Origin of the sequence: Flagellimonas marinaquae, assembly GCF_003992675.1 — a bacterium.
Lineage (GTDB): Bacteria > Bacteroidota > Bacteroidia > Flavobacteriales > Flavobacteriaceae > Flagellimonas > Flagellimonas marinaquae.
This window is the reverse complement of record NZ_RZMZ01000007.1, coordinates 115,344-173,014: the sequence shown is the minus strand read 5'-3', so window position 1 is coordinate 173,014 and position 57,671 is coordinate 115,344. Positions and strand designations below refer to the sequence as shown.

55 protein-coding genes and 1 tRNA gene (2 of these 56 cut by a window edge) are annotated in these 57,671 nt (G+C 43.4%); 24 read left to right on the top strand and 32 right to left on the bottom strand.

Annotation, left to right across the window (positions count from 1 at the left end; all coding sequences use genetic code 11):
• Together EO130_RS04325 and pdxA are read right to left on the bottom strand one after the other, a co-directional pair.
• On the bottom strand, nt 1-102 hold the start of the coding sequence (locus EO130_RS04325) for a YceD family protein (protein ID WP_127140299.1). 432 nt of this gene lie to the left of the window's left edge; only the first 102 of its 534 coding nucleotides appear in the window; its start codon is at nt 100-102; its stop codon lies beyond the left edge, outside the window.
• Nucleotides 103-212: 110 nt separating this feature from the next.
• Complete coding sequence (gene pdxA / locus EO130_RS04320; protein ID WP_127140298.1) at nt 213-1,265, bottom strand: 4-hydroxythreonine-4-phosphate dehydrogenase PdxA; 1,053 nt, start codon at nt 1,263-1,265, stop codon at nt 213-215.
• Between the two features lie 58 nt (nt 1,266-1,323).
• On the opposite strand from pdxA, the gene EO130_RS04315 reads away from it, so the two are divergent.
• Nucleotides 1,324-1,914 carry a riboflavin synthase gene (locus tag EO130_RS04315; protein ID WP_127140297.1) on the top strand — a complete coding sequence of 197 codons (591 nt, stop codon included), beginning with the start codon at nt 1,324-1,326 and terminating at the stop codon, nt 1,912-1,914.
• 6 nt (nt 1,915-1,920) lie between these two features.
• Here EO130_RS04315 and EO130_RS04310 read toward each other — a convergent pair whose 3' ends face one another.
• Complete coding sequence (locus tag EO130_RS04310) at nt 1,921-3,723, bottom strand: sodium:solute symporter family protein (protein WP_127140296.1); 1,803 nt, start codon at nt 3,721-3,723, stop codon at nt 1,921-1,923.
• 68 nt (nt 3,724-3,791) lie between these two features.
• Here EO130_RS04310 and EO130_RS04305 point away from each other — a divergent pair, with 68 nt between their 5' ends.
• A complete protein-coding gene (locus EO130_RS04305) occupies nt 3,792-4,547 on the top strand; it encodes a sulfite exporter TauE/SafE family protein (protein ID WP_127140295.1) in 756 nt (251 codons plus the stop codon).
• 73 nt (nt 4,548-4,620) lie between these two features.
• On the opposite strand, the gene EO130_RS04300 is transcribed toward EO130_RS04305, so the two are convergent.
• The 4 genes from EO130_RS04300 to EO130_RS04285 form a co-directional block, all read right to left on the bottom strand.
• On the bottom strand, nt 4,621-7,236 hold the full coding sequence (locus EO130_RS04300) for a M14 family metallopeptidase (RefSeq protein ID WP_127140294.1): 2,616 nt from the start codon (nt 7,234-7,236) through the stop codon (nt 4,621-4,623).
• A gap of 134 nt (nt 7,237-7,370) precedes the next feature.
• Nucleotides 7,371-7,778 (bottom strand): alternative ribosome rescue aminoacyl-tRNA hydrolase ArfB, encoded by a 408-nt coding sequence (gene arfB / locus EO130_RS04295; RefSeq protein WP_127140293.1) that lies wholly within the window; start codon nt 7,776-7,778, stop codon nt 7,371-7,373.
• Entirely contained in the window at nt 7,756-8,751 is a 996-nt protein-coding gene (locus EO130_RS04290; protein ID WP_127140292.1) for an ABC transporter ATP-binding protein, read from the bottom strand. Before EO130_RS04290 ends, arfB begins: the two co-directional genes overlap by 23 nt.
• A gap of 145 nt (nt 8,752-8,896) precedes the next feature.
• Nucleotides 8,897-11,053, bottom strand: coding sequence for a prolyl oligopeptidase family serine peptidase (locus EO130_RS04285; protein ID WP_127140291.1), 2,157 nt, complete (start codon nt 11,051-11,053; stop codon nt 8,897-8,899).
• Between the two features lie 317 nt (nt 11,054-11,370).
• Here EO130_RS04285 and EO130_RS04280 point away from each other — a divergent pair, with 317 nt between their 5' ends.
• From EO130_RS04280 to EO130_RS04265, 4 genes are all read left to right on the top strand, one after another.
• Nucleotides 11,371-13,239 (top strand): hypothetical protein, encoded by a 1,869-nt coding sequence (locus EO130_RS04280; protein WP_127140290.1) that lies wholly within the window; start codon nt 11,371-11,373, stop codon nt 13,237-13,239.
• A 7-nt stretch (nt 13,240-13,246) separates the two neighbouring features.
• Nucleotides 13,247-13,678: a hypothetical protein gene (locus EO130_RS04275; RefSeq protein WP_127140289.1), complete on the top strand. Its 432-nt coding sequence runs from the start codon at nt 13,247-13,249 to the stop codon at nt 13,676-13,678.
• A gap of 11 nt (nt 13,679-13,689) precedes the next feature.
• A complete protein-coding gene (locus EO130_RS04270; RefSeq protein ID WP_127140288.1) occupies nt 13,690-14,115 on the top strand; it encodes a hypothetical protein in 426 nt (141 codons plus the stop codon).
• A gap of 75 nt (nt 14,116-14,190) precedes the next feature.
• A complete protein-coding gene (locus EO130_RS04265; protein ID WP_127140287.1) occupies nt 14,191-14,550 on the top strand; it encodes a hypothetical protein in 360 nt (119 codons plus the stop codon).
• 34 nt (nt 14,551-14,584) lie between these two features.
• Here the strand turns inward: EO130_RS04265 and EO130_RS04260 are convergent, their stop codons facing one another.
• The 4 genes from EO130_RS04260 to EO130_RS04245 all read right to left on the bottom strand — a co-directional run bounded on the left by EO130_RS04260 (nt 14,585) and on the right by EO130_RS04245 (nt 18,155).
• The gene (locus EO130_RS04260; RefSeq protein ID WP_127140286.1) at nt 14,585-15,592 is read right to left on the bottom strand and encodes an aspartate-semialdehyde dehydrogenase; all 1,008 of its coding nucleotides are present in this window, start codon (nt 15,590-15,592) and stop codon (nt 14,585-14,587) included.
• 333 nt (nt 15,593-15,925) lie between these two features.
• Complete coding sequence (mscL, locus tag EO130_RS04255; protein ID WP_127140285.1) at nt 15,926-16,333, bottom strand: large-conductance mechanosensitive channel protein MscL; 408 nt, start codon at nt 16,331-16,333, stop codon at nt 15,926-15,928.
• A 78-nt stretch (nt 16,334-16,411) separates the two neighbouring features.
• Nucleotides 16,412-17,518, bottom strand: coding sequence for an alanine racemase (gene alr, locus EO130_RS04250; RefSeq protein WP_127140284.1), 1,107 nt, complete (start codon nt 17,516-17,518; stop codon nt 16,412-16,414).
• Nucleotides 17,511-18,155, bottom strand: coding sequence for a thymidine kinase (locus EO130_RS04245; RefSeq protein ID WP_127140283.1), 645 nt, complete (start codon nt 18,153-18,155; stop codon nt 17,511-17,513). The genes alr and EO130_RS04245 overlap by 8 nt, the downstream gene beginning before the upstream one ends.
• Before the next feature lie 155 nt (nt 18,156-18,310).
• On the opposite strand from EO130_RS04245, the gene EO130_RS04240 reads away from it, so the two are divergent.
• The gene (locus tag EO130_RS04240) at nt 18,311-19,006 is read left to right on the top strand and encodes a hypothetical protein (protein WP_127140282.1); all 696 of its coding nucleotides are present in this window, start codon (nt 18,311-18,313) and stop codon (nt 19,004-19,006) included.
• Between the two features lie 47 nt (nt 19,007-19,053).
• The gene (gene rsmI / locus EO130_RS04235; protein WP_127140281.1) at nt 19,054-19,728 is read left to right on the top strand and encodes a 16S rRNA (cytidine(1402)-2'-O)-methyltransferase; all 675 of its coding nucleotides are present in this window, start codon (nt 19,054-19,056) and stop codon (nt 19,726-19,728) included.
• On the opposite strand, the gene EO130_RS04230 is transcribed toward rsmI, so the two are convergent.
• From EO130_RS04230 to EO130_RS04220, 3 genes are all read right to left on the bottom strand, one after another.
• A complete protein-coding gene (locus EO130_RS04230) occupies nt 19,725-20,309 on the bottom strand; it encodes a Crp/Fnr family transcriptional regulator (RefSeq protein WP_127140280.1) in 585 nt (194 codons plus the stop codon). The two genes, rsmI and EO130_RS04230, sit on opposite strands and share 4 nt — an antisense overlap.
• Nucleotides 20,310-20,377: 68 nt before the next feature.
• Complete coding sequence (locus EO130_RS04225) at nt 20,378-20,959, bottom strand: hypothetical protein (protein WP_127140279.1); 582 nt, start codon at nt 20,957-20,959, stop codon at nt 20,378-20,380.
• Between the two features lie 76 nt (nt 20,960-21,035).
• Nucleotides 21,036-21,638 (bottom strand): carboxymuconolactone decarboxylase family protein, encoded by a 603-nt coding sequence (locus EO130_RS04220; RefSeq protein ID WP_127140278.1) that lies wholly within the window; start codon nt 21,636-21,638, stop codon nt 21,036-21,038.
• A 55-nt stretch (nt 21,639-21,693) separates the two neighbouring features.
• On the opposite strand from EO130_RS04220, the gene EO130_RS04215 reads away from it, so the two are divergent.
• From EO130_RS04215 to EO130_RS04200, 4 genes are all read left to right on the top strand, one after another.
• The gene (locus tag EO130_RS04215) at nt 21,694-22,116 is read left to right on the top strand and encodes an OsmC family protein (RefSeq protein ID WP_127140277.1); all 423 of its coding nucleotides are present in this window, start codon (nt 21,694-21,696) and stop codon (nt 22,114-22,116) included.
• A gap of 99 nt (nt 22,117-22,215) precedes the next feature.
• The gene (locus tag EO130_RS04210; RefSeq protein ID WP_127140276.1) at nt 22,216-22,566 is read left to right on the top strand and encodes a four helix bundle protein; all 351 of its coding nucleotides are present in this window, start codon (nt 22,216-22,218) and stop codon (nt 22,564-22,566) included.
• Nucleotides 22,567-22,614: 48 nt separating this feature from the next.
• Nucleotides 22,615-24,303, top strand: a complete 1,689-nt coding sequence (gene recJ / locus EO130_RS04205; protein ID WP_127140275.1) for a single-stranded-DNA-specific exonuclease RecJ — start codon at nt 22,615-22,617, stop codon at nt 24,301-24,303.
• Between the two features lie 6 nt (nt 24,304-24,309).
• Nucleotides 24,310-25,569, top strand: a complete 1,260-nt coding sequence (locus EO130_RS04200) for an MFS transporter (protein WP_127140274.1) — start codon at nt 24,310-24,312, stop codon at nt 25,567-25,569.
• 163 nt (nt 25,570-25,732) lie between these two features.
• Here EO130_RS04200 and EO130_RS04195 read toward each other — a convergent pair whose 3' ends face one another.
• The 6 genes from EO130_RS04195 to EO130_RS04170 all read right to left on the bottom strand — a co-directional run bounded on the left by EO130_RS04195 (nt 25,733) and on the right by EO130_RS04170 (nt 30,066).
• On the bottom strand, nt 25,733-26,506 hold the full coding sequence (locus tag EO130_RS04195) for a UDP-2,3-diacylglucosamine diphosphatase (RefSeq protein ID WP_127140273.1): 774 nt from the start codon (nt 26,504-26,506) through the stop codon (nt 25,733-25,735).
• Between the two features lie 6 nt (nt 26,507-26,512).
• Entirely contained in the window at nt 26,513-26,779 is a 267-nt protein-coding gene (locus tag EO130_RS04190; RefSeq protein WP_127140272.1) for a type II toxin-antitoxin system RelE family toxin, read from the bottom strand.
• Nucleotides 26,776-27,039 carry a hypothetical protein gene (locus EO130_RS04185; RefSeq protein WP_127140271.1) on the bottom strand — a complete coding sequence of 88 codons (264 nt, stop codon included), beginning with the start codon at nt 27,037-27,039 and terminating at the stop codon, nt 26,776-26,778. The genes EO130_RS04190 and EO130_RS04185 overlap by 4 nt, the downstream gene beginning before the upstream one ends.
• 286 nt (nt 27,040-27,325) lie before the next feature.
• Nucleotides 27,326-28,093 (bottom strand): enoyl-CoA hydratase/isomerase family protein, encoded by a 768-nt coding sequence (locus tag EO130_RS04180; protein ID WP_127140270.1) that lies wholly within the window; start codon nt 28,091-28,093, stop codon nt 27,326-27,328.
• Between the two features lie 125 nt (nt 28,094-28,218).
• Complete coding sequence (locus EO130_RS04175; protein WP_127140269.1) at nt 28,219-29,553, bottom strand: MATE family efflux transporter; 1,335 nt, start codon at nt 29,551-29,553, stop codon at nt 28,219-28,221.
• 12 nt (nt 29,554-29,565) lie between these two features.
• Complete coding sequence (locus EO130_RS04170) at nt 29,566-30,066, bottom strand: GNAT family N-acetyltransferase (RefSeq protein WP_127140268.1); 501 nt, start codon at nt 30,064-30,066, stop codon at nt 29,566-29,568.
• A 53-nt stretch (nt 30,067-30,119) separates the two neighbouring features.
• On the opposite strand from EO130_RS04170, the gene EO130_RS04165 reads away from it, so the two are divergent.
• The 4 genes from EO130_RS04165 (at nt 30,120) to EO130_RS04150 (ending at nt 32,296) form a co-directional block, all read left to right on the top strand.
• Nucleotides 30,120-30,917, top strand: coding sequence for a universal stress protein (locus EO130_RS04165; protein ID WP_127140267.1), 798 nt, complete (start codon nt 30,120-30,122; stop codon nt 30,915-30,917).
• A 57-nt stretch (nt 30,918-30,974) separates the two neighbouring features.
• Nucleotides 30,975-31,051, top strand: a tRNA-Ala gene (locus tag EO130_RS04160).
• A 38-nt stretch (nt 31,052-31,089) separates the two neighbouring features.
• The gene (locus tag EO130_RS04155) at nt 31,090-31,344 is read left to right on the top strand and encodes a GIY-YIG nuclease family protein (protein WP_127140266.1); all 255 of its coding nucleotides are present in this window, start codon (nt 31,090-31,092) and stop codon (nt 31,342-31,344) included.
• A gap of 484 nt (nt 31,345-31,828) precedes the next feature.
• A complete protein-coding gene (locus EO130_RS04150; protein WP_127140265.1) occupies nt 31,829-32,296 on the top strand; it encodes a hypothetical protein in 468 nt (155 codons plus the stop codon).
• A 49-nt stretch (nt 32,297-32,345) separates the two neighbouring features.
• Here EO130_RS04150 and EO130_RS04145 read toward each other — a convergent pair whose 3' ends face one another.
• Both EO130_RS04145 and EO130_RS04140 read right to left on the bottom strand, forming a co-directional pair.
• Complete coding sequence (locus EO130_RS04145; protein WP_127140264.1) at nt 32,346-33,200, bottom strand: CPBP family intramembrane glutamic endopeptidase; 855 nt, start codon at nt 33,198-33,200, stop codon at nt 32,346-32,348.
• A 79-nt stretch (nt 33,201-33,279) separates the two neighbouring features.
• Nucleotides 33,280-33,951, bottom strand: a complete 672-nt coding sequence (locus EO130_RS04140; protein ID WP_313781247.1) for an RluA family pseudouridine synthase — start codon at nt 33,949-33,951, stop codon at nt 33,280-33,282.
• Between the two features lie 318 nt (nt 33,952-34,269).
• Here EO130_RS04140 and EO130_RS04135 point away from each other — a divergent pair, with 318 nt between their 5' ends.
• The gene (locus tag EO130_RS04135; RefSeq protein WP_127140262.1) at nt 34,270-34,980 is read left to right on the top strand and encodes an SDR family oxidoreductase; all 711 of its coding nucleotides are present in this window, start codon (nt 34,270-34,272) and stop codon (nt 34,978-34,980) included.
• Here the strand turns inward: EO130_RS04135 and EO130_RS04130 are convergent, their stop codons facing one another.
• The 4 genes from EO130_RS04130 to EO130_RS04115 all read right to left on the bottom strand — a co-directional run bounded on the left by EO130_RS04130 (nt 34,981) and on the right by EO130_RS04115 (nt 43,585).
• A complete protein-coding gene (locus tag EO130_RS04130) occupies nt 34,981-37,713 on the bottom strand; it encodes a PD-(D/E)XK nuclease family protein (RefSeq protein ID WP_127140261.1) in 2,733 nt (910 codons plus the stop codon).
• A 64-nt stretch (nt 37,714-37,777) separates the two neighbouring features.
• Nucleotides 37,778-39,136 (bottom strand): OmpA family protein, encoded by a 1,359-nt coding sequence (locus EO130_RS04125; protein WP_127140260.1) that lies wholly within the window; start codon nt 39,134-39,136, stop codon nt 37,778-37,780.
• 123 nt (nt 39,137-39,259) lie between these two features.
• Entirely contained in the window at nt 39,260-40,453 is a 1,194-nt protein-coding gene (gene kbl / locus EO130_RS04120) for a glycine C-acetyltransferase (RefSeq protein ID WP_127140259.1), read from the bottom strand.
• 15 nt (nt 40,454-40,468) lie between these two features.
• Entirely contained in the window at nt 40,469-43,585 is a 3,117-nt protein-coding gene (locus tag EO130_RS04115) for a UvrD-helicase domain-containing protein (RefSeq protein ID WP_127140258.1), read from the bottom strand.
• 122 nt (nt 43,586-43,707) lie between these two features.
• Here EO130_RS04115 and EO130_RS04110 point away from each other — a divergent pair, with 122 nt between their 5' ends.
• Complete coding sequence (locus EO130_RS04110) at nt 43,708-44,316, top strand: superoxide dismutase (RefSeq protein WP_127140257.1); 609 nt, start codon at nt 43,708-43,710, stop codon at nt 44,314-44,316.
• Nucleotides 44,317-44,981: 665 nt separating this feature from the next.
• Here EO130_RS04110 and EO130_RS04105 read toward each other — a convergent pair.
• From EO130_RS04105 to purN, 4 genes are all read right to left on the bottom strand, one after another.
• On the bottom strand, nt 44,982-46,880 hold the full coding sequence (locus EO130_RS04105) for an amidophosphoribosyltransferase (protein WP_127140256.1): 1,899 nt from the start codon (nt 46,878-46,880) through the stop codon (nt 44,982-44,984).
• A gap of 44 nt (nt 46,881-46,924) precedes the next feature.
• Nucleotides 46,925-47,851: a PfkB family carbohydrate kinase gene (locus EO130_RS04100; RefSeq protein WP_127140255.1), complete on the bottom strand. Its 927-nt coding sequence runs from the start codon at nt 47,849-47,851 to the stop codon at nt 46,925-46,927.
• 98 nt (nt 47,852-47,949) lie between these two features.
• A complete protein-coding gene (locus EO130_RS04095) occupies nt 47,950-48,585 on the bottom strand; it encodes a ribonuclease H1 domain-containing protein (RefSeq protein ID WP_127140254.1) in 636 nt (211 codons plus the stop codon).
• Entirely contained in the window at nt 48,585-49,148 is a 564-nt protein-coding gene (gene purN, locus EO130_RS04090; protein ID WP_127140253.1) for a phosphoribosylglycinamide formyltransferase, read from the bottom strand. Before purN ends, EO130_RS04095 begins: the two co-directional genes overlap by 1 nt.
• A gap of 162 nt (nt 49,149-49,310) precedes the next feature.
• On the opposite strand from purN, the gene EO130_RS04085 reads away from it, so the two are divergent.
• The 5 genes from EO130_RS04085 to pyk all read left to right on the top strand — a co-directional run bounded on the left by EO130_RS04085 (nt 49,311) and on the right by pyk (nt 53,664).
• On the top strand, nt 49,311-49,544 hold the full coding sequence (locus EO130_RS04085; RefSeq protein WP_009778413.1) for an acyl carrier protein: 234 nt from the start codon (nt 49,311-49,313) through the stop codon (nt 49,542-49,544).
• A 101-nt stretch (nt 49,545-49,645) separates the two neighbouring features.
• Entirely contained in the window at nt 49,646-50,896 is a 1,251-nt protein-coding gene (gene fabF, locus EO130_RS04080; protein WP_127140252.1) for a beta-ketoacyl-ACP synthase II, read from the top strand.
• Between the two features lie 9 nt (nt 50,897-50,905).
• The gene (gene rnc / locus EO130_RS04075) at nt 50,906-51,643 is read left to right on the top strand and encodes a ribonuclease III (RefSeq protein ID WP_127140251.1); all 738 of its coding nucleotides are present in this window, start codon (nt 50,906-50,908) and stop codon (nt 51,641-51,643) included.
• Nucleotides 51,644-51,748: 105 nt separating this feature from the next.
• Nucleotides 51,749-52,219, top strand: coding sequence for an IPExxxVDY family protein (locus EO130_RS04070; protein WP_127140250.1), 471 nt, complete (start codon nt 51,749-51,751; stop codon nt 52,217-52,219).
• 2 nt (nt 52,220-52,221) lie between these two features.
• Nucleotides 52,222-53,664, top strand: coding sequence for a pyruvate kinase (pyk, locus tag EO130_RS04065; RefSeq protein ID WP_127140249.1), 1,443 nt, complete (start codon nt 52,222-52,224; stop codon nt 53,662-53,664).
• 52 nt (nt 53,665-53,716) lie between these two features.
• Here the strand turns inward: pyk and EO130_RS04060 are convergent, their stop codons facing one another.
• Entirely contained in the window at nt 53,717-54,295 is a 579-nt protein-coding gene (locus tag EO130_RS04060) for a TetR/AcrR family transcriptional regulator (protein WP_127140248.1), read from the bottom strand.
• Between the two features lie 201 nt (nt 54,296-54,496).
• Between EO130_RS04060 and EO130_RS04055 the strand changes: the two genes are divergently transcribed.
• Nucleotides 54,497-57,277, top strand: coding sequence for a M16 family metallopeptidase (locus EO130_RS04055; protein WP_127140247.1), 2,781 nt, complete (start codon nt 54,497-54,499; stop codon nt 57,275-57,277).
• A gap of 150 nt (nt 57,278-57,427) precedes the next feature.
• On the opposite strand, the gene dinB is transcribed toward EO130_RS04055, so the two are convergent.
• Nucleotides 57,428-57,671, bottom strand: the 3' portion of a protein-coding gene (gene dinB, locus EO130_RS04050) for a DNA polymerase IV (RefSeq protein WP_127140246.1). It continues 857 nt past the right edge of the window; 244 of the gene's 1,101 nt are visible here — the last part of the coding sequence; the start codon falls outside the window, past its right edge; the stop codon is at nt 57,428-57,430.

Here is a 57,671-nt window from a genome sequence, read left to right as displayed (position 1 = left end):
GTCAAAAGATTCAAATAACGCATCATCAATCTCGTACACAAATTTATGTTTTCCCAACTTCAGACCTGAAAAAGGGATAAAAAACTCTTTCAGCTTCATCATTTCTACACTTAAGGATTGTGTACCAGCCTTTAAAGGCGGGTGCAAAGATACTACTAATTTACAAAACTGCAATTCTAGCCACAACAAATATCCAAAATGCAGTAAACTTTTTAGCCCCCACGCTTAATTTTCTGCTTTTGCAGGGGGTTTTTGGTCAATTCCAAATACTCCATTCGGTTCTTGAACACTTGTATTGCGGTAAATACGGCTTCTTTAAAAGAACTCTCATCGGCTTTCCCCTTTCCTGCAATTTCGTAGGCGGTGCCATGATCTGGGGAGGTCCGGACCTTGTCCAGGCCAGCGGTGTAGTTCACGCCTTTCCCGAAGGAAAGTGTTTTGAACGGAATGAGACCCTGATCGTGATAGGCCGCTAAAATAGCATCAAAATTTTCATGGTTTTTGGACCCAAAAAAGCTATCGGCCGAATAGGGACCGTAGACCAAAACACCCTTGTTGAACAATTCTTTAATGGTCGGCTTTAAGATTTTGTCGTCCTCTTCCCCAATGGTTCCATTGTCGCCACTATGCGGGTTGATGCCCAAAAGGGCAATCTTGGGACGGCGGATGCCAAAATCTTTTTTGAGCGATTCTTCCATGGTCATCACTTTGTCGTGAATCAATTTTGGTGTAATGGCTTTGGCCACATCCTTTACCGCAATGTGATCGGTGAGCAACCCTACCCGAAGGGAGTCGGCCACCATGAACATGAGGCTTTCCTCTTTCAATTCTTTAGCGAGAAAATCGGTATGCCCCGGAAAATTAAAATCCTCTGATTGAATATTGTTTTTGTTAATGGGCGCAGTGACCAAAACGTCTATCTTGTCCTCTTTTAGGGCGTCAACCGCGGCCCGTAACGACTTGATGGCGTAATCCCCGCCCTCCTTGGTGGCTTCGCCATAGGCTATGGTGGGCACTTCTTTCCAGACATTCACAATATTGATTTTGCCCTCAATGGCCTGTTCGGCATCTCTAACTCCATTGAACTTGATGTCGAATCCCAAATCCTTGATCTGTTGGGAGATGGTTTTATTGGATGCAAAGATGACCGGAGTGCAAAAGTCCAACATTCTTGCATCTTCAAATGTTTTGAGCGCTACCTCGCACCCAATACCGTTAATATCCCCTATGGAGATTCCCAACCTTATTTTTTGACTTTCCTTCATAAAATGAATGCCGTTATGGCTACTTTTGCATTACAAAACTAGTCAATTAATAAGACACATGTTCACAGGGATCATAGAGACTTTGGGGAAAGTAGAAAAGTTGGAAAAAGAAGGGGGGAATCTTCACCTGACCGTAAGCTCGGGAATCACCTCCGAATTGAAAATTGACCAGAGTGTTTCGCACAACGGGGTATGCCTTACGGTGGTGTCCATTAACGGTGATGCCTATACGGTAACTGCAATTGAAGAAACCTTGAACAAGACCAATCTTGGCAACCTAAAGGTTGGCGATACAGTAAACCTAGAGCGCGCCATGGTATTGGGCGCACGTTTGGACGGGCACATTGTACAGGGACATGTGGACCAAACGGCGGTTTGCCAATCGGTTGCGGAGCAGGATGGGAGTTGGGTCTATACCTTTACCTACGATTCCAAGCTCAACAACGTCACCATCGAAAAAGGGTCTATTACGGTGGATGGGGTGAGTTTGACCGTGGTCGACTCCCAAAAGGACAGTTTTAGCGTGGCCATTATTCCCTACACCTATGAGCATACCCGTTTCCATACCTACAACGTAGGCACCACGGTGAATTTAGAGTTTGATGTTGTCGGGAAATACGTTGCCCGATTGTTGGACCTTAGGGGATAAAATCCATTAAAATACGTTTCGCATCCCGCGCCAAATTCTAATGAGCACGAATGTTGCGATCAATACCATGACCGTAAGTCCTAGGGCCAACGGATAATTCCCATAAATCCAGTTTCCTGTGGCAAAAAGGCATCCGTATACCAAAATACAGCCCACAATCATGGCCAAAACACCCGAGGGAACACTCCACTTGGCATTTTCATCTTCCAAAGTAACTCCTTCGGCCTTGGCTGCTTCATGAACCTTTTTCCATCCAGGCCCTCCTGGCTTGGTGATTTTATAGAATCGATAGAGGACTTTGTTCTCTTCGGGTTTGGTCAAGAAGGTGGTGGCCAACCAGAGTATGGTGGTAATCAGCACCACTAATGGAAATTTACTCCATGTTGGAAAAGGAGCACCTTCTGCCAGAAACATGGGTTCTTCCAACCGCCAAAAAATAATCGAGATGATTCCTGATGAGAACATGGCAACGATTTCGCTCCATGCGTTGATACGCCACCAGAACCATCGCAATAAAAAGATAAGTCCTGTTCCGGCTCCAAACATGATGATGATGTCGAACAACTGTGTCGCGTTGTTCAGTTCCAAAGCAAATAGGCTGCTCAGCACCATCAAAACAACGGTGGAGATTCGTCCTACGTTCACCAATTCCTTTTCAGAGGCATCTTTGTTGACCTGTTGCTTGTAAAAGTCGTTCACGATATAGGAGGAACCCCAGTTGAGGTGGGTTGAGATGGTGGACATATAGGCGGCGCCCAATGAAGCCATAACCAGACCCAACAATCCCGTGGGCAACATGGTCAGCATGGCAGAATAGGCCAAATCATTTTTTAGGATATTCTCTGGCACATTCGGAAATGCCTGCTGGATGCTCTCCAAATCTGGGAATACCACAATAGAGGCCAAAGCCACTAAAATCCAAGGCCAAGGCCGTAGAGCGTAGTGCAATATGTTGAAGAAAAAAGTCGCTCCAATAGCATGATTCTCGTTTTTGGCCGCCAGCATCCGTTGGGCGATATAACCTCCACCGCCTGGTTCTCCCCCTGGATACCAGGCACTCCACCATTGTACTGCTAAGGGTATGATCAATAGGCCTATTAGGGCCTCGGTATCGGAAAAGTCGGGTAAAATGGACATTTTTTCCTGTACTTGGGCATTGGCCAAAATGTTGTCCAATCCGCCTACTTCGGGCATATTGACCAAATAGACAGCGGCACCGATAGCTCCGCCCATGGCTACGAAAAACAATAGAAAATCCGTATAAACTACGCCCCTAAAACCACCAACGGCACTAAAAATTACGGTTATAGTTCCACCAAGAAGCACGGTTTCAATAGGTTCCAGCCCAAGCATTACCTGCCCAATTTTTATGGCAGCCAAGGTTACTGCCGACATGGCCATCACATTAAAAACCACCCCTAAATACAGCGACCGAAAGCCCCTAAGAAAATGGGCCGGTTTTCCGCCGTAGCGCAAATCGTAAAACTCCATATCCGTGGCCACATTGGATTTTCTCCAAAGTTTTGCGTAAACGAACACGGTCAACAAACCAGTAAGCAAAAAAGCCCACCAGCCCCAGTTTCCGGAAACCCCATCGGTCCGGACAAAATCCGTGACCAAGTTGGGCGTGTCCGTGGAGAAAGTGGTGGCCACCATGGAAAAGCCCAAGAGCCACCAAGGCATGCTACGACCCGATAAAAAATATTCTGCGGTGTTCTTTCCTGATTTCTTGGAAACATAGATTCCTATAAAAAGCACGATGGCAAAGAATCCAAAGATGATGGTGTAATCTAAAAGCTCTAGTTTCATTTGTTTAGTTTGGTTGGAGTTAAAGATAGCTTTTTTGGGTTACTTTTGTGAACCTGTAAAAAGTCTTCATGTTTCTTTCCGCTTTCTCAGATATTTCCGTAGCCGCATGGACCATGGCCGCCACCGCAGTTTTTTTGATGGGGGTTTCCAAAGCGGGACTCAAGGGAATGTCCATTTTTAATGTGACTTTGATGGCATTGGCGTTTGGTTCCAAAGCTTCCACAGGACTTTTTATTCCCCTTTTGATTGTTGGCGACACCTTTGCCGTCATCTATTACAACCGACACACCCAATGGAAATATATTCTACGGTTTTTGCCCTGGATGATTTTGGGTATACTAATCGGGGTGCTGATTGGAAAAGACCTTCCCGAGCGTGAATTTAAATGGGCCATGGTCGTCGTGATTTTCATTAGCTTGGGCATGTTGGTGTTTTGGGACCGGCGAAAATCCAAAAAAGTGCCGACCCATTGGTTGTTTTCGGGTTCCATGGGAATTCTATCGGGAGTATGCACCATGATCGGGAACTTAGCAGGGGCTTTTACCAATATTTTCTTTTTGGCGATGCGCTTGCCCAAAAACGAATTTGTGGGTACCGCCGCTTGGTTGTTTTTTATCACTAACCTGTTTAAAATGCCTTTTCATGTCTTTGTTTGGAAAACCATTACCGTGGAAAGCCTGTTGATCAACCTGCGATTGCTCCCTGCTATTTTTGTAGGCTTGTTATTGGGTGTTTTCTTGGTGAAGAAAATCAATGAGAAAAATTACAAACGCTTTATTTTGATTGTCACCGCAATCGGAGCTGTGGCGATTTTGTTCAGATGAGGTTTCTCAGTCTTTGTAAATAAAAAGCCGCATCAATTTGATGCGGCTTTACGTTATACATTAAGATTTATTACTACTCCGAAGCACCTTCATAAATTGCATTAAAGATCAATTTAAAGGTACCGCGTGGCTGTGCCCTAAATTGGGGACGGAACGCAAATAAAATAGCAGAACCTTCTCCATACTTTGCCTTTACCATAGCAGGCTTTTTGGCGATATACCTGTCTTCGCCCATGGCCCAACCGCTCATCAAGAGGTCTTTGGCCGCATAGGTGGCAATGACTTCTACATCGGGTTCGGGAGCATCGGCAATATCTTCTTTACCGCCTTCTCCTGTTTTTCGCTGTTTGTCGATGGTGAAAGCCCTACTTCGGTTAAAAGAAACGGCAACCGTATCCTTCATGCCAAAAGCAAGAGGGTGTGAAGTATCCACACCGGCCTTGATCAAGGAACCGGGAATAAAAAAGTCATTGCTGTCGGCATTGGCCACTGCATTGCGCAACGGAAGGCCAAACTGTTCAATCACAAAGTCGCTGGCCTCATCGAAGGCAATCAAGGTTCCTCCTTCTTCCACATAATCACTCAGGGCTACCGAACCTTTTAACCCGATACCTCCCGTGAATTTTTCCGGCATGCTCAAATTACTGTGTCCATGCAAAATGGAACTTGGTCGTTGCGATGGGATGATGATGGCATCATACTGTGATAAGTCTTTGGTTTTGATATCGGCATCGTGTAAGGTATCCATATCAAACTCGTATTCATCCATTACAAACCGGGTCCACCCTTCATCCATATTGGCCACCCAAGATTTGTAGAGTCCCACTTTGGGCAAATGGATTTTTTTCAGTTGTACTTCCGGTTTGGCAGCAATTCCGGTAAACTCAAGGCCGTACTCTTGGGCCAAGGATTCCATCAGTGCTTTATCTCCAGAAACAATATAGGATCCAGCGGGCATGGTTGCTTTTCCCGCTTTGAATTCCGTCATGCTTTTGTACGCCGTTCCGCCAGCCTTTAAAACTTTATTGGTGGCGACCACAGCGGCATTGGTGTTTGCGCTCAACGCATAGCCGAAGGACCCGTTTCGGTTTATGTCACCTTCGTAATAGGGCACAAGGCCGGTAACTTTCTCGGTTTGTACGTTGAATGATTCGGCAACCCTGTCCACATCGATTCCCATTTGCATGGGCAATGTCCATCCGGCCAGATCGTAGGGGGTATCCGGTGGTCCGCCCGGATATTGAAAACGGGTAGGATAGTCCTGTTTTTCCATCAGGTCCAACAAATAGGGCCTAAAGGCTTGTGCGGTATAGATGACATAGGAGCCTTTTTCATAATCTTTGCCGTTTACGGTAAAGTCCTTGGTGGCTCTTTCCACTTCAATACCGCCTTGGAGCAATACATTTACCAAATTCACCGCTTCAAAGGAATCCCATTGCTCTTTGCCAATAACATAGGCGAACAAATCTCCGTTCTTTCCCTTTTCTACGGCCGATTTACCCATTTTATAGATGTTGTGCAGGTAATTGCTCTTCCGGTCGGCGGCGAGGTCCAACGTGGCCCAAGTCGCTGTCAACATATAGTCCACAGCATCCCTAAAATGGGATTCACCACCCTTCCATGGATCGGGGTACATAATGTCGGTACCATCAGTTGGGGTGCCTCCTGCAACGGTTTTCGGAAGTTTTTCCGGATCATAGAATCTCGGGGTTGGTGTGGTATGTCCAGTTTCGGTCAAGATACCGATCATGTTGTGATAGTAGGGTACGGTACGTCCGCCACCGTTCCAAAACATGGTGTAAAAATTGTCGGCGATGGCACCGGGCATATTTTCCAACGAAAAACGCTTAGTCATGGCAGAACCAACTTCGCTAACGCCAGCGGTAATGGCCGGATGAATCCTGGGATTCACTGGATCGGCGTAGGGGGGCAACGAAATTTTAGTCCAAGATGGGGACGACTGGTGGTGATTGTACACAATCTGGGGATACCATTCGTTGTACAATATCTTGGTCACATTATAGGTCTCGGGCATAATGTTCATAAACCAATCCCGGTTGTTATCGTGACCCATGTAGTAGTGATACAAAATTGGGGGACGGGAGGTTTCGTAGGGTGTACCAAGATTTTTACGGTACCAGTCCACCACGATATCCAAACCATCCGGATTCATTACAGGCATTAATAGCGTAATCACATTTTCCCTGATTTTTTTCATCTCTTCGGTCTCGGAGGTGGCTAGGGTATAGGCCAGTTCCGAGGTCATCTGCCCATGTGCCAATTCGGTGGAGTGCATACCCCCATCGACCCAAACAATGGCCTTGCCTTCTTGTGAAAGGCGAACGGCTTCGTCATCGTTGACCTGTACGCGGGCCAATTTGGTGCTGATGTCCTTCCACTTATCCAATTGTGCAAGGTTTTCTTCTGTCGAAATAAACAGGAGGTACATTTTACGGCCCAATACGGTTTCTCCAATTTCGATTTTTTTCACTCGGTTGGAAGCTGCATCCAATTTTGACAAGTAATCTTCAATCTGGGAGTAATCGGCCAGTTTGTAGTCGGCTCCCACCTTGAATCCGTAAACATCTTCTGGGGAGGGAACATTCTGTGCCACGGAAAACGCGGCGCAAGACAAACACATCGCTGCGGAGAGCAGCCACATTTTGAGGTTTGCTGTTTTAGAAATCATTTTTTTGAATTAGTTATAATTTGACTGAAAATTAAGCATTTGAGCCGAGTATATTAAATCCCATGCTTTTGAATTGTGTTTAAACAACATTTTTAATTCGGTATACCTTTGGTAGAGAGGTGGTTGAGCAAAAGCTATCGGTCCAAGTCAGGGTTTTTGCGAGATGCTTTTTTCTCGGCGGTTCGTTTTTTGGTTTTCAGCCGTTTTTCTTGGGAAGATTTTGTAGGGCGAGTAGGTTTACGTTTTTTGGGAACCACAAGGGCATTTTTCAGGACGTCAAAAAATCGCTTGACCACCAAGTCCTTGTTTCGGTGCTGGCTGCGGGCTTCGTCGCATTGCAGCATCAAAGCCCCATCCTTGGTTAACCGGGATTGTAGTTTTAGGAGTAACCGTTCTTTTTCCCTGTCCGAAAGGCCTTCCGACTCGGGAATGTTGAACGTGAGCTCTACCTTGGAAGAAACCTTGTTTACATGCTGACCTCCAGCTCCGCTGCTTCGCATGGCCTTAAACTGAAGTTCCCTATGTATCTGTTTTTTGTCCAACGTGGAGCCTTTTGTTGATGGTATTCAAAGATACATTAAGAAAAATGGTTGCTCCGGTTTCTTGTTTTTTGTCAGAATTGAAGAATAGAATGGTGCCGTCTTTGGCCCTGCTTTCATTGAGGTAGTGACTTCCTTTAAAAAAAGAATGGACCACTTCCGCTTGTAAACCGGATGAATCGGAAAATTTGAATTCATGCGGATAAACAAGGACATCCCTATCGATCTCGGAATAGGATTTTAATAACTTCATGGGAACCTTGTTCACCTGTCCAAATAAGGATGCGGTGTAATAGTTGGGTGGGTTTAGATAGAGTTCTTGTGTGTTCTCGTTGGCAATGATCTGTCCTTGTTCCATAATTAGGGTGCGTTCTGCAAAGGGCAGTACATCATTGGGGTCATGACTTGCAGTGAGAACAGTAATGCCCTGTTTTTTCAGGTACAAAAAGAGATTTCTACGGAGTGAGAGCCGCTTAAAATTATCGATATGGCCAAAAGGTTCGTCCAAAAGGAGGATTTCCGGTTCTTGCGCCAACACTCGGGCAAGGGCCACACGCTGCTGTTGTCCGCCACTCAAAAACTTGACCTTTGTTTTTGCAAAAGACTTCATCTCAATCAAATCAAGTAGCTCATCAATACGCTCTTGATGGGTCTCGCGTTCAAAAACGGAAAGAAACTGACCGATGTTTTCCTCAACGGAAATGAACGGCATCAAATCAAAATCCTGTGCCAGATATTTCATATAAGGTTCGCCGGGAACTAAATTAAAATTGGGTCCGAGCGCTTCTGTATCGCCCCAAAAAACAGAGCCTTCTTCCACATGAAGGAGGCCGTAGATAATTTTGAGCAAGGTGCTTTTTCCAGAGCCGCTTTCGCCCATCAGGGCTACATGCTCTCCTGGGGCCACTTCAAAAGCGATATCCTTTAAAATGGTTTGATTTTGATATCCGAAAGAATCTACTTGGACTTTTAGCATAAACGTGTAAAAAGCTGTTCAGAAACAATGTTTGTCAACCTGAACTTGTTTCAGGTTCTCACATTACTGTGTTTTTAATGTATGAGATTCTGAAATAAATTCAGAATGACACTTTAAGTTACTTTCTGAACAGCCCTATAATATATCAATCCTTAAACTCTTTGAGCACGGCCTGGTTAGGAAGCTCATCGTACCCCATATTAAAAAAGGTAAACCCGAAAATATCGGCATATTGCTCGATGGTTTTGCTCACCGGGGTTCCCGCTCCGTGACCGGCATTGGTCTCGATGCGGATAAGGGTAGGCTGATCTCCAGCTTGTTTTTCCTGTAGTTCTGCAGCGAACTTGAAGCTGTGTGCAGGAACCACGCGATCGTCGTGATCTCCTGTGGTGACCAAAGTGGCGGGATATGCCGTGCCTTCCTTCACATTGTGTACAGGGGAATATCCTTTGATGTAGTTGAACATTTCCTCGCTGTCCTCTGAAGTTCCGTAATCGTAGGCCCATCCCGCACCAGCGGTAAAGGTGTGGTATCGGAGCATATCCATAACACCAACGGCAGGCAATGCTACCTGCATCAAATCGGGTCGCTGGGTCATGGTGGCACCCACCAGCAAGCCTCCGTTAGATCCTCCACGGATGGCTAGGTATTCCTTGGAAGTGTAGTTGTTCTCGATCAAATACTCTGCTGCGGCTATAAAGTCATCAAACACATTCTGTTTTTGAAGCTTGGTTCCGGCAATATGCCATTTTTTACCGTATTCACCACCACCTCTGAGGTTGGGAACGGCGTAGATACCGCCCTGCTCCATCCAAACGGCATTGACAATGCTAAAGGAGGGTGTCAAACTGATATTGAAACCGCCATATCCGTACAGAATGGTCGGGTTTTGGCCGTTCAGTTCGGTTCCTTTTTTGTAGGTGATGATCATGGGCACTTTGGTGCCATCCTTGGAGTTGTAGAATACCTGCTTAGATTCGTAATCATCGGGATTAAAGTCAATTTGGGGCTTCCAGTATTGCTCATATTCCCCGGTTTCTACGTTGTATTTGTACAAAGAACCTGGTGTGTTGTAATTGGTGAAGGAGAAATAAAATTCCTTGTCCTCTTTTTTACCGCCAAAGCCTCCAGCGCTTCCTACACCGGGTAGTTCCACTTCGCGGACCAAGTTACCCTCGTAATCATATTGAAGCACTTTGGAAATGGCATCGACCATATATTCGGTAAAGAAATAGCCGCCGCCAGTACCTGCGGTAAGCACGTTTTCTGTTTCGGGAATCAGGTCTTTCCAATTATCTGGAGTAGGGTTGGCCGCATCCACGACCACAACTTTTTTGTTGGGTGCTTCACGGTTGGTGACCATGTACAGGGTGGAACCTTCGTTATCGATTACATAGGTATCGGAATCGGTGTCGTCCAGAATGGTGACCAATTCAGGATTTTCTTGGGAGAGGTCCATCATAAACAATTTGTTGCCCGATGTGGACACCGAAGCGGAAATGAACAAATAGTTCTGGTCTTCCGAAACGGAACCGCCTACGTAGCGGTGCTTTTGTTCTGGTGTGCCGCCAAAAATGATTTTATCCTCGGACTGGGGCGTTCCCAATTTGTGATAGTACAATTTATGTTGGTCCGTTTTTGCGGAAAGTTCGCTTCCTTCGGGCTTATCGTAGCTCGAATAGAAGAAACCATCATTTCCTTTCCAAGAAATACCGCTGAATTTGATGTCCACCAAGGTGTCCTCTACAATTTCTTTGGATTCGGCATTGATGACAATGCCTTTGCGCCAGTCGCTTCCCCCTTCGGAGATGAGGTAGGCTGCTTTGGAGCCATCTTTGGTAAAACTTAGGCCCATCAACGATGTGGTGCCGTCCTCGGAAAAGGTGTTGGGGTCCAAAAATACTTCTTCTTCGCCGCCATCCTTTTTACGGTAGACCACATACTGGTTTTGTAGGCCGTCGTTTTTGTAATAATAGGTGTAGTCGCCTTCTTTGAAAGGGGACCCTACTTTTTCGTAGTTCCAGAGTTTTTCCAGTCGGTTTTTAAGGTCTTCGCGGAAAGGGATTTTTTCCAAATACCCGAAGGTGACGGAATTTTGTTCTTTTACCCAAGCTTCGGTCTCCTCGCTACGGTCGTCCTCCAACCAGCGGTAGGGGTCGGGAACCTCTGTTCCAAAATAATTATCAACGGTGTCAACTTTTTTGGTAGTAGGATAGTTCACAGTGATGGGTTCTCTTTTTTTAGGTTGTTCCTGGCAGGCCGCAAACAAAACCAAAGCAGCCAACAGACTTATGTTTTTCATGTTTTCAAGGATTGATTCCGATAAAAATACGATGAATATTGTGTTTGTGGAAGAGTGGGTGTATCGCCTTAACGTTTTTTAACCTTCAAGAAGGTAAAAAATAAGTTTTTGAGTGTGTCGAAAAATAGCATCCGTCAGATCAGAGGTGCCATCCGTCAGATCGGAAGGGGCATTCGTCAATTGGCACCCTTAAGGTTGGATATTTTGAACTAGTATTGATTTTGTAATCATACTCCTTCACAAATAGTTTTTCTCTTAAAAAGTTGTAGGCAAGTATGATCAAGAATAAAATCAGTACAACCACCAAATCTTTTTAAATGAGAAAACTATTTTACAGAAATGCGGGAAAAGTGGTTCCATTAATTATTTTAATTTTAATAGGATGCCAAAAAGATGATTTTTTAGAGAACATTGAGAATCAAAACTCAAATAGTAGGAAAACGGAAAACCTTGAGAAAACAACATTATTAAAAAACCCATATGAGATACATACGTTTAGAAGAGCATATCAGAAGGTGTTGGATAGTTTGGAACAAGGTAATTTTAAGATTGGAAAGGGATTTGGAAAAGATAAATCAAGAAAAAGTAGGGATACAGCCAATATTCAGCCAAATTACGTATACGTGAGATTTAGCCCACAATCGGATAAACAGGAAAATAAACTTCGGGAGCACCGAAGCATAGTGTTCATTGACTACCCATTCGAATATGAAGATGGAGAACGTTATCATCAAGAAAATCCTTTAGGGGAAGGGGAGAGACTATCATACTATACAAGTTTACCAATAGACAGTAAATACCCAAGAAACATACCTCATACAATACTCCAAGAAATGTATCTTCCCGAGAAAGATGAAACCTTAAACGAAATCAAAACATCCAACAAACATACACGCCGGGGTTTTGTTGACAACGAAATCGATTTCATGAACCATGTTATAGAACAGGCTTACGCTGACACGAACAACAAGGGTTTGTTGCCTGAGCCTCCTTTGGATAACAAAGGCTGTGAAACCTGTTTTTTGGGAATCAATTTGAATGCTAAATGGCGTCCTAGCGGGAATGTGAAAATTTTTGATGATAATATGGGGACGTCTAGTTACACTGTACAGGAATGTACCACCTCTTATTCCTATGATTATTCACCTTGTTACAATGGGGATTATTCAAATTGTCCAAAGCTCACCGAAACAAAAACCTGCAAGAATGTTACCAAAACCAGAAATGGAAGCTATGTGCCCATAGATGGTGCCAATATATTAATTCGTGATACATGGACTTTGGATCGAGCCATTGCCGATGCGCAAGGAAACTTTAAACATAAGGAAGTGCGTGCAAAAGTCAGATATGTTATAAAATGGGACCGTTTTGAATTTAGTATTCGAGACAACTCAGGACTTACACAGGCAGAAGACCAAGGCCCAAAATTGTACAAGCAACCTTGGAATTTAAGGATAAATGGAGGTAGAATGAAGTATAGGGGACAAATATTCCAAGCAGCTATGCATTTTTACTATCATAATATAGGAGGATTGACTAGGCCACCTACCAATGGGTTTTGGAAAACACAAATCAAGATAGCAGCTGTGGAGACCAGTCAAGGCCCCTCATCCACAAAAATGCAATTAGGTCATGGTACCTTTGGAGTAATACCTCATATAAAAATAAAAAAGTACGGTGACCCTTCTGAACGCGTATATGGCACTACCATACACGAACTGGCCCATGCTGCCCATTGGCGGGTAGACCCAATTTCTTGGGATAATTTAGTCGAACAAGGCTATTTGTATAATTTTGGCAGTAACAATCCTGGTCCAGAAGGGGCAAGTGCGAGGAGACTTATGGAAAGTTGGGCCACTGGGGTGGAAATTTATCTTACCAATATGCGGTATAGGAGATTGGGACCAAATAGTTATAAATACCAAGGCAAAAACTTACAAGACCAAAAAATTGAAGATGGATATAAGTCTAAATTTTATACTACAACATTTTATGACATGTATGATTCTTATAATCAAAGAGAAGAATATGGGATTCTTTTCCCAATGGATAGAGCTTCAGGAGTGACATGGCCGAATATGGAAAAATCCTTAATCGGATCGACAAGATGGGAGGAATGTAGGGAAAAAAATATTGTCATTTCTGGCCGAGCATTACAAATTCGAGAATTGTTTAATAATTGGTAAACCTCTAATGATGGACTTAAAGAAAATAATGTTATATGTAATGGTACCAGTAGTTATAATTTCTTGCTGGCCAAAAGATCTTGAAGAAACAGGAATAATTGTGGTAAATAACGGACTCGACAATGATGTTCAAATGCGCTTTTTTAGAAATAGTATTCCCAGTGGGCCGGAAATTCTTTCTAAAACTGGAAAAGGGGAAATTTTTAGAGGGCAAGACACCTCCACTGTTGTAGTCATTAACCAAATTCTTCAGGCAGATTCCATTGTATTGACCTTTGATAATGAGCGTACTGAAACACATTTTTTATATACAACAGAGCCCAAAGGGCACAGTTTGTTTTTTAACGATTCATACATACATAACGGTAACATAAGCACCTACACTATCGATGCCAAAAACTATAATAATGCTACGCCTTGCGATGGGCCATGTAATTAACAGAGAATAAAATGAAAAGGCTAATTCTGGGAAATATAATTTGTGTTGCTTTTCTTGGCTGTACGCCTGAACAATCCACTGTATCGGAGTATCAAATTGAGAGCGGCCTTGATGTTCCCATTGTTTTACGGTTTTTTAGAAATGGTCTTCCAAGTGTTAACATGGCAACAGTGCACTTAAAGGGTATTGGAGATAAGATAAAAAGGTTTGGAGAAACACTAGGAACTAGCACATCTCCATTTGATGTTTTCGATGCAGACTCAATTTTAATTGTTTTTGATGAGAAAAGGTTTCAAGGGCATAATTTGTTTGAGCCCAAAGGATCTTCATTATTAAATCAATTGGATTACCAAAACTTGGGCAACGGGAAGTTTTTATATGTAATTGATGAGGAAAACTTTAGCGCTTCACTTGATTGTCAAGACATCTGTTATTGAGTGATATTGGACACTATCAAAACACTATCAAGGTTGTTTCTCTGTTTTCTATTTTCCTCCTGTTGGCCCAGAGAAATGGAGGAAACAATTAATCTAGTCATAAACAGTGATTTGGATAACCGTGTAGATATAAAGTTTTTTAGAAATGGTCTTTCAAGTGAGCGGAAGGCTATTTCCAAAACGGGTCCGGGAGAAGTTTTCAGGGATGGAGACACAGATATGGGAGTACAGATTCACGGAATTTTTCAAGCAGACTCCATAGAGTTGATTTTTGACAATGAACGGTTAGAAACCCACTATTTGTTCACCAATGAGCCCGCTGGTAATAGTTTGTTTGATTTTGATTCCTATCAAAGAGAAGGAGAAACCTATACCTACACGATCGATGCCAAAAACTATAACAATGCCAAGCCTTGCGATGGGTCTTGTAACTGATAGTTGGCGCAAAGGCGGCGCAAGAGTTTTGTATTTAATTCACCACAGTTCTTGGCACTAGATTATGCTCCACTAAATACTCCGCAATCTGCACCGCATTGGTTGCGGCCCCTTTGCGCAAGTTGTCTGCAACAATCCACATATTCAAGGTATTGGGTTGGGTCTCGTCCCGTCGGATGCGGCCCACAAAGACCTCGTCCCTTCCGTTGGCAAAAGCGGGCATGGGATAGGTGTTGGTTGCTGGGTTGTCCTGCACAACGATTCCTGGTGTTTCGCTGAGTAACTGGCGGACTTCCGCCAAGTCAAAATCGTTGTGGAACTCCACGTTTACGGATTCGGAGTGTCCACCAGCAGTTGGGATGCGAACTGCCGTAGCGGTAACCGAAAAAGTGCGGTCGTCCAATATTTTTTGTGGTTCTCGGGCGAGCTTCATCTCTTCTTTGGTGTAGCCGTTTTCCAAGAATACATCGCAATGCGGCAGGGCGTTGCGGTTGATGGGGTATGGGTAAGCCATTTCCCCTTCGATGCCTGCGGCTTCGTTTTCCATTTGTTGCACGGCTTTGACTCCTGTTCCTGAAACGGACTGATAGGTGGAGACCACCACGCGCTTCATTTGATATTTTTTGTGCAATGGGTCCAAGGCCAATACCATCTGAATAGTGGAACAATTGGGATTGGCGATGATCTTGTCATTGGCGGTGAGTGTATTGGCATTGATTTCGGGTACTACCAATTTTTTGGTGGGGTCCATACGCCAAGCCGAAGAATTATCGATAACGGTAGTTCCGACTTCGGCAAATTTTGGCGCCCATTCGAGCGATGTGTCTCCCCCTGCCGAGAAAATGGCGATATCGGGACGGGCGGCTACAGCATCTGCCAACCCGATTACAGTGTAATCTTCGTTCTTATACGTAAGTTTTTTGCCCACGGAACGCTCCGAGGCAACCAACAATAATTCTGAAATAGGGAAGCTGCGCTCTTCCAATACTTTCAACATAACCTCGCCTACCATTCCGGTGGCTCCAACGACTGCTACTTTCATCTAAAAATTATTTCTTGCCGCAAAGGTACTTTAGTCAGGGAGTTAAACAAGCTTTTTTCGCAGCAATCAATAAAAAATAACAAAATGTTACAAATAAAACAACCATCAACATGTTAGCGAAACACATTGATGGTTTTAAAGGTTACTGTGATGTAGCGGCGGTGCCAACACGGCACCAACTATTTTTATCCTTTCAGATGCAAAACATCCAATGATTGGTAATTCGTGGTCAGGTCGGGTGGATTCAAATTTTCATGGACCTGGTTTTTGGTCCAAGTACTTCTCGACTGCGCTCGAAGTGACATTGCATCATCATTGGTTATGAACCTTGAATTACTTTTTAAGTAAATCCCGGATTTCTGCCAACAACTCCTCTTGGGTTGGACCCTTTGGTGCTTCTGGAGCAGGCTCCTCTTTTTTCTTCATTTTGTTCACTCCTTTCACAATAAGGAACATCACGAAGGCCACGATGATAAAATCGATGACATTGGTAAGGAACGCACCGTAGAGCACGGCAATTTCCCCTACAATTTCCCCTGCATCATTGGGAGTTCCCTCGGTGATGACGTATTTCAAATCGTTGAAATCTGCGTTGAACAACAATCCTATCAAAGGAGATACGATACCTCCAGTGAATGACGATACCACTTCTTTGAAAGCGGCACCCATGACGAAACCTACGGCGATATCCACCAGGTTTCCTTTCATGGCAAATTCTTTAAATTCTTTTAAAAATCCCATTTTAATAGTTGAGTATTGGTTACTGACCAACAAATTAAGTAAAAAAGAAGTCTGTGCCCTTAGTTGTCCAGAAAAAAATTAACATTTCACAACCCTTTTCACGCGCTGGGATATGGCGGTGAGGATTTCATAGGAGATGGTGTTGGCACCAGCGGCAAAGGCTTCGGCAGATTTTTGCGGACCAAACACTATGACTTCGTCCCCTTCCTTGCAATCAATTCCGGTGACGTCTACCATGATCATGTCCATGCACACATTTCCCAAAATTGGCGCTTTTTTTCCATTAATGATGACAATACCTTTCCCTTTTCCGTATTGTCGACCAATACCATCGGCATGGCCCAAGGGCAAGGTGGCACTTTTTACTTTTTTATCGGCTTTAAAGGCACGGTTGTAGCCCACGGAATGGTTGGGCTCGATTTCATGGATTTGCGAAATAACGGTTTTTAGCGTAGCCACGGGCCTCAGGGAAGCGTCCACTTCGGCCTGATTGCCGTACCCATACAATCCAATTCCGCTGCGGACCATCTCGAACTGGGCCTCGGCATAATTGATGATACCGGAGGTGTTCAACATATGACGCATGGGAGCATAACCTAATTTTTCGCCCAAGGCCTTGCTCGATTTCTTAAATGAGCCGATCTGTTCCAAGCTGAACGCCCTTTCACTACCATCTTCGGAGGCGGCCAAGTGCGAAAAGGTGGAAACGATTTTAACGGATGCATTTCGTTTGACTTCTTCTGCAATAAAATCAACATCGACTTGTGAAAAACCCAAACGGTTGAGCCCTGTGTTGAACTTGATGTGAACGGGATAATCCTGTTGTTTCTGTGTTTCGGCAGCTTTGAGGAATTGGTTCAGGATACTTCTTGAATAAAGGCTCGGCTCCAAGCAATAGGCAATCAAATCATCAAAGTTTGCCGCCAAGGGGTGCAGCACCAATATAGGGAGCTTTACCCCGGCCTGCCGCAACAAAACCCCTTCACTTGCGTAGGCTACGGCAAGGTAATCGGCACCCAACTCTTCCAATTTTTGGGCAATGGCCACCATATCGCTCCCATAGGCAAAGGCCTTCACCACACCCAAAAACTTGGTTTCAGGTGCTATCTTGGAACGAAGGTATTTGTAATTGTGTTCCAAGGCCGAGAGGTCCAGGACCAAGGTAGTTTCCCCGACCTTATTCATTGGATTTTTCTTTTTTGGAATTTACCTCTTCGGATTTTACATCCATATCCTTTATTTTTTCTCGGAGCATAGCCTTGTAGAAAGCCCCGCGACTCAAGGGCTCATATTCTTCAGTTTCGCCCAATAGGACCAGATTATCGTTAAGGGATTTTCTAAAACTGTAGTTGGCCAAATTGCCCGTTCGAGTGCACACAGCGTGCACCTTGGTAACGTATTCGGCCGTTGCCATCAATGCGGGCATGGGTCCAAAAGGGTTCCCCTTAAAATCCATATCCAGTCCTGCGACTACCACCCGGATTCCACGGTTGGCCAAATCGTTACAAACGGTCACGATCTCATCGTCAAAAAATTGGGCTTCGTCTATGCCGATTACATCACAGTCATCGGCCAATAAGCGAATATTGGCTGCGGCGGGAACCGGAGTGGACCGGATTTCATTGGAGTCGTGGGAGACCACCATTTCTTCATGGTAGCGGGTATCTACAATGGGTTTGAAAATCTCCACTTTTTGCTTGGCAAATTGGGCCCGTCTTAGTCTACGGATAAGCTCTTCGGTCTTTCCGGAAAACATGGAACCGCAAATCACCTCAATCCATCCAAACTGTTCCTTAGGGTTGACTGTGTTTTCGAGAAACATACCGTATTTTTGAAAGAAATTGTTTGTTTTCCCGTTATATGGGAACCAGCACAAAGCTACTAAAAAATTGCACCCCTGTTTTCAATAAGATTTTAACCTTTTGTTGATAGGGTATTCGCAAAATCGTTATATTTTTATACTAAAGAGGAAAAGCTATGATACGGAAATTGAGGGAAGAGCTTATTAAATTGTCTACAGAAATCATTACGGCGCGAGAGGATACCGATCTTGCTGCACTCTATGATAAGTCAAGAAAGATATACGAGAAACTGGCCGTTCTCAAATTTATTGATGAGAAGTTGAACGATGTTGAGGTGGATGTCTCCCAAAACGTGATTGCCTCACGGTTCGAGAAAATGGCCAACGCCGTTTTGAGCGGTAATACATCGGTTCCCGAAAGTAATCCCCACCAAGATGATATCATTACAACTCCTTCGATGGATACCATTAGGGATATTGTGTCCGAAATGCCGTCCGATGAGGACTTGGAAAAGGTTTTTACCGAATTTGTGGCAAAGCCCAACTTGATGAAGAACGATATGGAAGAGGTGACTCCTCAGGACATCGGAAACACTTCTGCGACCCAGTCCATTCAACCAAAATCATTGAACGATAGGTTTGCCAAGGATTTTCAAGTGGGTCTAAACGACAAGCTTGCCTTTGTAAAGCACCTCTTCAATAATAACATGGAAGATTATACCCGTGTGCTTTCCCAGCTCAACACTATCGATACCGAGGAGCGCTCCATTGCCTTCATCAACAATATGGTGAAACCGGAGTACAATAATTGGGAGGGGAAGGAAGAGTATGAGGCCCGTTTCTTGGCGCTTATCGAAAGAAGGTTCGCATAAATCCATTTTTCAATTTTATTTTAATAGGAAGACCTTAACTTTGGTCCATGGGAAAGCTATATCTAGTGCCAACACCAATTGGCAATTTGGAGGACATGACACTTCGTGCCATCAAGGTGCTCAAGGAAGTAGATGTGGTTTTGGCGGAAGATACCCGCACCAGCGGCAAATTGCTCAAACATTTTGAAATCAACACACCCTTGCAGAGCCATCACATGCACAATGAGCACAAACAGCTGGATGGTTTGGTACAAAAAATGAAGGAGGGCTCAATCTACGCACTGATTTCCGATGCAGGTACCCCAGCTATTTCCGATCCTGGATTTTTGTTGACCCGCGCTTGTGTTGAAAACGATATTGAGGTAGAGTGTTTGCCTGGTCCAACGGCATTTGTTCCAGCGTTGGTTAATAGCGGATTGCCCAACGACCGATTTGTATTTGAAGGATTTCTGCCCATAAAAAAAGGCCGCCAGACCCGACTTTTGGAATTGGCCGAAGAAACCCGCACTATGGTTTTTTACGAATCGCCCCACAAGCTTATCAAAACCTTGACCCATTTTGCCGAGTACTTCGGAGAAGACAGGGCTATTTCTGTGTCCAGGGAATTGACCAAATTGTATGAAGAAACGGTTCGAGGCACCTTGGCAGAAGTTTTGGAGCATTTCAACAAGAAAGCGCCCAAAGGGGAATTCGTGATTGTGGTTGGGGGGAAGAAGTCTTAGTAAACAGTAGAAGCTCTTAGTCTGCTAAAGGTTTCTGGCTTCATGTTGAGGTAGGATGCCAGATATTTTTGGGGAATTACCTTTAATTCGTCCGGGCATCTTTGCATAAATGAAATGTATCGCTGTTCCGCGGTTAGGGTCAACAGTTCCACCTCTCGGGACAACCTACCAAACAGGACTTCCTGAAAAAAATGATGTCCCCACTGATAAAAGGAAGGATCGTTTTTGAACAGATCAAGATAATCGCTTTTTGAGATAGCCAAAAGTCTTGATGGCTTTAGGGCTTCCAAGAAAATTTTTGAAGGTTCTCCGCTCACAAAAGAGTCAAAAACTCCAGATGGGCTGCCTGTGTAAGAAAAGCCCAAAACTACCTTTTCGCCTTTTTCATTCAAGACATAAATAGCTTGTACGCCTTCGAGGACGAGGTAAAAATTCCGTTCAATGCTACCCGCTTCAGTGATTAAATCGTATTGCTTAAAAGATTTTGTGCACCAAAGTGACTTGAAGTGTTCCTCCTCTTTATCGGATATCCGAAGATTGAAAAAGAGGTTTTTTAAAAGCAAAAAGTCTTCATCACGCATGTTGCCCAAAATATATTTTTTCTAAAAATACTACATTGGGCAAAATCAGTAAGGGATTTAAGAACGGATTACTTTTCCACCTGTTTCAAAATTTCGCTGATCTGAACCATATGCCGTTCCAAATGGCAAATGAGAAACTCAAAACTTTCTGGTAGATAAAAATTGACAATGGGTCCGATTGCGGACGCAAACTTTATCTTCGTAACGTCCTTTCCCCTGCTAGTTACAATGGTTTCCTTTAAATGCCCGTACAATGCAAAGAATGAATCAATAATTTCATTTGCCTTTTTGTCATCCACATGTTCCGAATCGATTATGGGCTCAAAACGTTTTAGCGTCTTCATTTTCCATTTTCTGACGTTGTTTTTGGGCCTTTGCCCTTCAATCACAAATTTTTGCCAAGCCCTGCATTTAAATTTTTTCTGCTCCACATCAATACTGGATAAGTTGGGCAGTATTTCCTCAAACTTTGTTTGGTAATGTCCATAGGCGATGTTGAGGTGTAAAATCACCTCCAACACGCTCCAAGTTTTGGGATTGCCCCGTTTTTTGAGTTGAACCAAAGGTAAATCCCTCAGCTGTTCAACCGAATTGAAAATGGTATTTAATCGTTGGATTTGATTTTCAGGTGTTAATATCAGTTTTGCCATGATCGGTAGTTTTTGTTCATGGCAAATTTTGGACAATGGGAGGACTTAAATGTTGATACAGGTCAAGAAAAGCATTTCAATATTTGGAACCATCATGCTTGCCCTTTTCCCAACCCACTTCGCCCAAATATTTTTCGGCACTTTCCACAGCTCCTTCTTCAATGTTGGTTCCCATGGAATCGTTCCAGCGGTTGAGGTATCCAAAAAGAGAAATGACCCCCATCATTTCCACAATTTCGCCATCGTTCCAATGTTGGTGCAGTCGTTTTTTTATATCCGCATTCACCGTATTGGGCACTTGGGAAGCCGCCAAGGCAAAATCCAGAGCAGCCCTCTCCGCTTCCGAAAACGCGCTATGGGTTCGGTATTCCCAAATATTTTCCAATTGTTCCTGTTCGGCACCATAACGTTCCGCGGCCCTAATGGCATGGGCCTGGCAATACCGGCATCCTGTGGCGTTGCTGCTTACCCAAGCAATCATCCGTTTCAGGGCAGAAGTCACTCGGCCTTCATTGGCCATTACGGCTTTGTTCAAATTGATAAATGCCTTGGAAATGGCAGGCCTGTGCTGCATTGTCAAAACTGAATTGGGGCAAAACCCAAGGGTTTCGTTGAAAAATTCGGCCAGTTGCTTGGTTTCGATATCATGGTCGGGGGAAAGGGGGTCTACTAGGGCCATCGTTGAGATTATAAATTGTATTTTTGAAGTCTACAAGAAACAAAAATTAATCATCATGACAAATCACATCACCACCAAATGGTTAGGCGAAATGGCGTTTGAGAGCAACAATCCTTCTGGGCATACAGTACGCATGGATGCTGGAGCAGAAAGCGGAGGGTCGGGTGCCGGCTTGCGTCCAAAAGCGTTGATGTTGTCCTCGTTGGCAGGCTGCTCTGGCCTGGATGTCGCTTCGCTCATAAAAAAAATGAAACTGGAAGTAGATGATTTTAAAATAGAGACCATTGCCAATCTCACCGAAGAGCATCCAAAATATTATGATTCCGTAGTGATAGAGTATCATTTTACAGGTGCAAATTTAAACGAGGAAAAGCTTAAAAAGGCGGTGGACCTTTCCGTGGAAAAATATTGTGGAGTGATGGAAATGTTCAGAAAATTTGCCAAATTGGACATTAAGACTTTCTATCACAATAAATAGACTTTTGATAAAGCGTTAAGTTCAAATACAATACCCAAACTCAAATTCAGGTAAATCATTTATATTTATAGGGTCAACCTCAGAATCAAATAAAAAACTATGACTCAGAAAAAATTTGATTTAGAGGAAAGGTTTGTGGATTTGGCAGCTTGCATTGCTACTTTTTGCCATGACTTACCCAACGATTTTACCGGCCAATATTACGGAAACCAATTGCTTCGGTCCACTGGAAGCGCTGCGCTGAACTTTGGGGAAGCTCAAGGTACGACCACCGATAAAGACTTTGTGTACCGGGCTACTATCACATTTAGGGAATTGAAGGAGTCACGCGTAAACCTAAAAATTTTGAATAAAATAGATTATGGAAACAAATCCATAAGCTTAGGTTTGTTGGACGAAGTTGAGCAATTGATTAAAATCACAGCTACAGTAATCAAAAAGAAGAGATAACCGAAATTTGGGTTTGAGCTTAAATTTTGAACTTGAATTTGTATAGCTATGCGCTGGACCATAAAACCAAAACCTGAACAAAAATCCATTGACCAACTTTCCGAAGCATTGGGCGTTGATGATTTGGTTGCCCAATTGCTGCTGCAACGGGGGATAAGCGACTACGAGGAGGCGAAAGCGTTTTTCCGTCCAGAGTTGAGCCATTTGCATGACCCTTTTTTGATGAAGGACATGGACAAGGCTGTCCAACGGATTGAGCAGGCCATGTCAAAAGGCGAGAATATTTTGGTGTACGGTGATTACGATGTGGACGGCACGACTTCCGTAGCCTTAATGAGCTCCTTTTTGATGGAATCCTATCCAAACGTAGCGACCTATATTCCAGACCGCTATGGGGAAGGCTATGGTATTTCGTTCCAAGGAATCGATTTTGCAGCGGACAACGATATTGGTTTGATGATTGCCTTGGATTGTGGCATCAAGGCCATTGATCAAATAAAATATGCTAAGGAAAAGGGGATTGATGTGATAGTTTGCGATCACCACAGGCCTGGACCATCACTTCCTGATGCCGTTGCCGTGTTGGACCCCAAGCAGGAAGATTGCAAATATCCGTACAAGGAACTTTGTGGTTGTGGCGTAGGCTTTAAGTTGATTCAGGCTATTGCTTCCAAACAAGGAAAAACTATCGATGATTTAATTCCCTATCTGGATTTGGTGGCGACTGCCATTGCTGCGGATATTGTACCCATTACAGGAGAAAATCGGGTGCTGGCCCATTATGGATTACAGGTCATCAACAAAAATCCTCGAATAGGGATCAAAGCCCTGATCGACCAAACCAAAAAAAGAGAACTTACCATTACGGATGTGGTGTTCATCATTGCGCCTCGGATCAATGCCGCAGGGCGAATGAAACACGGTCAGCATGCTGTAAATCTCCTCGCCGAAACAGATTGGCCTACGGCAAAACAATTCGCATCAGAAATAGAACTTTTTAATACCGAGCGACGGAGTTTGGACCAAGAGATTACCCAAGAAGCTTTGATCCAAATTCAGGAAAACCAAGAAGAGGAAAAGTTCACTTCCGTGGTCTATAATGAGCATTGGCACAAGGGCGTAATCGGCATTGTGGCTTCACGATTAACAGAAACTTATTATAGACCTACTTTGGTTTTCACTAAAAGTGGGGACAAATTAGCTGCTTCGGCCCGTTCGGTCAAAGGATTTGATATTTACAATGCCCTCGAAGGCTGTTCCGATTGTTTGGAGCAGTTTGGCGGGCATATGTACGCTGCAGGCCTTACCTTGTTGGAAGAACAGTACGAAGCCTTCAAAAATCAGTTTGAAAAAGTGGTTTCGGAAACCATCGACCCCAAACTGCTCCAACCGGAAATAACGGTGGATGCAAAAATCCAAATGGATCAGATTACTCCGAAATTGATGCGAATCCTGAAACAATTTGCCCCCTTTGGCCCAGGTAACATGACCCCGATTTTTATAGCCGAAGGTTTAAAGGACACGGGTTATGCCCGTGGCGTGGGCGAGGACGAAAAGCACTTAAAATGTAGCGTATATCAGCCCGGTTACAATCCTATTGGTGCTATTGGGTTCAATTTGGGCGATAAATTGAATGTAGTAAAGCGAATAAAACCGTTTGATGCCGTATTTTCGTTGGATGAAAATGAATGGAACGGAACGGTGAGCCTTCAACTGAAACTTAGAGATATTCGCTAGCTATTTATGGACCCCTACGCAGCGCTCCGCTATAAGGAATTCAACATATTTTTGATTGTACGCTTTGCCATGGTATTTGCATGGTCCATGCAGTTCATTGTCATTGAGTGGCAAGTGTATTCATTGACCAAGGACCCACTTTCACTGGGGATTATTGGATTGATGGAAGTGATTCCCGCAGTGAGCATGGCACTTTTCGCTGGTCATATCGTGGACCAGAAAGAGAAACGGAATTTGCTGGTTACCTGTATTGCGGGGTTTTCCGTAATCAGTCTAGGACTATTTTTATTGAGTTGGCCCGGGCTTGAAGATGCCTGGGAATCCAAGACCATTTTATATTCCATTTACGCCTTGGTTTTCCTGGGCGGATTTGTGCGCTCGTTTTTAGGACCGACCATTTTTTCCTTGATCGCATTGATCGTTCCCAAAAAAATATATCCGAACGCAGCCACGTGGAGTAGTTCCACTTGGCAGTTGGCATCGGTTTTGGGTCCGGCCTTGGCCGGGTTTTCCATTAGTTGGATTGGAGTGCATTGGAGTATGTGCGTTATTTTTGGTTTCTCCTTGATAGCGTTGATTTTCTTGTTCCAAATCCCCAAAAAGCCCATTATGAACCCAAAACTTGGGGAACCCGTTTTCCAAAGTTTACGGGATGGACTCAAATTTGTTTTTGGCAATAAGGCGATATTTGGAGCGTTGACCTTGGATATGATCGCGGTGCTTTTCGGCGGAGCCGTTGCACTTTTGCCCATTTATGCGCAAGATATTTTGCATGTGGGCTCGGAAGGATTCGGAATTTTGAGGGCGGCTCCGGCCGTAGGCGCATCCATTACCATGTTGGGATCCACACGATTTCCGTTGCACAAAAATGCAGGTAAAAAATTGCTGTGGGCCGTATTTGCCTTTGGGGTCTGTATTATCGTGTTTGGACTGTCCGAGTTATTTTGGTTATCGGTGATTGCCTTATTCCTGAGTGGCGCTGTGGATGGCGTTTCCATGATCATAAGGCAAACCATTTTGCAATTAAAGACACCGGACAATATGCGGGGAAGAGTAGCATCGGTAAATTCCATGTTCGTGGGGTCCTCCAACGAGTTGGGCGCTTTTGAAAGTGGATTGGCGGCCAAATTGTTGGGAACGGTCACAGCGGTGGTCTTTGGTGGTTGCATGACAATTTTAACGGCGGGTACAACGGCAATCGTTTCGCCAACCTTTAGGCGATTGGACCTTCAAAAAGATATTGACGAGCACGAAAAGGAGGATTAAGTTTCAAAGGTAACGTGTGTTTGACATAAAGAATTTGTTAATCATTTGGTGATTAATAGATAGCGCTTAGTTGTCAGGTCGAGCGCAGTCGAGACCCTGTTTTTATGACTTCTCGACTGCGCTGGAAGTGACAGTCTACCTTAAGTCCAATATTTGACAGACTTCAATTTCTCGATTCAAACTTTTGTAAGCTTAATTTTTCGCCATCAAAAACAGCATAGGTAAAATAGGAAATCCAATCCCCAAGATTGGTGTAGGTCGATTTTTCGTTGAGCTGGATTTCCATGGGCAGATGTCGGTGACCAAAAATAAAATGGTCGTAATGTTGCTCTTCCAGCTTGCGCTTGGCATATAAAATGAGCCATTCTTTATCCTCTCCTAAGAATTTGGCATCCGCTTCGCCGGAAATTATTTTGTTGTTTACGGATAGATGCTGTCCTAAGCGAACGCCCAAATCGGGGTGAAGCCATTTAAAGAACCATTTGGCCACAGGATTGGTAAACACCTTTTTCATGCGTTTGAAGCCTTTGTCGTGCGGCCCCAATCCATCACCATGTCCAATAAAAAAGGAGGTATTGTTGATGAGGAATTGCTTCGGTTTATGGTAAACGGGAATGTTGAGTTCTTCTTCGAAATAACCGTTCATCCAAAGGTCATGGTTACCCACAAAATAGGTGATAGGAATGCCCATATCCGATAGTTCTGCCAGTTTTCCCAAGGTTCGCGTAAAGCCTTTGGGCACTACTGTTTTGTACTCGAACCAAAAGTCAAAAAGGTCGCCCATTAAAAAAATGGCACCAGCATCGTCCTTAATGGAGTCTAGCCAGGCCACAAATTTTTTCTCACGGGGCAAGCTGTCCGATCGGGTCGGGGCCCCGAGGTGGTTGTCGCTCGCGAAATAGACTTTTTTGCCTATAGGAAGTGAGATATTTTTCAAATTGATCTAAGGAAAAAGTTTGTAGATATCATTGCGTTTCACAAATCGGGATAATACGAAGGTATTATTTTCGTAGAAAAAACCTAGACGATAGGAACCTACCCGTATTCTAAAAGCATGGGGGTGCCCCGATAGCTTTTTAATCGATGTAAGTTCATCCAACGTTTTGGCTTCTTTCATTTGGAGAATGATTTGTTTCAATTTGTGCTTGGTCTTCCTGTCATTCAGCTTCCTTAAATCCTTTTCCAACGATTTAAGATATTTGATTTTCATTCATCCAATATTTTAAAGACATCGTCTTCGCTCACAAAATCTTCTTTGTCCGCTTGTTGCATCAAAAGTAATAGCCCAAGGTCTTCCTTTTCCGTTTCAGAAAGTCGATCAAAACGCTCAAGCTCTTTCTTTTTGACGTATTCCACAATGGCTTTTTCCATTAAAGCTTTCACACTCAAGTTTTCGAATGCAGAAAGGACCTTTAGTTTTACCACAAGGGATTTATCAACTTCTACCAACTTTTTTATCTGGTTTTCCATACAACTTGGTCTCTCAAATGCTACGCTGGCAAATATATAAAATATATATCGTATATATTATTTTTTATAACGACGGTTGCTTCTTATTCTGTTGAAGACATACACCACAATCACAAATAGTGCGAGTATGGGGAAAATCAAATCATTCATTTTGTAAATTTTTATTTCTTCTCTCGTTCAAAATCGTCATGCTGAACTTGATTCAGCATCTCACAACCTAATCTTTTAATGAGGTCCTGAAACTAGTTCAGGGTGATGCGTATTTTTAAAACTAGAGAGCATTCAACTACCTTTTGAACTTTTCCAATGCTTTTTTAGTATTCGGAGACAGTGCCAATCTTCCCGAAGCTTCTGCTCGTTCCAATAATAGGTCGTCCCAATGCTCCGTTCCTTCCCACAACACTTTTTTCATTTCGGCCAGTGCCTCGGGATTATAGGTTGCTAATTTTTGTAGGTGAATGTCTAGTTCCTTGTCCATGTCTGAAATGGAATCGTACACTTTGGCATAGAGCCCCTGTTCTTTGGCCCAATAAGCGTTTTTCCACTCGGTGGGATACAATGTGAGCTCTGCCAAAGCGGATTTCCCCATTTTGCGTTCCACGGCAGGTGCGATGACAAACGGACCGATTCCTATGGAAATCTCCGATAGTTTGATGGCAGCCTCCACGGTGGCATGTACATAATCGCAGGCCGAGGCCAATCCGACCCCACCACCAACGGTTTTCCCCTGTACCCGACCAATAATCGGTTTGGGACATTTGCGCATGGCATTGATGACATGGGCAAAGCCACTAAAGAACCGCTTGCCCTCTTGCAAGTTGGAAACGGCCACCAATTCATCAAAAGAGGCACCGGCACAGAAAGCGCGTTCTCCTTCGGATTTTAGCACAATAACGGAAACCTCATCATTCTCACCAAGCCTTTCAAATTCCTTGGCTAATCGTGCCAAAAGTTCGGAAACAAAAGAGTTACTAGCTGGGTGACCGAATTCGATGGTCGCTATCTTGTTTTCAATCTTGGTATATAAACTTCCGTTGGTTCTATCAGTGGACATTGTTTTCAATTAACAATTAACAATTATCAGTCATCAGTTATCAGTTATCAGTTATCAGTTATCTGAACTCTGAACTCTGAACTCTGAACTCTGAACTCTGAACTCTGAACTCTAATTGTGCTAAATTAAGGGTTTTGCACCAAGGGTCGGAACTTTCGCCTAAATTTCCAGACCAATGAGAATCCGCGAATCATCATCCAGACCACGAAGGCAATCCAGATGGCATAAAAACCAAGACCCAGGTACATGCCTAAATAAAGACAAGGGATAAATCCTAAAAAAGTAGCGGCCAAGAGTACATTGCGCAGATATTTCATTTCGCCCATGCCTTTGAATATTCCATCAAAAATAAAGGCCAACGTATTCATGGGCAATCCCAGGATTACGATATAAAAAATGCTGTAAAAGGTATTGAGCACAATTTCCTCATTGGAAAAAAGGTGGCCAATGGGCCGGTAAAAAATAAATCCGAGGCACATAAGGGCAAGGCTTACCACCATCCCGTATTTAAATATGGTCTTGGCCAACTTCCACAGCCCATCGTAATCGGCAGCGCCTAAAAGTTTTCCGCCCATACTGTTTCCGGCGGCGGCATAACCATCAATAAAAAAGGCGGCAAACAACCATAGGTTGACGGCGATGGTATGCGCTCCAATAAATCGGTCCCCCAAGGTGGTAGCTTCCCGCACGGCAAGCATGAGGGCTGCATTGAGTGCCAAGGTTCGTACAAAGAGGTTGAGACTCATAAAAATCAACCGTTTGATTTCCTTGTTCAGCGGGAAAGTCAGTTTCATGCTGATATCTGTCTTTTTTACCAACAGGATAAGGGACAAAATTGCCATGATGGCCTGTGCGATCAAGCTGGCCCATGCAGCTCCTTCCAAATACAAAGCAGGAATAAACCCTTCGATACCATAGACAAGGATAAAGTCCAAAATAATATTGAGCCCTGCTCCCAACATGGCTATAATCATGGGGTAGAAGGTGTTCTGCAGTCCGCGGAATATGCCAAAAACGGCAAAAGTGAATAGCGTGAGCGGGAACCCCCAAACCCGAATGGAATAGTAGGATACGCAATAGTCCAATATTTTTCCAGAGGCATTGAAGAGCGCAAAAATTTCTTCAATGACAAAAATGGTGGTGAGCAGCACTACGATGCTTAAGCAGATGTTGAGAAAGATGGCCTGTGCAGGCATATTTTTTACCTCGTCTAGCCTTCCAGCACCTAAATATTGCGATATGATGGCGGAAATGGAACTTCGTGTCTGGCCGAGCACCCAAATCAGCATGGACAAAAAGGAGCCTACAATGCCTGCGGCGGCCAATGATTCCAGTCCGTCCACTGGAATGTTGCCCACTATGGCCGTGTCCGTAATGGAAAGGATGGGTTCCGCAATCCCGGAAATAGTTGCGGGAATGGCCAATTGGTTGATGCTCTTGAAGTTTACCTGCGTGCTCAAATCGAGCGCAAGTTACAGCACTAATTCATAACAATGAAAAGGATGCTCGCTTTGTTTGGGAAAGTAGATATCGCCCAGTTTTTGATAGCCCCTTTGCTCGTAAAAACGCTGGTTTCTTTTGTTTTGGGAGAAAGTGTCCAATCGAATCGAGACAAACCCGTGTTCTCTGGCATGATTTTCTGCAAAATCCATCATTTTTTGAGCCAGGCCCTTCCCTTGGAGGTCAGGATGAACGGAAAGGCGATGAATGTAAGTGCTATTGCCGTTCGGGGTCAACCATTCAATGGGCTCGTATTCTTCATCCATTAAGGTGGATATGACAATGGTGCCCTGAACGATGTTGTTTTCTTCGATCACGAAAAGTTCTTCACGATCAATGTCTTTAAGAAAAGCTTCTTTGGAAGGGTAATGCTCGTTCCATTGAAAAATTCCGTTCTCCTGCATTTTTTGGGCACAGGCTCGGGTTATGGTCAAGATATCGGGGATTTCGGATATCTTTGCGCGTCTTATCATTGATTCGTTTCAATTAAATTGTAAATTTAAGGTTTAATCGTAATCACCAAACCATGAACAATATACTTGTACCCATTGGAACTTCTCCTGATTCACATCAAACCCTGCAATATGCGGTTGACTTTGCTTCCGAATTCGGAGCCAAGGTCTATGTGATGGATGTGTTCACCGTGACTACTGCGGTGGGCAGCTTGGCCAATGTGGAAGAAAAAGTGGCAAAAAGCAGCAAGGAACATTTAAAGGAGGTCATCGACAAAGTTGATACCAAGGGAATCGAAATCAAAATGGCCACGTACAATGGCGATATTATTGACGGTTTGAAGAGTATACACAAGGAACTGGGCATCGATTTGATCATTATCGCCCCAAAAAGCAACGACATTCAAGAGGAGCTTTATTTGGGCAACACTTCGGGCCGGATCATCAAACAAACCGAGATTCCGACATTGATTGTTCCTAAAGGAACCACTTTTAAGCCTGCAAAAAAGATATTGACCGCATTTGGGTCTGGAATCTTGAAGCGAAGCAGTATTTTGAATCCATTGATCATCATAAAAAACAAGTTCAGGTCGGAAGTGAGCCTGTTGCTGGTAAAACGGCCAGGATACACCGAGGACGACTTAAAAGTGAATACCGCTCTGATGGATTTAAGCTCCCAGTTGACCATCACCGAAAATGGAACTACGTACTTGGGCGTAACGGAATACTTCCAGAAAGAGCAGCCCGATATATTATGCGTTTTCCGAAGAAAGCGAGGTTTCTTTAAAAAGCTTTGGGAAAAGAACACGATTCCCAAGTCGGAGTTCTTTGTGAAGATACCTGTATTGGTCCTAAGCGTTAAAAAAGATTAAGGAAGTAGCGCAAATTTTGATACTTTCAGAAAAAAGTAGTTATTTTGCGCTCTCTTTGGGGGATTAGCTCAGTTGGCTAGAGCGCTTGCCTGGCAGGCAAGAGGCCACCGGTTCGAATCCGGTATTCTCCACCAAAAATGTAAAAGCACCTCACAAACGGGGTGCTTTTTTTATGGAGTATTTTGTCTACATCGTTTATAGTAAAGCTTTGGACCGTTATTACGTGGGCCACAGTCAAGATTTGGATGATAGGATGAACCGCCATAATAGTGGCAGGTCCAAATACACTAAAATTGCAAGGGATTGGGAGGTAAAGAATACAGAAAGGTTTTCTGCTAGGAGTGAAGCCATTGGGCGTGAAAGGGATATTAAAAGGAAGAAAAGCAGGAAATACATTGAGAATCTAGTAGGGAAAGATGTTGGCTAAAGCGTTCCGAAGGCGTTCGGAAAGGCCACAGATTCTCCCGATAGCTATCGGGACGGTATTCTCCACCAGTTTTAATAGGACTTCAAGAGTTTATGATTTTTGAAGCTTTTTTTTATTTGCACATAATTTGCACGTAAAATCAGATCAAATTTGCCTTTTGATTATTTGTTGCAAATTGGACTATTTCGATGCTCTTTCACATATTTCAGAATATTTTGAAAAAGAGATATACCCATTAGACACCTTTAATCATCTTTTCCTTATATCAACTAGATTCCCAGTCAAAGTAAATTTTGCCAACCAATCTTAACCGTTATTGTACACATAACCCAATTCTCAAAAAAAATAAATTTCACAACTATTAGGGCGCGATTCACAACAAAAACAGTTGATTTTATATCATCAGGGTAGGGAACTCGTTGGTATGATTGTTTATCGTTTGGAAACTATAAAACAATAATTATTAATTGATCAAAAGTAAAGTATGAAAACCTCAAATCTATTCAAATCCTTAATAGCTGGAGTAATGGTCCTTACCGTCATTGCCTGTAGTAAAGATGATGACCCTTTTGCGAGTGTAACGGTCAATGGAACAACATTAAGAACAAGCCCCTCCGACTTTACGGTTGGTGACCGGTCCGATTTCAATGGTGACATCAATGCAAGTTTTACTGGCAACGGTGGTTCTACCACCCGTATATTCAGCTGGAACAACAACCTCAGTACAGCGGATTATAATGCCGATATCACTTCGACCACGGAAGGTACCTTCAATATGGTCGTAACAGATGCAGATGCAAATATCGTGTTGAATAGATCATTGAACGGTGCGGTTGAGCCCGATTCTTTCTCTGGAGTAACCGATGCAGGTACTTCTGGAATATGGACTGTGACTATTACCGTGGAGTCTTTTAGTGGTGATGGCAGTTTTTCTTTGAGCGAAGGAAACTAGTCTCTTGCTTGTAAATACATAAAAGCACCTCATAAACGGGGTGCTTTTTTTATAATTTTTCTTTAATCCCTTTTCGCCAATAGTAAATTCCAAAAACACAGGTAACAATGGCAAACATAATTCCGTTTTCGCCAAGCCAATGTTCGGTTCCTTCAATTTTCATTGTGAGAGGTGGCATGATCTTTTGAATATACACATTGCTTACCGCGTGAAATAGTACTGCTGGCCATAGACTTTTAGATTTAAAAGTGTAGTAGGCCATAATAAAGGACATAGAAATAATCACGATAAAGAAGGTTATAAATTCCAATAGTACATTATTGCTATAGTAAACGAGCAGCGGCCAATGCCAAGCAGCCCATACAACACCACTGCATATGGATACACCGGTAAAGGAAAGCACCTTTCTTAATTCATGAATAAAAAATCCCCTCCATCCAATTTCTTCTCCTAAAGTTGTTGCTGAAGCTCTTATTACTTCTACTGTTCCCAATAAGATAATAGCTATGATAGTTATCGAGGTTGGATTCAAAGTTCCTATTCCAAATAATCCCAATTCTGCCCCCCATTCTGTAATTGCTTCTTTGTTGGCTAAATTCCCTAATCCGAAAATCCAGATTAAAACATAGGTGATCACGCCGTATGAGGCAGGAATTAAATAAGATAACCGGATATATTTCCAATCACCCCAATTCCAATGTAGCGATGAAATTTTACGACCTTTTATTTTTAGTGTGATATAAGCGGCTATTGCAGGACACCACATAATAGCTCCAGCATATATTCGTGAAGGATACAATTTTACTATTGCATAATGAAAGGGTGAAGTAAGCGCAACGACAAGTGCAAGGAATATAAAGATGGTTTTCCAAGCTTCCGTACGTTCTAATGAATTTTTAAGCATTTTGTTTTAAGACTGATTGTATTTAATGACGAGCAGGGCTTTGTTTTGTTACTCAGTGCTTTTTGCTCACTATTCGATGTCAAGTTGTGTTGTAATCAAAGATTTTCTTGAACTTTTTGGGAAGTTCATCGCTAATGCGGATAATTTGTTTGGTAAACGGATGCTCAAACTCCAGTGAATAGGCATGCAGGTATAAACCTTTGCCTTTTAAAATTAAGCCGTCCAGAGGATAATCCCTATCACCAAGAATTGGATTTCCAATGCTGAACAGATGTTTACGCAATTGGTGCCTTCTGCCCGTTTTGGGATGCAACCTCACTAAATTGAGGCTGCCGAAACGCTCGGAGAGGACAGATTTCATAACTTCATAATCCGATTGTGAGGGTTTACCGTCAATTGCTGTTTCAATCCTGCCATTTGGTTTCATGTTGCCAATGGTAATGGCATAATAGGTTTTGACAATCTTTTTTTCTTCAAACAATTTGTTCAAAGCACGAATGCTACTTGCTGTTTTGCCCACCAGAACAATTCCCGTAGTAGCGTAGTCCAGGCGGTGGACGGGTTGGGGTATTGTAGCATCCAAAAGTATACTCGCTTCTAGGTTTTGTGACAAGGCATTGGCAAGGGTTCTGAATTTATTCCCGCTCACTTCAATACCCGCTGGTTTGTGAACGGCGGCCACATATTCATCTTCATATAAAACCCTTAAGGACAATTCCAAGGGTTTTACAGGTAAGATCTTCTGTGGCATTGCAAAAGTAATTTGCTCCCCACCTGCAATAAGGGTGGCCGTTGTGGCAACCCTACCATTAACTTTGACGTACTGCTTTTTTAGGGCTTTTTTTAGTGCCGATTTTGTGGAGAAAGCCTCAAAAAGGCCTACACCGTATTCTTGTAGCCGTTGGGGCTTTGGGATGTCTGGGACGGTATGGGTTTCGACTTTAAAGATGTATCAAAAGTATTGATTTTCAGTAAAGTCGTGGCGTATTCAAACATTAACCATCCTTTAGGATGGATTTTTTGTATTTGGCAGCTGCTTTTTTGAACTTTACTTTAAAATAAAATCAACATGAAACTAGAAGGAAAAGTAGCATACATCACAGGAGGGACCAAAGGTATTGGATACGGAATTGCCAAAAGTTTATTGGAGCAAGGCATGAAGGTAGCCATTAGTGGCCGTAGTAAAGAAAGTGCAGATACTGCGGTTAAAGGCTTGAACAATCCTAACCATGTTTTGGGATTAGTATCCGATGTGTCCAATTTGGAAGATGAACAAAAGGCGGTTGCCGCCATATTGGATAAATGGGGACAACTGGATGTAGTTATGGCCAATGCAGGGGTCGGACATTTTGCACCCATCGATGAATTGAAAGATGACAAATGGCACCAAATGATCAACACCAACTTGAACGGGGTGTACCATACGCTAAAGGCTTCTGTCGATGCGCTAAAAAAGTCTGAAGGCTATTATATGACTTTGGCCAGTTTGGCGGGCACCAACTTTTTTGCGCAAGGTGCCGGCTATAATGCCACCAAATTTGGCGTGGTAGGATTTACCCAAGCCGCGATGCTGGATTTAAGGCCATACAACATCAAAGTAACGACTATAATGCCGGGCTCCGTGGCTTCCCACTTCAACGACAATGAGCCATCGGACAAAGATGCATGGAAAATCCAACCGGAGGATATTGGAAAGTTGGTCATCGATTTACTGACCATGCATCCACGTACCTTGCCCAGTAAAATCGAGGTGCGTCCCACACGTCCGGATTTGAAATAATCAGTCAATCTTTTCGATAAGGGGAAGGTTGGCATCACAAATTTCCCGGATCAAAGCAAAAAGATAGTTTTCAAAGGTTGTAAGGGTATCCGAGTCTATTCGGGTATCCTTGTCTTGTGTAAAGGGTAAGAGTCCTTGACTCAATTTTTTAAAGGATATAATTCCTGCGTGGACATCGCTTCTGCCGTGTTTTTTGGCATAGAGGTAAGCGTAGCAGAGCAATTGAAAAGCCTTGCTCTTATCATAGGTCGTGATTAAATCTTCCCAATCCGTGATTTTCACATTTTTCGGCTCTACCTTGCCCGTTTTGTAGTCGATGATTCGAATGGTACCGTCGAATTCATCCACACGGTCCAAAGTTCCTTTTAGTTTGATGGGAAAATCAACTCCTGGAACCGTTATCAAGGCTTCATAGCGTTCTTCCAGGGCCAGTATTTTGATTTGATGACGCTTAAGTTGTTTGATTTCATTATCAAAGAAGTTGTACAGATATTTCAGGATAACATTGTACACCAATAGAAACCTTCCCTGGGAAGCATCGACCCCAGAAAGATTTTTGCTAAAATGATGCTGCACCACACGGGGCACTTCTTTTTTCAGGGATTTAATGAGTTTATCCGTTAACGTTTCACCAATTATAGGGGTATAGAGCTGCTCGAGACTATCATGGATAATAGTGCCGAAAGTGTTGGCCGCAATAGTCTCCTCCACTTCATCCAAATCATTGATTTTAAGGATGTTACTTGTGTAAAAGTCAATGGGGTTTTTAATGTAGTTGGTCAAGGAGGTCGGAGAAAAACCATTTTGGGCAAAGGCTTTCAAATCCGCCATGAATTTTTCATCTTTTTGGATTTGGATGGGTTGCCGTGCTTCAATGGAAATTTTTGGGGTAGCGATGGAGTGCGTCACATTGTCTTTTAAGCGCTCATCGGTGAGCAATTGGGTAATCAATCTGCTTTTTTCGCCCCCCTCCAGCACATCCGGTTCGGTATTGTAGGTAATGTAAATGTTCTTCGCGCGCTGGATCAGGCGGTAAAAGTGATACACGTAGATAGCATCTTTTTCCTTGTAGGTGGGAAGGCCATAGTCCCGTTTGACATCAAATGGAATAAAGGAATTGTTCGATTTTCCGGAAGGGAGTATGCCTTCGTTCACCGAAGTGATGATGACCGTTTCAAAATCCAAGTTTCGACTTTCCAACATTCCCATGATTTGAAAACCGGTCAACGGTTGGCCAATAAAATCCAAGGACTCCATATTGGCTAACTGCTTGAATAGATTTTTGATGGATTTTAGGTCTCCCACAATATCAACTTTGTCCAGATACTGTCCCAATTGATTGAAAAGCGCGTAGAATCGGTACAAGTATTCCAGTTCAAGGGCATTTTTCTCCTTTTGATATATAGTCTTCAGGTGTTCAATGAGGGTTAAGGAGTGCGTTATCCATCCCATTGGGGAAAGGGCGGTATCGGGAAAGATAATATGCAACAGCTGTTTTGCTTCCGGATATGCATTGAGGGCAGCCTTGTTCAGATGTATAAGGTTGTGTTCTTTGATATCCTCGGATATGCGTTGGGCAAAATTCCCTTTATCCTTTGTAGATAGGGTCAAGGTATATGGATTGGAGATAAATTCCAGTACGCGTTTATAGAACCAGCCATTTTCCGAGGTGTTGATTTGAAGCTCCAGAAAACTGACAAAGAAGGAGTAGAGCACGGTTTTGTTCAACGGCATCCCCATGGTAATGTTTACCTCGGGAATAGTTTCTGGAACGGCATGCAGCATGGGATTGAGTAAGGTTTCGTCGGCCAGGACCAAGGCTGTTTTTGTGAGATCAATGTCCGTGGATTGACCAAATTCTTCCAACAATCGACCTACATACTTGGTCTGTGAGATATTTTTGGGGACTCCTGTGATAACGATGTTCTTTTTGGAGAGAAAGTTGCTCTGCGGCGATATTTTATGTCCATGCTTGTAATAGGGCCAATTAAATTGATAGTTTCTGATGAAAAGGCCGGCATCGTGTATGGGGTCGTTCAAAAAATAGGAATCTATATCCCAGTAGATATGGGAATTTCCTGCTTCCAGATAGTGTTGGATAACGTTGGATTCGGCGTTGTTCAAGGCATTAAAGCCCACAAAAATGATGGGGTTGGATGCTGTTCCTTTTGGTTGCTCTTGTTGGAGGACTTTTACCGCTTCCCTTTGAATCAATCCTTGGTATCCGCGTTTTTGTTCCAGTAAACTGGTATAAAAACGGTCGTAAATGATTTCCAAATTCTTCCATAACTGCAGATAATTCTCCACAAGTTCGGATTTGTCCTTATTTGTGGACCAATGGTTGATTTCCTTGATGGCGGAAAGATAATTTAGGATGTCCTTTGCTGGAATAAGGTAGCCGTCGATTTCATTGAAATCTTGTAATAGGGTTTGCCCCCAGTTCATAAAAGAGGCAAAATCGTCTGGATTTTCTTTTTGGGAAGTTTTGTACACTTCATAAAGCGCCAACAATAGATCGATGTTCGATGTTTGTTGGATGTCCGTAAGATTTCCAATGAATTCTTGAATGGATACGATTTCTGGACTGAATATGTTTTTTTCCAGCCGATGGGAAATATGTTTTTTAAGGAAGGTTCCCGAACGTTTACTGGGGAGCACAAAGGTACAGGTGGTAATGTCCAGTTGCTTACTTGCCAGGTCGTCCAGCACATATTCGAGAAAACTTTGTTGCATGGATTAAAAATAAAAAAGGCCCCGCATTTGCGGAGCCTTTTTCAAGAAAACTTTGCTTCTTTTATTATTTCACCAAGTTGATTTCAACTCGTCTGTTTTGTGCTCTACCAGCTCTTGTGTTGTTGGTAGCAATTGGCTTCTCTTCACCATATCCGATGGCAGACAATCTACTGGCATCGATACCTTTGTCGATCAAGAAGTTTCTAACAGAGTTAGCTCTTTCTTCAGACAATTTTTGGTTCAATTTATCGCTACCTACGCTGTCAGTGTGACCCTCTACAGTAAACTTAGCAGTTGGGTACTCGTTCAAGATTTGGATAATGTCAACCATTACAGAAGTAGATTCTGCTTTGATAGAAGACTTACCAGTATCGAACAAGATAGTTCTAGCGTAATCGTTCAATTGTTTCTGAACTTCCTCAGTTACTTCTGGGCAACCGTTGTTAGCAACAGTACCGGCAACATCTGGACACTGATCGTCTTTGTCAAGTACACCGTCACCGTCAGCATCTGGCCATGGGCATCCTTTGTTAGCAGCAGGTCCAGCTTCGTTAGGACATTCATCATCCTTGTCGGCAACACCGTCACCGTCAGCATCAGGACAACCAGCCAGTGCAGGAAGACCAGCAGTGTTTGGACAAGCATCATCTTTATCGGCAACACCGTCACCGTCAGAATCAGGACATCCGTTCATTTCTTTTGAACCAGCTTCGTTAGGACAAGCGTCTTTAGCATCCTCGATACCGTCACCGTCAGAATCAGGACATCCGTTGAATGCTGCTAGACCAGCAACTTCTGGACAAGCATCGTCTTTGTCGTAGATACCGTCACCATCAGTGTCAGTACCACCAAATTTGATGCTAAGACCAGCCATGTGCTGGAAGTGCTTTACCAAGTAATCTTCGAAAGCATGCTTGTATTGTGTTTGTAGTGTGAAACCTAGGTTGTCAGAAAACCAGAAGTTAACACCAATACCACCATTCACGGTACCGGCACCAATTTCGTCAACCCAAGTGTAACCACCACCAATCTCTACGAAAGGATCAACTACAGTGTTTTTAAGAATGTTGTACTTAATAGTACCATCTATAGCGTAGTGAGAAAGATCATCGGCTTCGAAGTCTCCCAATTTTTCGATTCTGTTCAAAGAACCTCTAGCTCCTACAGAGAAACCATCACCAATGTACTTGGAAACGCCAATGTAAGATACAGACGGCAAAATGTTCCAGTGATCGGTAACGTTGAAGTACTCGTCGAACAACGTAGTACTAGAGAACGGGTTGTTCTCATCATTTGTAGGATAGACGTCTATTGCATTCACCCCTATGCTTACCTGCCAGGGATTATTTTCGTCTTGCGCTTGTATGCTGTTGACCCCTACAAATACAAGAGCAACAACCAATAATTTGCTAAGATGTTTCATGCTCAAAATTTTAAGTTTAAGTGTTTATCAGCAGCAAATGTAAGTTGTTAAGACTTATTAACAAAATCTAAATTTCTTTTTTTTTGACTCATTTGCCAGAAGATTTGTTGCATTTCGTCGATTTTAGATCACCTTCAACGATTTTCCCACCTTGATAAATGCATTAATTGCTCGGTCTAGATGCTCCTTTTCGTGGGCCGCGGAGAGCTGCACGCGAATCCTTGCCTTGTCTTTGGGTACTACGGGATAGAAGAATCCTATCACATATATACCTTCTTTAAGCAACATATCCGCCATGTCTTGGGACAATTTGGCGTCATAGAGCATTACCGGCACTATGGCAGAATCCCCATCAATAATATCAAAACCGGCTTCTTTCATACCTTTTTTGAAGTACTCCGTATTGTGCATTAGTTTATCGCGTAGGGAGGTGTCCTTGTCCAACATCTCGAATACTTTTATGGAAGCTCCCACAATGGCGGGTGCCAAGGAATTGGAAAACAAATAAGGTCTAGAACGCTGGCGCAGCATTTCTATGATTTCCTTTTTTCCTGTGGTATAGCCTCCCATGGCACCGCCCAAGGCCTTGCCTAAGGTGCCCGTAATAATGTCGATACGGTCCATTACGCCTTTTTCTTCCAATGTTCCGCGACCCGTCTCACCGATGAACCCTGCGGCATGGCATTCATCGATCATGACCATGGCATCGTATTTATCGGCCAAGTCACAGATTTTGTCCAATGGGGCTAACAAGCCATCCATGGAAAACACACCATCCGTTACAATAATCTTGAATCGGGCGCCATCTGCATTGCTCTGTTTGAGCTGTTTTTCCAAATCGGCCATGTCGTTGTTCGCGTAGCGGTAACGTTTTGCCTTGCACAAACGCACCCCATCGATGATGGAAGCGTGGTTCAGCGAATCGGAGATAATAGCGTCTTCCGCAGTGAGCAAGGGTTCAAACACTCCTCCGTTGGCATCAAAGGCAGCTGCGTATAATATGGTATCCTCAGTTCCATAGAAATGGGCTATTTTTTGTTCCAGTTCCTTGTGAATGTCTTGCGTTCCACAAATAAAGCGAACGGACGACATTCCAAATCCGTGCGTATCCAAAGCATCTTTAGCGGCCTGGACCACCTCTGGGTGCGAGGAAAGCCCCAAATAATTGTTTGCGCAAAAGTTGATGACCTCTTCACCTGTTGAGATTTTTATAACGGCTCCTTGGGGAGAAGTAATGATGCGTTCCTTTTTAAATAGGCCAGCTTCTTCAATTTCCTTTAACTCCTGGGCCAAGTGCTCTTTAATTTTTCCGTACATATCTTTTAAATCGGTTTATACAAAAATAGGGTCTATTTCTTGGTCAATATAAACAATAATGGATTGTTTTATTTCAAAGTCCATTTCTCTCAAAACATCGGCGTAGTTGGCAATCTGTTCTTTGTGTTTAGGCGATGGCTTCCCTGTTTTGTAATCGACGACCGTTGCCTGTTTTCCATCAAGGACTATTCTGTCGGGGCGAAGGGACTGTCCGCCCGTGGTCAGTATTTCCTGCTCGTTAAGGATGCGAAGATGCTCCAAAAAGAGCCCTGCCAGCTTCGGGTGGTTTACAACTGCCAATACTTTTTGTTTGATGCTCGCTGAGGATTCCTTCGGAAAATGTCCTTCAATCTCCAAACGCTCCAATATGGGATCGACATCTTTCGCCGTCTTGATTTGACTTAAGGCAAAATGAATCACGTTCCCCATTTCAATGGCCTCCAATCGCTCATCGTCCCATAGACGACCCGATGTGGTGGAAATGGCAAACCCACGCTCGGTTTTGGCTCGGGAGACGTAGGGAATGTAGTTCGCTGTGGATGCAATAGCTTTCTTGGTGCTTTCCGAAGGAAAAGTGCCAATGGCATAAATATCACCTTCGGTTTCGGTCAAATTGTGTTGCTGAACGTACCATTGAAAAAGGTCTTGGTAAGATGAGGCGGCTTCTATGCTTGCTATCTCCTTTTTGCTCTTTTCTGTAATAACGAACAGGCCTTTTTCGGGACGGGTGAGCGCCACATATAGCACGTTCATGGCATCCAATAAAGACTTTTGCTCCACTTCCAAGTATTTGGCCTGTGTTACGGGGTTATATTCCAGCATATCGCTCTTGGTGTTCAAAAGGAACTCATCCAGCCCTATTTCGTCTTCTTGCGATGTTGCGGCAACCCACGACTTTTTGTCCCTTTTGATCAATGTTGAATCGGCAAACGGAAAAATCACAAATGGGAACTCAAGCCCTTTGGCTTTATGAATGGTCATAATTTTTACGGCATCCACACCGTCCGGCGCTGCAATGGAAAGCGATTCTTTTTTGGATTCCCAGAAATTAAGGAACGCATACACGCTGGGTCCCTCCCTTTTTTCAAGGTCAAGTACCTCGTCCATCAAAAAGGAAATATGAGCTAAGGAACCCTCATTCAATTTAAATTGAACTATGGCAGTTTCTAAAATGGTAAGTACGGGCTTGCCCTTTAATTGGGACACATCAAAACCATGCTCTTTGGCCAAAAAGGGTATGATAGTCTCCAAATGTTGGGCAATAAAGGTGTGTTCGCCTTTTGCATCGGTACAGATATACCTTAATATTTTATAGGCTGCTTCGCGGTCGGTTGGATTTTCAAAAATTCGGAGGATAGAAACCAAAAAGACGACTTTCTCATTTTTTGCCAATAAAAGCGCATCCGAAGAAATGATGGGAATCTCATGCTGTGCCAAAAAATCGGCCAAGAGCATTCCTTTTTCATTGGACCGAACCAAGACGCATATATCAGCAAAAGCATGATGTTCCGAAACAAGTCGCTGAATGATTTTTAGTGTTTCGTTGCAATATGTCCCGTCTTTGTCTTCGAGGTCACCATCCAAAAAGGATAGTTGGATGTAACCACCGGGCTTGTTGTTTGTTTTTTGGTGCGAGTCGTTCAAAAACAGATTTCGGTAATCCTCTTGCGCCAATACCGGAGCCGAAGCGGTAAAAAAACTATTGTTGAAGTTTACTATTTGGTCTTGGCTTCGCCAGTTGGTATCCAAGGAATGGATGCTTGGTTCCACGACAAAGGGATTGAATCTTCCGTTGGTCAAGTTTAAAAATTGCTCTGCCCTTCCGCCACGCCAACGATAAATGGCCTGTTTTACATCGCCGACCAGAAAAAGGGAACCGCGTTCTTGTTTTTGATCCTCACTTTCCAAGGCATTGCCAATGAGTGGCACAAGGTTTTCCCATTGCATTTTTGAGGTATCCTGAAACTCATCGATAAAATAATGATGGTATTTCTCGCCCATCCGTTCATAAATAAAGGGAACCGGCTGGTTTTTGATTTCTTTGGACAGAATGGCGTTCAGGGACGAGATGGGTACAATGTCCCTATCCAATTCGATATTCTTGATTTCCTTGGCGATTTCGTTCAGGACCGTCATTGGTACGATGTTGCCATAAATGTTTTGGAGGTAACTGTACCGATAGATAAATTCTTTTAGGGAGAGGTAATTTTGAAGGACAAAAGTAGCCAAACCGGTCACATCTCTTTTGTCAGTCGACTTTAGCAACTTTCCTTCAATCAGATTGGGCTCCAATGTTTTTGCGGCATACAATTTTTTTGGGTCGAGTTCTCCATCCACCATTTTTTTAAAATGGTTGGGCAATGTTTTATATGGAAAATCAGCAAACTCAAATCCTTGTCGCTCAATTTCCGAAAGTGTTTCTTGCGCAAGCTGTTTCACTTTGTCCTGAATGGCCTTGCTTTTCGAGGCAATCAGCTTTTGGATATGGGTAAAATCTGAAATGGATTTTTCACGCAATGGTTCAATGTGCTCGGCATGGTTCTCCTGAAACAGCAGTTTTCCGATTTCCGTCAAATCGTAAGCAATGTTCCAGCTTTTGTCATCGTCGATTTTTTCCAAGGAAAAGGCGATCAGCACTTCGGTAAGTTCTTCGTCATTTCCCGCTCGTCCCAATAAACGCCCCACCGCTTCCTCCAACAATAAATCCTGATTGAGTTCTACCTCAAAATTTTGGGAAAGATGGAGGTCACGGGCGAAGGTCTTTATGATTTTGTGGTTGAACTTATCTATGGTAGAAATCTCAAAAAAAGAATAGTTGTGAAGAATCCGTTTTAGGATGAGTTGGGAACGTTGCCGTAACTGTTCCTCCGTCAAGGAAAGTTCTTCACAAAGGGATAAAAACAGACTTTTCTGTTTTTCGGGGACAGTTTCTTGCCCGAAAGCGAACAAATTGTCCAGAATCCGGGTCTTCATTTCCTCGACCGCCTTGTTGGTAAAGGTAATTGCCAGTATTTGGCGAAACTTTATAGGGGAATCGTTTGCGAGCAGTAAGGTGAGGTAGGCCTTGGCAAGGGCATAGGTTTTACCCGAACCGGCCGATGCGCTGTATATTTTAAAATTTGACCCCTTCAAAAGTGTTTTTCCTGCAAAATAAGGATTCCTTACCTCATGTTAACATGGTTTTAGCGGAATATAAATGTTAAAATCCGTATTTTTACGTGAACAAAGTAATAACCTAAAAAAACAAGATAATTATGGCTTTTGAATTACCTAAATTACCGTATGCATACGATGCGTTGGAACCTCATATAGACGCTAGAACCATGGAAATCCACCATACCAAGCACCACAATGGTTACACCACCAAATTGAACGGCGCTATTGAAGGAACCGACTTGGAAGGTAAGGGAATCGTTGATATTCTTTCCAACTTGGATATGTCCAACGGAGCCGTTAGGAATAATGGAGGCGGATTTTTTAACCACAGCTTGTTCTGGGAAGTAATGTCCCCGAATGGTGGTGGAAAACCATCTGGAGAGTTGGCTTCTGCTATTGATGAGGCTTTTGGTTCCTTTGACGCTTTCAAGGAAAAATTCTCCAATGCAGCAGCCACGCAGTTCGGTTCCGGATGGGCTTGGCTTTGTGTGCATAAAGGAGGCAAGTTGGAGGTATGTTCTACTCCTAACCAAGACAACCCCATTATGCCTGGAGTAGCCTGCGAAGGATATCCTATTTTGGGATTGGACGTTTGGGAGCACGCCTACTATTTGCATTACCAAAACTTGAGACCCGATTATATTGCTGCATTCTTTAATGTGATCAATTGGGACAAGGTTTCCGAAAACTACGCAGCTAGTAAATAGTAACTAGTTCATTTATAAATATAAAGCCGTGTACTTGGTGCACGGCTTTTTTGTTTCATTTTTTTCCAAAATAGAAAAGGGCGAGGAAGTCCTCACCCTTTTCGTCCCAAATCTTACCATAAACTTAACCTACTTATGCTATGGCGAGACTAAAATACTGGTATTGTGAGAAATAACAAAGGGTTTTAAAAAATATTTTACTTTTTTGAAGAAAAAGAAATGGAGCAGTTCATCGATAAAATGGATAAAACCTTGGTAGTCAAATATAAAGAAGGCGGAGCATGCTCCGCCTTCTTTCCCCAAATCTTACCATGAACTTAACCTACTTATGCTATGGTCTTCCAAAAGTAAGGCGGAGGATTATTTCTTTCGTAAGCTTTTAGATGAAACCCCTGTAAATGGGTTGAAGTGTATAACAATCGTCAATAATTGATAAATGTCAAGAAAGTTGGCTCGATTGTCAGGCTTTTTGAGGACTGTAGAAAATAAAAAAGGTGGAATAGCTTCCACCTTTTTTGCCCCAAATCTTACCATGAACTTAACCTACTTATGCTATGGCAAGCACTAAAGTAGGATGGCACATTGCCGAACGTATAAAAACCCGCTGTTCTACGGGATTCGTCGATAAAATGCACGCTTTCAGCTGTTTTTAAGGTGTTTCAGCACTAATACGCCCGTTCGTTCTTGCCTTCAAAAAAGTTGATAAATGCCTTATTGACCACCCGGTTTCCTCCTGGAGTAGGGTAATTTCCGGTAAAGTACCAGTCTCCCAAGTTTTTGGGACAAGCACTGTGCAATCCCTCTATGGTCTGATAAATGATTTCAACCTCTGCATTGATATCTTCCGGGCTCAAAATTTCTCCAATTTTTTTGGAAATCTGTTTGGCCGAGAAAGGTGCATAAAATTCTTTTACGTGATTAATGGCCTCTTTGTTCGGTGCTTTGGTCTGGGCCACACACTTATGGTAGATTTCTTCGATCAAATGGGTGGTCCCATGGTCTTCGTGAAGTGCCTTTGCTGCCTTAAAGGCTACAAAATCCTCCAGTTTGGCCATATCGATGCCATAACAATCTGGATAGCGAATTTGAGGGGCCGAAGATACCACGATGATTTTCTTTGGTGACAATCGGTCCAAAATTTTAAGGATACTGCGTTTGAGTGTGGTTCCTCTTACAATACTATCATCAATAATCACAAGGTTGTCCGTACTTTTCACGGAACCATAAGAAATGTCGTAAACGTGGGTCACCAAATCATCACGGCTACTGTCCTGTGTGATAAAGGTGCGTAGTTTGGCATCCTTAATGGCCACCTTTTCAATACGTGGGCGAATGGCCAAAATTCGGTGAAGTTCTTCCCTATCGATGTTACCGCCCATCGCCAAAATTTGCTCCTCTTTTTTCTTGTTGAGGTAGTTTTGGGCTTCTTTCACCATCCCGAAGAACGATGTTTCCGCAGTATTGGGGATATAGGAGAAAACGGTATTCTCCAAATCGTTGTCGATGGACTTCAGTATTTCTGGAAAAACCAATTTTCCCAGTTTTTTTCGTTCTTGATAGATTTCTTTGTCGCTACCTCGGGAAAAATAGATACGTTCAAAAGAACAGGCTTTTCGCTCCGTAGGCTCCAAAATCTGTTTCAAGGCCATGGAGCCACTTTTCTTAATGACGATGGCATGACCGGGGTCAAGCTCATGTACATCTTCAAAATTCACATTGAAAACGGTTTGAATAACGGGCCGCTCTGATGCCACGACCACTACTTCGTCATCTTGATAATAATAGGCAGGGCGAATTCCCGCAGGGTCGCGCATTACAAAGGCATCCCCATGTCCGATAAGTCCGCTCATGGCATAACCGCCATCCCAGTTTTTGGATGCCTTTCTCAAGATTTTGGCCACATTCAACCGCTCAGCAATAAGCGCCGAAGCTTCCCTTTTGGTGTAACCCTCTTTTTTGATCTGTTTGTAAAGCTTGGCAACTGCGTCATCCAAAAAGTGACCAATTTTTTCCATCACGGTTACGGTATCTGCCTTTTCCTTGGGATGCTGTCCCAATTCCACCAGATTTCCGAAGAGCTCGTCAACATTGGTCATGTTAAAGTTCCCGGCCACAATAAGGTTACGGTGCATCCAGTTGTTCTGCCTCAAAAACGGGTGAACGCTCTCTATACTGTTTTTTCCAAAAGTTCCGTAACGAACGTGCCCCATCAAAAGTTCACCAATGTATGGGATGTTCTTTTTCTGCCAAGCCACATCATCTTCCCGATCGGGATTTTGCGTCAAAGCGGTGTTAATGCGATTGTTGATCTGGGCGAAGATATCTTGTATCGGCTGTTGTTCGGCCGATCGTACACGGCTCATGTACCGTTCCCCGGGTTCCATGTCCATTTTGATACTTGCAAAACCGGCGCCGTCCTGTCCGCGGTTGTGCTGCTTCTCCATCATTAGGTACATCTTGTTTACGCCGTAAAAAGCTGTACCGTACTTTTCTTTGTAGTACTCCAAGGGTTTAAGCAAACGGATCAACGATATTCCGCATTCGTGCTTAATGGGATCACTCATAACAAACCTAATAAAAAAAGCCCCGAAATTCTCAGGGCAAACATTTATGTTAATTCAATATTGAACTGTGTCAATTCCTTAAACTCGGCCAGGCGGGCATCCACCTCGCTCTTTTTTAAATCTACCATCCGTTCGGTACCAAAGCGTTCTACACAGAACGATGCTAAATTGGAGCCATGGATAATGGCATTTTTCATGCTTTCAAAGGATATGTTTCCGGTTTCGGTCAAATATCCTGCAAAGCCTCCGGCAAAGGTGTCGCCTGCACCGGTAGGGTCGAAAACTTCTTCCAAAGGAAGTGCTGGGGCAAAGAAAATCTGGTCTTTGTGGAACAAAAGGGCACCGTGTTCCCCTTTTTTGATCACCACATATCTAGGGCCCATCTCCTGAATTTTGGCTGCCGCTTTCACCAAGGAATACTCGTTGGTCAATTGCCTCGCCTCCTCATCATTTATGGTGATGACATCAATTTTTGAAATCACCTTCATCAAATCATCCCAACTATGGTCCATCCAAAAGTTCATGGTATCCAAAACTATAAGCTTTGGTCGTTTTTCCATCTGATTAATTACACTCATCTGAATATTTGGATGCAGATTGCCCAACATCACAATATCGGCATCGGTGTAAGCTTCGGGTACAATGGGGTTAAAATCTGCCAAGGTGTTGAGCTCGGTGGCCAAGGTGTCCCGTGAGTTAAGGTCGTTATGGTATTTTCCTTCCCAGAAAAAAGTTTTACCACCCTTCACGATTTCCACGCCGCTGAGATCAATATCCTTGTCCTTTAAAATATCCATGTAGGATTGCGGAAAATCGTCACCCACTACGGATACGATGGCGGAGTCGATATCAAATTGTGAAGCGGCCAACCCAATAAAGGTGCCAGCGCCCCCCAGTATTCTGCCAGTTTTCCCGAACGGTGTTTCAATGGCATCGAAAGCCATGGTTCCCACAATCAGTAATTTACCCATTCCCTAAATTTTTGGTGCAAATATACGGTTTACCCTTTCCAATTTGTACAAAGGGCGTTCCAATTATGAAAAAATGGAAATATCAGCACGAAGACAGGTTACTTTCTGCCAAAATCGGCCGGTATTTCACCCCAGGCCTTAGTTTCCCACTTCACAATTGGGGTATTGAACCGATTTTTTTTGAGCCAAAGTTCGGCTCGTTCAATCAGTTCGAAAAGCTGTTCGTTTTTATGGGTTTTTTCCAGTTTGGTACCGCACTTTTTCTTGCGCACCCAACCAATTGCGATTCGGGAATCGGAGTAAAGAATGCGGTCACTCTTTTTTTGTTGGAGAAAGGCAAGTCCGTGCACCAGGGCCAAAAATTCGCCCACATTGCTCGTGCCCTGTTCAAACGGACCCTGGTGAAAAAGAACTCGCTTCGTCTTGGTGTCCACACCGCGGTATTCCATTTTTCCGGGGTTTCCGCTCGAAGCGGCATCCACGGCTATGGAATTGTAATTGGGCTCCCCTATTTTCAAAAGTTCCTCGGGGCTGAGTTCGCTTTTGCCCTTGGATTTGCCTTTATATTCCAAATAATTGCCATTAAAGGCCTTTTTTGCCTCTTCAAAAGTGGCGAACGACTTGTATTGGGCACCTTTTATCCCATCAATTTGGGCCTTGCAATCTGCCCAAGACTCAAAAATGCCTGGGTGCTTTCCTTTCCAAACCACATAAAACTTCTTTTTTTTGGCCATTAGGACAACACTTTTTCAATCACTTGGGGAAAATGCTCATATTCCAGCTGATGTACTTTTTGGGCAATGCTTTCCGGGGTGTCCGAAGCTTCAACTTTGGTTTTCGCCTGAAAGATGATGGCACCCTCATCATAATTTTCGTTCACATAATGAATTGTAATACCGGTTTCAGTCTCCTTATTGTCCTTTACCGCTTGATGCACTCTGTCTCCATACATGCCCTTTCCGCCATATTTGGGCAACAAAGCAGGGTGTATGTTGATGATTTTGTTTGGAAATGCTTCGATAAGATGGGTGGGAACTTTCCAAAGAAAGCCTGCCAAAACAATCAAATCCGCATCCAATCCCTTTAAAAGCCGGAGTACGGCATCGGATTCCCTAAAGGCTGGTTTGTTAAAATAAAACCCCGGCACCCCCAAGCGGTCACAACGTTCAAGGACCACGGCAGCACTCTTGTTGGTGAGCACCGCAACGACTTCTGCTTGGGACTTTTCGCTAAAAAAGGAAATAATATTTTCGGCATTGGACCCACTGCCCGACGCGAAGATTACAATTCGTTTCATTCGTTAGGAATTGACGTGATTTTAATTTAAATTACGACAGCTAAAGTAAGGTACAGCATTTGAAGAACTTTAATTTCGAGCACATTTTATCGTTAAATAGTGTATTTAATCCAAAGTTTTATATTTTTGCCAACGATTTAAATTTTTAAAACCACAATAATTATGTCAGACATTGCATCAAGAGTAAAGGCTATCATCGTTGATAAACTGGGTGTAGATGAGAATGAAGTTGTAGCGGAAGCTAGCTTTACCAACGACTTAGGAGCGGATTCCTTGGACACTGTTGAACTTATCATGGAGTTTGAGAAAGAATTTGATATTCAGATACCAGATGACCAAGCAGAAAACATCGCCACTGTGGGTCAAGCCATTAGCTATATAGAAGAAGCTAAGTAATTATATGATATATCGCTAAAGATTAAAAATTATCCATGTGGTTGTTATCGCATGGATAATTTTTTTTATAATTAACGTCTAAAGGGTAAAAAAATAGTTCAATGCAGTTAAAGCGAGTTGTAGTTACTGGTATGGGAGCATTAACCCCCATTGGTAACAATTTGGAAGCTTATTGGGAAGGACTACGGACCGGCAAGAGCGGTTCTGCCCCCATTACATATTTCGACACCGAAAAATTCAAGACTAAGTTCGCTTGCGAGCTTAAAGGGTACGACCCCATGGATTTTTTCGATAGAAAAGAGGCAAGAAAACTAGATAAATTTGCCCAATACGCCCTAGTATCTTCGGACGAGGCAATTGCGGACTCTGGGATTGATCTGGACGTTGTGGACAAGTTTAGGGTAGGAGTTATATGGGGTGCTGGAATAGGTGGATTGGAAACCTTTCAGAACGAGGTGATCGGATACGCCCAAGGAGATGGTACACCACGCTTCAATCCTTTCTTTATCCCAAAAATGATTGCAGATATTGCACCGGGCAATATTTCCATCAAACATGGATTTATGGGTCCCAACTATACTACGGTTTCTGCTTGTGCATCCTCGGCAAATGCCATGATCGATGCACTGAACTATATCAGGTTGGGACATTGCGATGTCATCGTTACCGGAGGTAGCGAGGCGGCAGTGACCATTGCGGGTATGGGCGGATTCAACGCCATGCATGCGCTTTCCACCAGAAATGAAAGCCCCGAAACAGCATCGCGACCATTTGATGCCACACGTGATGGTTTTGTATTGGGCGAAGGTGGAGGAGCACTTATACTTGAGGAGTATGAGCATGCCAAGGCACGTGGAGCGAAAATTTACGCTGAAGTATTGGGCGGAGGACTATCAAGTGACGCCTACCACATGACTGCCCCACACCCAGAGGGAATAGGAGTGGTGAAAGTGATGGAAAATTGCTTGCAAAACGCTGGATTGAAACCTGAGGATGTAGATGCCATCAATACACACGGTACTTCAACACCACTGGGAGATGTTGCTGAACTTAAGGCGATAACCAAAGTGTTTGGGGACCACGCACCAAAAATCAACATCAACTCTACCAAGTCCATGACCGGACACTTGTTGGGAGCGGCTGGGGCCATAGAGGCAATTGCCTCCATTTTGGCCATGGAATACAGCTTGGTGCCACCTACCATTAACCATAGTGTTGTGGATGAGCAAATAGATCCATCGTTGAACTTGACCTTGAACAAGGCTCAAGAACGTGAGGTAAAGGTGGCCATGAGCAATACCTTTGGCTTTGGAGGACACAATGCCTGTCTTTTATTCAAAAAATTAGGGTAGTTTTGTAACATGAAACTCACCTCCAAAATATTCAATTCCCATCCCAACTCGGATGGGGATTTTTTTTTGGGTATGAAAAGGATTTTAGGTTTTAAGCCCAAGAATATCGCCATTTATAAAACAGCCTTCCTGCATCGTTCCATGAATAAAAAGGACGGTGAAGGGAATCCCATCAACTACGAACGGCTTGAATTCCTTGGGGATTCCATGTTGGGCACCATCATTTCAAAATATCTGTACAACGAAGTGCCCGAAGGAGATGAGGGTTATTTGACGAAAATGCGCTCCAAAGTGGTAAGCCGAAAACACCTAAATGAGCTGGGAAAAGACTTGGGTCTCCTAAAGTTTGTTGAAAGCCGTATTCCCAAGGAACATTTCGGGGAAAATATCCATGGAAATGTGTTCGAGGCATTGATTGGCGCCATTTATCTGGACAGGGGCTATAGCTATTGCGAAAAGTTCATCGATGAACGCGTGATAGAACCTTATGTGGATATTGACCAATTGGAGGGCAAGGTGATCAGCTATAAGAGTTTGGTGATCGAATGGTGCCAAAAAGAGAAGAAGTCCTTTAATTATCATGTGTACGAAGACACAGGGAACGATGAACTCAAGCACTTTGCCGTAAAGCTTACCATAGGCGACCGAATATTGGCAAAGGCAAGGGCAACATCCAAGAAAAAGGCCGAGGAAAAGGCATCCAAACGAGCATACTTTGCTTTGCAGAGCAAGATAGAAAAACAGTGACTTTAAATAATGGTAAACTCAAACGTTTTCGCTTATTTTATAAGTGTATTGTTTTGTATTGACTAGGCAATCATTGGTAATAAGCCTATATTTACAGTTCGTGTTATGGGCATGTTAACTACGCACAAGATATCGGCAGACCTTTATGATGATAGTTTTCACCTCATTGCCATCCACAGTGATTTGGAAGATTATGCCATGGCCTATGCCATAAATTCCCATTGTGGACTTTATCTAAAACGGATGAAGAAAGACCTTTGTTTGGATGAAAACATGGCCTTTTCCGCTTTTGATTGGGAAGATGAGATGAACGATATGTACTGGACACTGATCGCCAACAAGTGCGAAACCGAAGAAGTGATGCCTTCCATAGGCTTATTTGAAAATAATGTATCCAAAAGAATAGGCCATTTGGTGAGGGAAAAAAAGGAAGTAGATTATTTTTTGAAAGTAGATGCAGTGGATGAGACCATGTTTTCCGAAAAACTCAAGACCATCAAACAAATAGGAAAAGTAATCACCGCATACCCATTGGACACACAGAACTTAAAATCAAAAAGAAATTTAATCTTTTAACAATGCCAACTAGAAAGAAGACTAAAATTGTAGCGACCCTCGGTCCGGCCACCAGTAAAAAGGAAACCCTTAGGGAAATGATCCTGGCCGGAGTGGATGTTTTTAGAATAAACTTTTCCCACGCCGCTTATGAGGATGTCGCCGAGCGAATTAAAATGATAAGGGAACTTAATGAGGAGTTGGAAATCAACACCGCCATACTTGCTGACTTGCAAGGGCCCAAACTTAGGGTAGGCGTCATGGGAGGCGAAGCGATCGTAGCCCCTGGTGATGAGGTTACTTTTGTAACGGGAGAACCTTTCGAGGGAACCGCCGAGAGAGTATACATGAACTACAAGAACTTCCCTAAAGATGTGAAGGCTGGGGAGCGTATCCTCTTGGATGACGGTAAATTGATTTTTGAGGTCAAATCTACCAACGGGGAGACCGAAGTGGTTGCCAAGGTAATACAAGGTGGCCCCCTAAAATCAAAAAAAGGGGTGAACCTGCCCAATACCAGTATTTCATTACCTGCCCTTACCAAAAAAGATATCAAGGATGCCATTTTTGCCATCCAACAGGATGTGGATTGGATCGCGTTGTCCTTTGTACGCCATGCGCAAGACTTGCACGATCTGCACAACTTGATCAAGGAACATACAGATCACAAAATACCGGTAATCTCCAAAATTGAAAAGCCTGAGGCCTTGGAGAACATTGATGAAATCGTAAAGGCCTCCGATGGACTTATGGTGGCCCGTGGAGATCTGGGGGTAGAAATACCCGCCCAAGAAGTTCCCCTAGTACAGAAACAATTGGTTTTGAGTGCCAAAAAAGGGAGGATACCAGTAATCATCGCTACACAGATGATGGAAACCATGATCACCAGCCTCACACCGACACGTGCAGAGGTGAACGATGTGGCCAACTCGGTTATGGATGGGGCAGATGCCGTAATGCTTTCTGGAGAAACTTCAGTAGGTAACTACCCTGTGCAGGTGATTGAAAAAATGGCGAGCATCGTGACCAGCGTAGAGGGCTCTACCCTTATCAAAGTACCACAGAACCCACCACACATCCGAACCAAAAGATACATTACAAAATCGGTTTGCTACCATGCAGCGTTAATGGCCAATGAAATTTCTGCAAAGGCCATTTCCACATTGACCAACAGTGGGTACACTGCCTTTCAGATTTCGGCCTGGAGACCTTCGGCCCATATTCTCGTGTTTACCTCGAACAAGAGGATACTTACCCAGCTTAACTTGCTATGGGGCGTAAAGGCTTTTTATTATGACAAGTTTGTCTCAACCGACCAGACCATTGAGGATGTGAACCAAATAGCCTGCAAAAAAGGTTTCTTGGAAGTCGGCGATATGCTCGTGAGTTTGGCAGCCATGCCCATTAAGGAAAAGGGAATGGTGAATACACTTCGTGTTACCGAAATTGAGAGCTGCAATTTTTAGTCTCCTCAGATTATAACTTTTTAAAAGGCGTTCATTTCGATGAACGCCTTTTTTATGCCAACTCTAGATCTTTAAAGAGCGAAGGGGCAATGCTCCTTGCCATAAAAATAGGCCAGTCGTTTTTAAATAGATGGCTTTCTGTAACTGCACTTTCATATAGCAAATAAAGTCCGCCCGATATTTTTTCTGTCTCAGCTTTGGAAAGATTGGAAATGTTGTCGCCGACCACTTCTCCCAAATATAGCAGCAATTCCTTTTTTTGAAGTTGGATCACTTCCAAGATCTTGGTTTGGTCTGGTGCCAGTTCCCCAAGTGTTTTAAGGGCCCAACACCCTTGAAAGTTTTCTTCTAGGTACATATCGCGCAACAAATCGAATATGGCCAACAACTGGGCCCTTCCTTTGCCTCTTTGATTAACATAATCCTTGAGGCTTTTCAAAAACGATTGGTGGCGTTGCTTCAGGTAGGCAATACAGATATCTTCTTTTGACTTAAAGTGGCTGTAAAGAGTCGCCTTAGCGATATCACATTTGGAAATAATCTCGTTGACCCCCGTTGAATTATACCCTTGGGAATAGAAAAGCTCTCCCGCTGAGGATATGATGTGCTCGTGCAATTTGTTTCGTTGCATAAATCTAAGAATATAGTTAATGGTGGTCGATGGTTTCACAAATTAAGAAAGAATTATCGTGTAGCGCAATGAAACCACCAATGAAATCATCAAGATGACATGTAATTCCATTGCCTAACTGTTTAGTATGTCGAGGGTTGTAAACATTTTCCTATCTTGTGGATGGTATTTTATCAATCAAATAACTTAAAATCACTAGAAATGAAAAGATTACTTTTGGCCGCTTTTTTTGGCCTATTTTTCGTTGTCAGCCATTATGGACAGGAGTTTCAGTTCAAAGCCGACGACATCGACATCGACTACAAAAAGTACACCTTAAAGAACGGACTCACCCTTTTGGTGTATGAGGACCACAAGGCACCTATTGCTGCCGTAAACGTTTGGTACCATGTGGGTTCCAAAAACGAAAAGCCGGGTAAAAGCGGATTTGCGCACTTATTTGAACACTTAATGTTCAACGGGAGTGAAAACTACAACACCGACTATTTTCAAGCCTTGGAAAGCATCGGGGGTACGGATTTGAACGGCACCACGAATACCGACCGAACCAATTATTTTCAAAATGTACCCGTTTCTGCCCTTGACCAAGTACTTTTCTTGGAGTCCGATAGGATGGGGCACCTGTTGGGCGCTATCGACCAAGCCAAATTGGACGAACAACGAGGTGTAGTCCAAAATGAAAAAAGACAAGGCGAAAATCAGCCTTACGGCATGCAGTGGGACTATTTGACCAAGGCAATGTATCCAAAGGGGCATCCCTATTCTTGGACGGTCATTGGTGAAATGGAAGATTTGAATGCCGCTTCTTTGGAAGATGTGCAGGAATGGTTCAAATCGTACTACGGAGCGGCCAATGCTGTGGTGGCTGTGGCTGGCGATGTTGACGCCGAAGAGATTCACCAAAAAGTAGTCAAGTATTTTGGGGATATTCCATCGGGACCTACGGTGGAAAGACAAGAAGTAAACATTCCCAACAAAGAGTACGATTCCCGTCAAGTGTACGAGGACCGCGTACCAGAAACCCGGGTACTCTTTGCATGGAATACACCACCTTACGGTTCTAGGGAGGACCTTCATTTTGATTTGATTTCCGCTATTTTGACCAGTGGGAAGAACTCAAGATTGTATCAAAAATTTATCTACCAAGACCAATCGGCAAGCGCTGCCGTTTCCTTCCAGTCTTCCAGTGAAATTGCAAGTAATTTTATCACTTGGCTTAATGTGAAGCAGGGCGAGGACCCAGAAAAATTGGAAAAAGAGCTAGAAGCCGAAATCAATAAGTTTATACAAGAAGGACCCACTGAGGACGAACTCAAAAGAGTAAAGGCGAGCTATTTTGCCAATTTTATCAAGGGACTGGAGCGTATTGGCGGCTTTGGGGGCGTATCGGATATTTTGGCCTCCAATCAGACCTACCATGGTGATCCGTCCTATTACAAAACCACATTAAAGTATGTGGAAGATGCCACGGCGGAAGATTTAAAGAAAACAGCGGCCAAGTGGCTCACCAAAGGAAAACACATTTTGGTTTGCAGACCCTTCCCGGAATATGACATTGTAGAATCTCCAGTGGACCGAAGCACATTACCCGCCCTTGCAGAGCAGAAAAGCTCCAAGTTTCCGGATTTGCAACGTACACAACTATCTAATGGCCTAAACGTGGTTTTGGCGCAGCGCAAAGGAGTTCCCACTATTGTAATCAACCTAGTGGCCGATGCGGGATATAAAACGGACTACCTGTCCGCTGCGGGAACGGCGAAATTGGCCATGAACCTGATGGACGAAGGAACCAAGGATATGGATGCCCTCGAGATCAACGAGCAACTACAGCTACTGGGAGCCTCTTTGAGCACCTTTTCCAGCCAAGATGAATCCAATGTATATATGAGCACCTTAAAACCCAGTTTTGATGCCAGTTTGGACCTATTTATGGATGTAGTGCTCAATCCGGTATTCCCCGAAAATGAATTTGAACGACTGCAAAAGGAACAGCTCAATGACATCAAACAGGAAAAATCCCAACCCATTTCCATGGCCCTTCGGGTGATGAACAAATACCTATATGGTGACGACCATCCGTACAGCAGCCCTTACACGGGAACCGGATACGAGGAAACCGTTTCTAAATTGACACGCCAAGACGTGGTGAATTTTTACAATACATGGTTTAAGCCGAACAATGCCACTTTAATTGTAACGGGTGATGTTGAAATGAAAGAGCTTAAATCAAAATTGGAAAAAACCTTGGGCAAATGGAAAAAGGGCGACGTTCCCAAGATTGTTTTCAATCAGCCAAAGACCAATTCCAAGAACACCCTCTATCTCATGAACAGGCCCGAATCCCAACAATCCGTGATTCTGGCGGGACATCTCACAGAAAAGTATGGCGATGTTTCGGAAATAGCTTTGGAGCAAATGGTCAATATCCTTGGAGGGGACTTTACCTCCCGAATCAACATGAATTTGAGAGAAGATAAACATTGGTCCTACGGAGCTGGAGGCTTTGTGATAGGTTCCAAGGAAGAACGTCCATTTATTGTTTATGCCCCTGTTCAGACTGACAAAACCGCCGAGTCCGTAACCGAGATTCGAAAGGAGGTTGCTGAATTTACATCGACAAGACCTGCAACAAAGGAAGAGTTGGATAAAGTAAAGACCAACCAAGTATTGAAGCTTCCTGGCCAGTGGGAAACCAACAGTTCGGTGAACAGTTCGGTGAGAAACTTGGTACGCTATAATTTGCCGGATGATTATTATCAGAAATATGACCAGAATGTAAGAAACCTCTCGGTGGATGATATTCGAAAGGTGAGCAATCAAGTGGTTCAGCCAGACAAAGTAAACTGGTTTATGGTGGGTGACAGGGCCGAAATCATAGATAAGTTGGATGAACTGGGTTTTGATAACATCATAGAGATAGATGCCGATGGCAACCCCAAAAAGCCTGCGGTTCAGCCTGTGGAATCGGACATCAAAAATTAATGGAATAAGGAGGCTTTCTAATAGTACTTTTAACTGATCCGTCATTCCGAACTAGTTTCGGAATCTCACCATATAACGCTTTATGTGTTATGAGAACCTGAAACAAGTTCAGGTTGACGTTAAAAACGACTTCTTAGATAGCCTCCTATTTTAAAAATCAAATTTCAACTGAACCAGCACGGACTCCTTTTTGGGCTCGTCTTTTTCTTTTTCTGTGTTTAGGTTTGCCAAGGAAATACCCAATAACCGAACGGAATTTTCCAACGAGGATTGGTATAGCAACTCCTTAGCAGTTTCCAAGATCAAATCCTTGCTGGCTACAAAATAGGGCAAAGTCTTGCTCCTGGTCTGGAGCGTAAAATCACTATACTTGATTTTAAGGGTCACAGTTTTG

Bases quoted from the DNA above. Each gene is read 5' to 3' on its own strand.
- EO130_RS04185 (WP_127140271.1), bottom strand. From the start codon at position 27,039: ATGGAAAACCAGATAAAAAAGTTGGTAGAAGTTGATAAATCCCTTGTG.
- EO130_RS04240 (WP_127140282.1), top strand. From the start codon at position 18,311: ATGATACGGAAATTGAGGGAAGAGCTTATTAAATTGTCTACAGAAATC.
- fabF (WP_127140252.1), top strand. From the start codon at position 49,646: ATGCAGTTAAAGCGAGTTGTAGTTACTGGTATGGGAGCATTAACCCCC.
- EO130_RS04150 (WP_127140265.1), top strand. From the start codon at position 31,829: ATGAAAACCTCAAATCTATTCAAATCCTTAATAGCTGGAGTAATGGTC.
- EO130_RS04055 (WP_127140247.1), top strand. From the start codon at position 54,497: ATGAAAAGATTACTTTTGGCCGCTTTTTTTGGCCTATTTTTCGTTGTC.
- recJ (WP_127140275.1), top strand. From the start codon at position 22,615: ATGCGCTGGACCATAAAACCAAAACCTGAACAAAAATCCATTGACCAA.
- EO130_RS04200 (WP_127140274.1), top strand. From the start codon at position 24,310: ATGGACCCCTACGCAGCGCTCCGCTATAAGGAATTCAACATATTTTTG.
- EO130_RS04290 (WP_127140292.1), bottom strand. From the start codon at position 8,751: ATGCTAAAAGTCCAAGTAGATTCTTTCGGATATCAAAATCAAACCATT.
- EO130_RS04305 (WP_127140295.1), top strand. From the start codon at position 3,792: ATGTTTCTTTCCGCTTTCTCAGATATTTCCGTAGCCGCATGGACCATG.
- EO130_RS04270 (WP_127140288.1), top strand. From the start codon at position 13,690: ATGAAAAGGCTAATTCTGGGAAATATAATTTGTGTTGCTTTTCTTGGC.
- EO130_RS04085 (WP_009778413.1), top strand. From the start codon at position 49,311: ATGTCAGACATTGCATCAAGAGTAAAGGCTATCATCGTTGATAAACTG.
- EO130_RS04230 (WP_127140280.1), bottom strand. From the start codon at position 20,309: ATGCGTGATGAAGACTTTTTGCTTTTAAAAAACCTCTTTTTCAATCTT.
- EO130_RS04095 (WP_127140254.1), bottom strand. From the start codon at position 48,585: ATGGCCAAAAAAAAGAAGTTTTATGTGGTTTGGAAAGGAAAGCACCCA.
- EO130_RS04220 (WP_127140278.1), bottom strand. From the start codon at position 21,638: ATGGCCCTAGTAGACCCCCTTTCCCCCGACCATGATATCGAAACCAAG.
- EO130_RS04135 (WP_127140262.1), top strand. From the start codon at position 34,270: ATGAAACTAGAAGGAAAAGTAGCATACATCACAGGAGGGACCAAAGGT.
- mscL (WP_127140285.1), bottom strand. From the start codon at position 16,333: ATGGGATTTTTAAAAGAATTTAAAGAATTTGCCATGAAAGGAAACCTG.
- EO130_RS04280 (WP_127140290.1), top strand. From the start codon at position 11,371: ATGAGAAAACTATTTTACAGAAATGCGGGAAAAGTGGTTCCATTAATT.
- EO130_RS04060 (WP_127140248.1), bottom strand. From the start codon at position 54,295: ATGCAACGAAACAAATTGCACGAGCACATCATATCCTCAGCGGGAGAG.
- EO130_RS04245 (WP_127140283.1), bottom strand. From the start codon at position 18,155: ATGTTTCTCGAAAACACAGTCAACCCTAAGGAACAGTTTGGATGGATT.
- EO130_RS04110 (WP_127140257.1), top strand. From the start codon at position 43,708: ATGGCTTTTGAATTACCTAAATTACCGTATGCATACGATGCGTTGGAA.
- EO130_RS04125 (WP_127140260.1), bottom strand. From the start codon at position 39,136: ATGAAACATCTTAGCAAATTATTGGTTGTTGCTCTTGTATTTGTAGGG.
- pdxA (WP_127140298.1), bottom strand. From the start codon at position 1,265: ATGAAGGAAAGTCAAAAAATAAGGTTGGGAATCTCCATAGGGGATATT.
- EO130_RS04180 (WP_127140270.1), bottom strand. From the start codon at position 28,093: ATGTCCACTGATAGAACCAACGGAAGTTTATATACCAAGATTGAAAAC.
- EO130_RS04105 (WP_127140256.1), bottom strand. From the start codon at position 46,880: ATGAGTGATCCCATTAAGCACGAATGCGGAATATCGTTGATCCGTTTG.
- rnc (WP_127140251.1), top strand. From the start codon at position 50,906: ATGAAACTCACCTCCAAAATATTCAATTCCCATCCCAACTCGGATGGG.
- EO130_RS04215 (WP_127140277.1), top strand. From the start codon at position 21,694: ATGACAAATCACATCACCACCAAATGGTTAGGCGAAATGGCGTTTGAG.
- EO130_RS04190 (WP_127140272.1), bottom strand. From the start codon at position 26,779: ATGAAAATCAAATATCTTAAATCGTTGGAAAAGGATTTAAGGAAGCTG.
- EO130_RS04260 (WP_127140286.1), bottom strand. From the start codon at position 15,592: ATGAAAGTAGCAGTCGTTGGAGCCACCGGAATGGTAGGCGAGGTTATG.
- EO130_RS04265 (WP_127140287.1), top strand. From the start codon at position 14,191: ATGGAGGAAACAATTAATCTAGTCATAAACAGTGATTTGGATAACCGT.
- EO130_RS04100 (WP_127140255.1), bottom strand. From the start codon at position 47,851: ATGGGTAAATTACTGATTGTGGGAACCATGGCTTTCGATGCCATTGAA.
- pyk (WP_127140249.1), top strand. From the start codon at position 52,222: ATGCCAACTAGAAAGAAGACTAAAATTGTAGCGACCCTCGGTCCGGCC.
- EO130_RS04140 (WP_313781247.1), bottom strand. From the start codon at position 33,951: ATGCCACAGAAGATCTTACCTGTAAAACCCTTGGAATTGTCCTTAAGG.
- EO130_RS04310 (WP_127140296.1), bottom strand. From the start codon at position 3,723: ATGAAACTAGAGCTTTTAGATTACACCATCATCTTTGGATTCTTTGCC.
- EO130_RS04275 (WP_127140289.1), top strand. From the start codon at position 13,247: ATGATGGACTTAAAGAAAATAATGTTATATGTAATGGTACCAGTAGTT.
- alr (WP_127140284.1), bottom strand. From the start codon at position 17,518: ATGAATAAGGTCGGGGAAACTACCTTGGTCCTGGACCTCTCGGCCTTG.
- rsmI (WP_127140281.1), top strand. From the start codon at position 19,054: ATGGGAAAGCTATATCTAGTGCCAACACCAATTGGCAATTTGGAGGAC.
- EO130_RS04285 (WP_127140291.1), bottom strand. From the start codon at position 11,053: ATGAAAAACATAAGTCTGTTGGCTGCTTTGGTTTTGTTTGCGGCCTGC.
- EO130_RS04165 (WP_127140267.1), top strand. From the start codon at position 30,120: ATGAACAATATACTTGTACCCATTGGAACTTCTCCTGATTCACATCAA.
- EO130_RS04070 (WP_127140250.1), top strand. From the start codon at position 51,749: ATGGGCATGTTAACTACGCACAAGATATCGGCAGACCTTTATGATGAT.
- EO130_RS04130 (WP_127140261.1), bottom strand. From the start codon at position 37,713: ATGCAACAAAGTTTTCTCGAATATGTGCTGGACGACCTGGCAAGTAAG.
- EO130_RS04145 (WP_127140264.1), bottom strand. From the start codon at position 33,200: ATGCTTAAAAATTCATTAGAACGTACGGAAGCTTGGAAAACCATCTTT.
- EO130_RS04170 (WP_127140268.1), bottom strand. From the start codon at position 30,066: ATGATAAGACGCGCAAAGATATCCGAAATCCCCGATATCTTGACCATA.
- EO130_RS04210 (WP_127140276.1), top strand. From the start codon at position 22,216: ATGACTCAGAAAAAATTTGATTTAGAGGAAAGGTTTGTGGATTTGGCA.
- EO130_RS04315 (WP_127140297.1), top strand. From the start codon at position 1,324: ATGTTCACAGGGATCATAGAGACTTTGGGGAAAGTAGAAAAGTTGGAA.
- EO130_RS04300 (WP_127140294.1), bottom strand. From the start codon at position 7,236: ATGATTTCTAAAACAGCAAACCTCAAAATGTGGCTGCTCTCCGCAGCG.
- EO130_RS04225 (WP_127140279.1), bottom strand. From the start codon at position 20,959: ATGGCAAAACTGATATTAACACCTGAAAATCAAATCCAACGATTAAAT.
- kbl (WP_127140259.1), bottom strand. From the start codon at position 40,453: ATGTACGGAAAAATTAAAGAGCACTTGGCCCAGGAGTTAAAGGAAATT.
- EO130_RS04155 (WP_127140266.1), top strand. From the start codon at position 31,090: ATGGAGTATTTTGTCTACATCGTTTATAGTAAAGCTTTGGACCGTTAT.
- purN (WP_127140253.1), bottom strand. From the start codon at position 49,148: ATGAAACGAATTGTAATCTTCGCGTCGGGCAGTGGGTCCAATGCCGAA.